General features: G+C 71.2%; 50 protein-coding genes and 1 tRNA gene (1 of these 51 running past the window's edge). 30 read left to right on the top strand and 21 right to left on the bottom strand.

The features are described 5' to 3' along the window. The 4 genes from pyk to VFL99_RS03430 form a co-directional block, all read left to right on the top strand. Positions 1 to 1,438: the 3' portion of a pyruvate kinase gene (pyk, locus tag VFL99_RS03445; RefSeq protein WP_325104930.1), read on the top strand. It extends 14 nt beyond the left edge of the window; the window shows 1,438 of its 1,452 coding nt (coding positions 15-1,452); its start codon lies off the left edge, out of view; the stop codon is at positions 1,436 to 1,438. 57 nt (positions 1,439 to 1,495) lie between these two features. Further along, positions 1,496 to 1,581, top strand: a tRNA-Leu gene (locus VFL99_RS03440). Positions 1,582 to 1,616: 35 nt separating this feature from the next. Beyond that, positions 1,617 to 2,216, top strand: a complete 600-nt coding sequence (locus tag VFL99_RS03435; RefSeq protein ID WP_325104929.1) for an ANTAR domain-containing response regulator — start codon at positions 1,617 to 1,619, stop codon at positions 2,214 to 2,216. A gap of 127 nt (positions 2,217 to 2,343) precedes the next feature. Next, on the top strand, positions 2,344 to 3,627 hold the full coding sequence (locus tag VFL99_RS03430) for an ABC transporter substrate-binding protein (RefSeq protein WP_325104928.1): 1,284 nt from the start codon (positions 2,344 to 2,346) through the stop codon (positions 3,625 to 3,627). Between the two features lie 82 nt (positions 3,628 to 3,709). On the opposite strand, the gene VFL99_RS03425 is transcribed toward VFL99_RS03430, so the two are convergent. From VFL99_RS03425 to VFL99_RS03405, 5 genes are all read right to left on the bottom strand, one after another. Beyond that, the gene (locus VFL99_RS03425; protein ID WP_325104927.1) at positions 3,710 to 4,444 is read right to left on the bottom strand and encodes an ABC transporter ATP-binding protein; all 735 of its coding nucleotides are present in this window, start codon (positions 4,442 to 4,444) and stop codon (positions 3,710 to 3,712) included. Then, positions 4,441 to 5,340 (bottom strand): ABC transporter ATP-binding protein, encoded by a 900-nt coding sequence (locus tag VFL99_RS03420; protein ID WP_325104926.1) that lies wholly within the window; start codon positions 5,338 to 5,340, stop codon positions 4,441 to 4,443. Before VFL99_RS03420 ends, VFL99_RS03425 begins: the two co-directional genes overlap by 4 nt. Then, positions 5,330 to 6,322 (bottom strand): branched-chain amino acid ABC transporter permease, encoded by a 993-nt coding sequence (locus tag VFL99_RS03415; RefSeq protein ID WP_325104925.1) that lies wholly within the window; start codon positions 6,320 to 6,322, stop codon positions 5,330 to 5,332. Before VFL99_RS03415 ends, VFL99_RS03420 begins: the two co-directional genes overlap by 11 nt. A gap of 37 nt (positions 6,323 to 6,359) precedes the next feature. Then, positions 6,360 to 7,775 carry a branched-chain amino acid ABC transporter permease gene (locus VFL99_RS03410; RefSeq protein ID WP_325104924.1) on the bottom strand — a complete coding sequence of 472 codons (1,416 nt, stop codon included), beginning with the start codon at positions 7,773 to 7,775 and terminating at the stop codon, positions 6,360 to 6,362. A 115-nt stretch (positions 7,776 to 7,890) separates the two neighbouring features. Beyond that, a complete protein-coding gene (locus VFL99_RS03405) occupies positions 7,891 to 8,724 on the bottom strand; it encodes a DUF554 domain-containing protein (protein WP_325104923.1) in 834 nt (277 codons plus the stop codon). A 112-nt stretch (positions 8,725 to 8,836) separates the two neighbouring features. Between VFL99_RS03405 and VFL99_RS03400 the strand changes: the two genes are divergently transcribed. From VFL99_RS03400 to VFL99_RS03385, 4 genes are all read left to right on the top strand, one after another. Beyond that, the gene (locus VFL99_RS03400; RefSeq protein WP_325104922.1) at positions 8,837 to 9,433 is read left to right on the top strand and encodes a GNAT family N-acetyltransferase; all 597 of its coding nucleotides are present in this window, start codon (positions 8,837 to 8,839) and stop codon (positions 9,431 to 9,433) included. 76 nt (positions 9,434 to 9,509) lie between these two features. Beyond that, entirely contained in the window at positions 9,510 to 12,194 is a 2,685-nt protein-coding gene (gene polA / locus VFL99_RS03395; protein WP_325104921.1) for a DNA polymerase I, read from the top strand. Positions 12,195 to 12,277: 83 nt separating this feature from the next. After that, positions 12,278 to 13,246, top strand: a complete 969-nt coding sequence (locus VFL99_RS03390) for an ABC transporter ATP-binding protein (protein WP_325104944.1) — start codon at positions 12,278 to 12,280, stop codon at positions 13,244 to 13,246. Beyond that, positions 13,243 to 14,064 (top strand): ABC transporter permease, encoded by an 822-nt coding sequence (locus VFL99_RS03385; protein ID WP_325104920.1) that lies wholly within the window; start codon positions 13,243 to 13,245, stop codon positions 14,062 to 14,064. The genes VFL99_RS03390 and VFL99_RS03385 overlap by 4 nt, the downstream gene beginning before the upstream one ends. 73 nt (positions 14,065 to 14,137) lie before the next feature. Here VFL99_RS03385 and VFL99_RS03380 read toward each other — a convergent pair whose 3' ends face one another. After that, on the bottom strand, positions 14,138 to 15,052 hold the full coding sequence (locus tag VFL99_RS03380) for a class I SAM-dependent methyltransferase (protein WP_414713709.1): 915 nt from the start codon (positions 15,050 to 15,052) through the stop codon (positions 14,138 to 14,140). A 165-nt stretch (positions 15,053 to 15,217) separates the two neighbouring features. Here VFL99_RS03380 and rpsA point away from each other — a divergent pair, with 165 nt between their 5' ends. The 7 genes from rpsA (at position 15,218) to VFL99_RS03345 (ending at position 23,745) form a co-directional block, all read left to right on the top strand. After that, a complete protein-coding gene (rpsA, locus tag VFL99_RS03375; protein ID WP_325104918.1) occupies positions 15,218 to 16,702 on the top strand; it encodes a 30S ribosomal protein S1 in 1,485 nt (494 codons plus the stop codon). Between the two features lie 170 nt (positions 16,703 to 16,872). Then, positions 16,873 to 18,072: a dephospho-CoA kinase gene (coaE, locus tag VFL99_RS03370; RefSeq protein WP_325104917.1), complete on the top strand. Its 1,200-nt coding sequence runs from the start codon at positions 16,873 to 16,875 to the stop codon at positions 18,070 to 18,072. After that, positions 18,069 to 18,446, top strand: coding sequence for a YidH family protein (locus VFL99_RS03365; RefSeq protein ID WP_325104916.1), 378 nt, complete (start codon positions 18,069 to 18,071; stop codon positions 18,444 to 18,446). Before coaE ends, VFL99_RS03365 begins: the two co-directional genes overlap by 4 nt. After that, positions 18,443 to 18,808, top strand: a complete 366-nt coding sequence (locus VFL99_RS03360) for a DUF202 domain-containing protein (protein WP_325104915.1) — start codon at positions 18,443 to 18,445, stop codon at positions 18,806 to 18,808. Before VFL99_RS03365 ends, VFL99_RS03360 begins: the two co-directional genes overlap by 4 nt. 67 nt (positions 18,809 to 18,875) lie before the next feature. Next, positions 18,876 to 20,975 carry an excinuclease ABC subunit UvrB gene (gene uvrB / locus VFL99_RS03355; RefSeq protein ID WP_325104914.1) on the top strand — a complete coding sequence of 700 codons (2,100 nt, stop codon included), beginning with the start codon at positions 18,876 to 18,878 and terminating at the stop codon, positions 20,973 to 20,975. A gap of 21 nt (positions 20,976 to 20,996) precedes the next feature. After that, complete coding sequence (locus VFL99_RS03350) at positions 20,997 to 22,514, top strand: MDR family MFS transporter (protein WP_325104913.1); 1,518 nt, start codon at positions 20,997 to 20,999, stop codon at positions 22,512 to 22,514. A 229-nt stretch (positions 22,515 to 22,743) separates the two neighbouring features. Continuing rightward, positions 22,744 to 23,745 (top strand): TerC/Alx family metal homeostasis membrane protein, encoded by a 1,002-nt coding sequence (locus VFL99_RS03345; protein ID WP_325104912.1) that lies wholly within the window; start codon positions 22,744 to 22,746, stop codon positions 23,743 to 23,745. A gap of 87 nt (positions 23,746 to 23,832) precedes the next feature. Here VFL99_RS03345 and VFL99_RS03340 read toward each other — a convergent pair whose 3' ends face one another. The 5 genes from VFL99_RS03340 to VFL99_RS03320 form a co-directional block, all read right to left on the bottom strand. Then, the gene (locus VFL99_RS03340) at positions 23,833 to 24,738 is read right to left on the bottom strand and encodes an EamA family transporter (RefSeq protein WP_325104911.1); all 906 of its coding nucleotides are present in this window, start codon (positions 24,736 to 24,738) and stop codon (positions 23,833 to 23,835) included. Then, on the bottom strand, positions 24,739 to 24,948 hold the full coding sequence (locus tag VFL99_RS03335; protein WP_325104910.1) for a hypothetical protein: 210 nt from the start codon (positions 24,946 to 24,948) through the stop codon (positions 24,739 to 24,741). A gap of 27 nt (positions 24,949 to 24,975) precedes the next feature. Next, a complete protein-coding gene (locus VFL99_RS03330) occupies positions 24,976 to 25,686 on the bottom strand; it encodes a C40 family peptidase (protein WP_325104909.1) in 711 nt (236 codons plus the stop codon). A 61-nt stretch (positions 25,687 to 25,747) separates the two neighbouring features. Then, entirely contained in the window at positions 25,748 to 26,905 is a 1,158-nt protein-coding gene (locus VFL99_RS03325) for an acyl-CoA dehydrogenase family protein (protein ID WP_325104908.1), read from the bottom strand. 64 nt (positions 26,906 to 26,969) lie between these two features. Next, the gene (locus VFL99_RS03320) at positions 26,970 to 28,019 is read right to left on the bottom strand and encodes a lipoate--protein ligase family protein (protein WP_325104907.1); all 1,050 of its coding nucleotides are present in this window, start codon (positions 28,017 to 28,019) and stop codon (positions 26,970 to 26,972) included. Between the two features lie 71 nt (positions 28,020 to 28,090). On the opposite strand from VFL99_RS03320, the gene VFL99_RS03315 reads away from it, so the two are divergent. Beyond that, positions 28,091 to 28,879: a serine hydrolase gene (locus VFL99_RS03315; RefSeq protein ID WP_325104906.1), complete on the top strand. Its 789-nt coding sequence runs from the start codon at positions 28,091 to 28,093 to the stop codon at positions 28,877 to 28,879. 112 nt (positions 28,880 to 28,991) lie between these two features. Here VFL99_RS03315 and VFL99_RS03310 read toward each other — a convergent pair whose 3' ends face one another. From VFL99_RS03310 to VFL99_RS03300, 3 genes are all read right to left on the bottom strand, one after another. Continuing rightward, positions 28,992 to 29,651: an MBL fold metallo-hydrolase gene (locus VFL99_RS03310; protein WP_325104905.1), complete on the bottom strand. Its 660-nt coding sequence runs from the start codon at positions 29,649 to 29,651 to the stop codon at positions 28,992 to 28,994. Positions 29,652 to 29,803: 152 nt separating this feature from the next. Next, positions 29,804 to 30,514 carry a maleylpyruvate isomerase family mycothiol-dependent enzyme gene (locus VFL99_RS03305; protein WP_325104904.1) on the bottom strand — a complete coding sequence of 237 codons (711 nt, stop codon included), beginning with the start codon at positions 30,512 to 30,514 and terminating at the stop codon, positions 29,804 to 29,806. Further along, entirely contained in the window at positions 30,511 to 32,463 is a 1,953-nt protein-coding gene (locus tag VFL99_RS03300; protein WP_325104903.1) for a glycoside hydrolase family 15 protein, read from the bottom strand. Before VFL99_RS03300 ends, VFL99_RS03305 begins: the two co-directional genes overlap by 4 nt. A gap of 83 nt (positions 32,464 to 32,546) precedes the next feature. Here VFL99_RS03300 and uvrA point away from each other — a divergent pair, with 83 nt between their 5' ends. The 12 genes from uvrA to VFL99_RS03240 all read left to right on the top strand — a co-directional run bounded on the left by uvrA (position 32,547) and on the right by VFL99_RS03240 (position 46,989). Beyond that, entirely contained in the window at positions 32,547 to 35,468 is a 2,922-nt protein-coding gene (uvrA, locus tag VFL99_RS03295; protein ID WP_325104902.1) for an excinuclease ABC subunit UvrA, read from the top strand. Between the two features lie 80 nt (positions 35,469 to 35,548). Then, positions 35,549 to 37,777, top strand: a complete 2,229-nt coding sequence (locus VFL99_RS03290; protein WP_325104901.1) for a hypothetical protein — start codon at positions 35,549 to 35,551, stop codon at positions 37,775 to 37,777. 47 nt (positions 37,778 to 37,824) lie between these two features. Further along, entirely contained in the window at positions 37,825 to 38,274 is a 450-nt protein-coding gene (locus tag VFL99_RS03285; RefSeq protein ID WP_325104900.1) for a Rieske (2Fe-2S) protein, read from the top strand. Between the two features lie 98 nt (positions 38,275 to 38,372). Then, positions 38,373 to 40,385, top strand: a complete 2,013-nt coding sequence (uvrC, locus tag VFL99_RS03280; RefSeq protein ID WP_325104899.1) for an excinuclease ABC subunit UvrC — start codon at positions 38,373 to 38,375, stop codon at positions 40,383 to 40,385. Further along, positions 40,385 to 41,251, top strand: a complete 867-nt coding sequence (gene rapZ, locus VFL99_RS03275; protein WP_325104898.1) for an RNase adapter RapZ — start codon at positions 40,385 to 40,387, stop codon at positions 41,249 to 41,251. Before uvrC ends, rapZ begins: the two co-directional genes overlap by 1 nt. Beyond that, the gene (locus VFL99_RS03270) at positions 41,248 to 42,198 is read left to right on the top strand and encodes a gluconeogenesis factor YvcK family protein (protein ID WP_325104897.1); all 951 of its coding nucleotides are present in this window, start codon (positions 41,248 to 41,250) and stop codon (positions 42,196 to 42,198) included. The genes rapZ and VFL99_RS03270 overlap by 4 nt, the downstream gene beginning before the upstream one ends. A gap of 56 nt (positions 42,199 to 42,254) precedes the next feature. Then, on the top strand, positions 42,255 to 43,241 hold the full coding sequence (whiA, locus tag VFL99_RS03265) for a DNA-binding protein WhiA (RefSeq protein ID WP_325104896.1): 987 nt from the start codon (positions 42,255 to 42,257) through the stop codon (positions 43,239 to 43,241). A gap of 85 nt (positions 43,242 to 43,326) precedes the next feature. Continuing rightward, complete coding sequence (gene gap / locus VFL99_RS03260) at positions 43,327 to 44,331, top strand: type I glyceraldehyde-3-phosphate dehydrogenase (protein ID WP_325104895.1); 1,005 nt, start codon at positions 43,327 to 43,329, stop codon at positions 44,329 to 44,331. Between the two features lie 4 nt (positions 44,332 to 44,335). Further along, entirely contained in the window at positions 44,336 to 45,523 is a 1,188-nt protein-coding gene (locus VFL99_RS03255) for a phosphoglycerate kinase (protein WP_325104894.1), read from the top strand. Then, positions 45,520 to 46,329: a triose-phosphate isomerase gene (gene tpiA / locus VFL99_RS03250; RefSeq protein ID WP_325104893.1), complete on the top strand. Its 810-nt coding sequence runs from the start codon at positions 45,520 to 45,522 to the stop codon at positions 46,327 to 46,329. The genes VFL99_RS03255 and tpiA overlap by 4 nt, the downstream gene beginning before the upstream one ends. Positions 46,330 to 46,365: 36 nt before the next feature. Beyond that, on the top strand, positions 46,366 to 46,599 hold the full coding sequence (gene secG / locus VFL99_RS03245) for a preprotein translocase subunit SecG (RefSeq protein WP_414713711.1): 234 nt from the start codon (positions 46,366 to 46,368) through the stop codon (positions 46,597 to 46,599). Between the two features lie 30 nt (positions 46,600 to 46,629). Further along, positions 46,630 to 46,989: an RNA polymerase-binding protein RbpA gene (locus VFL99_RS03240; RefSeq protein ID WP_325104891.1), complete on the top strand. Its 360-nt coding sequence runs from the start codon at positions 46,630 to 46,632 to the stop codon at positions 46,987 to 46,989. Here VFL99_RS03240 and pgl read toward each other — a convergent pair. Genes pgl through tkt form a run of 6 tightly spaced genes read right to left on the bottom strand, consistent with a single transcriptional unit; the run spans position 46,986 to position 55,085 of the window. Next, a complete protein-coding gene (pgl, locus tag VFL99_RS03235; protein ID WP_325104890.1) occupies positions 46,986 to 47,717 on the bottom strand; it encodes a 6-phosphogluconolactonase in 732 nt (243 codons plus the stop codon). The two genes, VFL99_RS03240 and pgl, sit on opposite strands and share 4 nt — an antisense overlap. After that, complete coding sequence (locus VFL99_RS03230) at positions 47,714 to 48,637, bottom strand: glucose-6-phosphate dehydrogenase assembly protein OpcA (RefSeq protein WP_325104889.1); 924 nt, start codon at positions 48,635 to 48,637, stop codon at positions 47,714 to 47,716. Before VFL99_RS03230 ends, pgl begins: the two co-directional genes overlap by 4 nt. Beyond that, complete coding sequence (zwf, locus tag VFL99_RS03225; protein WP_325104888.1) at positions 48,634 to 50,190, bottom strand: glucose-6-phosphate dehydrogenase; 1,557 nt, start codon at positions 50,188 to 50,190, stop codon at positions 48,634 to 48,636. The genes VFL99_RS03230 and zwf overlap by 4 nt, the downstream gene beginning before the upstream one ends. After that, positions 50,187 to 51,824, bottom strand: coding sequence for a glucose-6-phosphate isomerase (locus VFL99_RS03220; protein WP_325104887.1), 1,638 nt, complete (start codon positions 51,822 to 51,824; stop codon positions 50,187 to 50,189). The genes zwf and VFL99_RS03220 overlap by 4 nt, the downstream gene beginning before the upstream one ends. Beyond that, positions 51,821 to 52,930, bottom strand: a complete 1,110-nt coding sequence (gene tal, locus VFL99_RS03215) for a transaldolase (protein WP_325104886.1) — start codon at positions 52,928 to 52,930, stop codon at positions 51,821 to 51,823. Before tal ends, VFL99_RS03220 begins: the two co-directional genes overlap by 4 nt. Before the next feature lie 49 nt (positions 52,931 to 52,979). Next, positions 52,980 to 55,085, bottom strand: coding sequence for a transketolase (tkt, locus tag VFL99_RS03210; RefSeq protein WP_325104885.1), 2,106 nt, complete (start codon positions 55,083 to 55,085; stop codon positions 52,980 to 52,982). A 233-nt stretch (positions 55,086 to 55,318) separates the two neighbouring features. On the opposite strand from tkt, the gene VFL99_RS03205 reads away from it, so the two are divergent. Together VFL99_RS03205 and mug are read left to right on the top strand one after the other, a co-directional pair. Next, positions 55,319 to 56,260, top strand: coding sequence for a heme o synthase (locus VFL99_RS03205; protein ID WP_325104884.1), 942 nt, complete (start codon positions 55,319 to 55,321; stop codon positions 56,258 to 56,260). A 3-nt stretch (positions 56,261 to 56,263) separates the two neighbouring features. Next, complete coding sequence (mug, locus tag VFL99_RS03200) at positions 56,264 to 56,833, top strand: G/U mismatch-specific DNA glycosylase (protein WP_325104883.1); 570 nt, start codon at positions 56,264 to 56,266, stop codon at positions 56,831 to 56,833. 3 nt (positions 56,834 to 56,836) lie between these two features. Here mug and VFL99_RS03195 read toward each other — a convergent pair. Further along, positions 56,837 to 57,671, bottom strand: an 835-nt coding sequence (locus tag VFL99_RS03195) for a COX15/CtaA family protein (protein ID WP_325104882.1), incomplete at its 5' end; no start/stop codon positions are given.

Here is a 57,671-nt window from a genome sequence, read left to right as displayed (position 1 = left end):
GATCGTCTGCACCCTCGGACCTGCGACCTCCGGACCGGACATGGTGGTCCGTCTCGTCGAGGCGGGCATGGACGTGGCCCGGCTCAACCTGTCGCACGGGAGCCACGAGGACCACGAGAAGGTCTACCTCGACGTGCGCCGGGCCAGTGACCGGACGGGCCACGCCGTCGGGGTGCTGGTGGACTTGCAGGGCCCGAAGATCCGCACCGGCTCGTTCGCCGAGGGACCGGTCACGCTCGCGCCGGGCGACCGCTTCACCATCACCACCGACGACGTCGAGGGGGACCGCAAGCGCGTCGGCACCACCTACGCCGGCCTCCCCGGCGACGTGTCGGTCGGCGACACCCTGCTCATCGACGACGGCAAGGTGGTCCTGACGGCGGTGGAGGTCAGCGACACCGACGTGGTCACCGAGGTCAAGGTGGGTGGGAGCGTCTCGGATCACAAGGGCATCAACCTGCCCGGCGTGGCCGTCAGCGTCCCGGCGCTGTCCGAGAAGGACGAGGCTGACCTGAGGTGGGCGCTGCACCTGCAGGCCGACATGATCGCGCTGTCCTTCGTGCGCTCCGCACAGGACGTCGAGTCGGTGCACCGGATCATGGACGAGGAAGGCGTGCGGCTGCCGGTCATCGCCAAGATCGAGAAGCCGCAGGCGGTCGAGAACCTCCAGGAGATCGTCGATGCGTTCGACGCGATCATGGTCGCCCGCGGCGACCTCGGCGTCGAGATGCCGCTCGAGGACGTGCCCCTGGTCCAGAAGCGCGCGATCGAGCTCGCGCGGCGCAACGCCAAGCCCGTCATCGTGGCGACCCAGGTGCTCGAGTCGATGGTGACCAACGCGCGACCGACGCGGGCCGAGGCGAGCGACTGCGCCAACGCCGTGCTCGACGGGTCCGACGCGATCATGCTGTCGGGAGAGACGAGCGTCGGGGCCTATCCCATCCAGGCGGTGCAGACCATGGCCCGCATCATCGCGAGCACCGAGGAGCACGGCCTCGAGCGGGTCGACCCGCTCGGGACGATGCCGCACACCATGGGCGGTGCCGTGACCCGCGCGGCCGCCGAGATCGGCGACCTGCTGCACGTGAAGTACCTCGTCACCTTCACCCAGTCCGGGGACACGGCCAAGCGGATGTCCCGGCTACGCCCCGAGATCCCCATGCTGGCCTTCACCCCGCTGCAGGCCACCCGCTCGCAGCTCGCGCTCAGCTGGGGGGTCGAGACCTTCTGCGTGCCGCCCTGCCGGCACACCGACGAGATGGCCATCCAGGTCGACGAGACGCTCATCGACGGCGGCCGCTGCCGGGAGGGGGACGTGGTCGTCATCGTGGCAGGCTCCCCACCCGGCATCCCCGGATCGACCAATGCCCTGCGGGTGCACCGCATCGGTGACGCGCGCAACAAGGTGGCTCCGGCATACGGGGACTTCCGCCGGTGAGTGCGGGCACGCACTCGCGCGGGCACCGCCACCCGGCAGGTATGCTGACGCCCGCTGGCCGAAGTGGTGGAATGGCAGACACGGAGCACTCAAAATGCTCTGCCCGACAGGGCGTGCGGGTTCAAGTCCCGCCTTCGGCACCACGCACGGGGCGCTCGCACCGGGGAGGTCTGGACCAGTGAGCACCGAGGTCGCGCAGCCGGTGCGGGTGCTCGTCGCCGAGGACGAGGCCGTCATCCGGCTCGACCTCGTCGAGATGCTGGGGGAGTGCGGCTACGACGTCGTCGGGGAGGCGAGCAACGGCGAACGTGCCGTGCAGCTCGCCCAGGAGCTCCGCCCCGACCTGGTCGTCATGGACGTCAAGATGCCCGTGCTCGACGGGATCAGTGCTGCGGAGCAGATCGGCGCCGCCCGCCTCGCGCCGGTCGTCATGCTGACCGCGTTCAGCGACCGGGAGCTCGTCGAACGCGCCCGGGATGCAGGCGTGCTCGCCTATGTGGTCAAACCGTTCAGCGCCAACGACCTCACGCCGGCCATCGAGATCGCCCGCTCACGGTGGGCCGAGCTCCGGACGCTGGAGGGGGAGGTCACCGACCTCGACGACCGGCTCCGGACACGCACGCTGGTCGACCGGGCGAAGGGCGCCCTCATGGACCGGCTGCACGTCAGCGAGGCCGAGGCGTTCCGGTGGATCCAGAAGACCGCCATGGACCGCCGCCTCGGCATGAAGGAGGTCGCGGAGCTCGTGCTCGCGGAACCCCCTACTGACACGGAGTGATAACAGGTCGGCCACACCACTGCTGTTCCGCGTGACAGTCCATTACTGTCCGTGGGACCAGTGGCCCGATCCACCCTGGCCGACGCAGCTCGGCAGTTCGGGCCTCCCTTGCCCGAAGGAGTAGGGAATGCGTCAAGCCATGCGGTTCAAGACGATCGCGGTGGTCACGGGGGTCATGCTGCTCGGTGCAGCCTGCGGAAGCAGTGACAACGGTGGCGCCTCCGCCGAGGGCTCGTCGGGAGGTGCCGGAGGAGGTAATGCCAAGGCGGAGCCCCTGAAGCTGGGCTATGTGCTGCCGGAGACCGGTGACCTCGCCTATCTCGGCCCACCCCAGATCCAGGCCATGAAGTACGCGGTCAGTGAGATCAACAAGAGTGGTGGGGTCCTGGGCTCCCCGATCCCCGCGGTCGTCGGAGGTGACGAGGCGGGTGACCAGGCGATCGCGTCGCAGTCGGCGGACCGCGTCCTCAATGAGGGCGTGGATGCGGTCATCGGTGCCGCCGCCTCCGGCATGTCACTGGCGATCATCGACAAGATCACCGGCGCCGGGGTCGTGCAGTGCTCGGGCTCCAACACCGCCCCCACCTTCACCGACTACAAGGACGGCGGCTACTACTTCCGCACGGCTCCGTCCGACGCGCTGCAGGGCCCTGTTCTCGCCGACGTGATCACCGGCGACGGCCACAGCAAGGTGGCGATCGTCGCGCGTGCTGACGACTACGGGAAGGGACTGGCGGACGCCACGGCGAAGTCGCTGGAGTCCAGCGGTGCCTCGGTGGTTCTCAACGAGTCCTACGACCCGAAGGCCACCAACTTCAACGCGACGGTAGCCAAGGTCGTCGCGCAGAAGCCCGACGCCGTGGTGGTGGTCGCCTTCGAGGAGGGCAAGCAGATCATCAAGGGCCTCATGGAGAAGGGCCTGACCCCGGACAAGGTCGGGATCTACGGCGCTGACGGCCTGCGCAGCGAGGACCTGCCCAAGCTGGTGAACGCCAAGAACCCCCAAGCGCTCGACGGGATGAAGGGCACCGCACCGGCGTCGGCGGACAACCCCGCCTTCACCAAGAATCTCAAGGCGTTCGCGCCGGATCTGGAGGAGCTGCAGTTCGCACCGCAGGTTTACGACTGCGTCAACGTGATCGCCCTGGCAGCGGAGGCGGCGAAGTCCACCGATGCCGCCTCGTTCAAGGAGCAGATGGTCGCGGTCACCAAGGACGGCGAGAAGTGCAACAGCTTCGCGGACTGCAAGAAGCTGCTCGATGCTGGCAAGGACATCGACTACGACGGTGCCAGCGGTCCGCTCGACTTCGTGGATGCCGGGGAACCGGGCAAGGCGACGATCGAGGTCTACAGCTACAAGGACGGCAAGCTGAAGACGCTCGACACCCGAGAGGCCGCCCCTGTCGAGTGAGGGGGCCGCAGCACGACGTTGACCCGCGGCGGGCCCGACCACGATCAGGCGGTCGGGCCCCTCGCGGGTCGGCGCTACTCGTCTAGCCCACGCGGGCGAGCGTGCCCAGGTACAGCTCGATCACCTTGGGGTCGTGCAGCAGCGCCGCTCCCGTCCCGGTGTAGGCATCCCGGCCCTGGTCGAGCACGTAACCGCGGTGGCAGATCTCGAGGCAGCGCCGCGCGTTCTGCTCCACCATGAGGATCGAGACCCCCGACTCGTTGATGGTGCGAACCGACTCGAACACCGTGTCCTGCATGAGGGGGGACAAGCCCGCGGACGGCTCGTCGAGGAAGAGCACCCGAGGGTCTGTCATGAGCGCCCGCCCCATCGCCACGACCTGCCGTTCGCCGCCGGAGAGTGACCCGCACTTCTGGGCGCTCCGCTGGTCGAGGAGGGGGAACAGCTCCGTGACGGCCGCATGGCGGCGCTGGAAGTCCTTGGGGCGCAGGAACATCCCCATCTCGAGGTTCTCGCGGATCGTGAGCGAGGGAAAGACGTTGTTGTTCTGGGGGACGTAGCCGAGCCCCCGGCTCACCATCGCGTGAGCGGGCAGTGCCGTGATGTCGTCGTCCTCGAGCAGGACGCGGCCACCTCGGATCGGGACGAGGCCGAACATCGCCTTGATGAGGGTCGACTTGCCGGCCCCGTTGGGGCCGATGATGCCGACCAGCTCGCCCTTGCCGACGTGCACGCTGCAGCCCTGCAGGATGTCGACCTCCGGGAGGTAGCCACCCACCAGCTGCTCGGAGCGCAGCAGCGCGGTCTGTTCGTTCATCGAGTCGTCTCCTCTGGCTCGTGGGGCAGGGAGCGGCGGCTGCCCAGGTAGGCGTCGATCACGGCGTCGTTCGTGCCGATGTCCTGCGGGCAGCCCTCGGCGATGACGCGTCCCTCCGCGAAGCAGATGACCCAGTCGCTCACCCCCATGACGACGTCCATGTCGTGTTCGACGAGGACGATGGTGGTGCCTTCGTCGCGGAGGCGTTCGATGTGCCCCAGCAGCGACTGCGTCAGGGCGGGATTCACGCCCGCCATGGGCTCGTCGAGCATGATCATCGACGGCTGGACCATCATCGCCCGGGCCATCTCCAGCAGCTTGCGCTGGCCGCCGGACATCGTGCCCGCGAACTCGTCGCGCATGTGGGTGAGCTTGAAGCGCTCCAGTAGCTCGTCGGCTCGCGCCTCGATCTCGCGTTCCTGGGAACGCCACAACGGCCGCAGGATCGCCGGGAGGAACCGCTCACCCACCTGGTCGGTGGCGCCCAGCATCACGTTCTCCAGGGTCGTGAGGCGCATCAGTGCCTTGGTGAGCTGGAAGGTGCGGACCATGCCCACTCGAGCGATCCGGTTGGCGGACATCCCCTGCAGCGGCCTGCCCTCGAAGCTCCACGTGCCGGTGTCCGCCTTGTCGAAGCCGGAGACCAGGTTGAAGAAGGTCGACTTGCCGGCGCCGTTGGGACCGATGAGAGCCGTGATCGTGCCGCGCTGCACCTCGAGGTGGTCCACGTCGACGGCACGCAGCCCCCCGAAGCGGCGGGACACGTGGTCCGCCACGAGAATCGGGTCCGGCTTGGCGACGCCCGGCTCCGGGGGCACGCCGGCCAGGCTCGGCGGTGCCAGGCGGCGACCAGACTCGTGCCGGATCGGCCGGTCTGCGGGTGCGTCAGCGGACATCGAGGCGCATCTCCTTGCGGTTCCCCAAGATTCCGGCCGGTCGGAACACCATCAGGACGATGAGGACCAGTCCCACGAAGGCGAACCGGACGGCCCCGACGTCGGACCCGTCGAGGATCGAGGAGGGGATGAAGCCGCCGCCGGTGGCCTGTCGCAGGATGGCGTCGAGGAAGGTCACGACGAACCAGAAGATCACCGAGCCGAGCACCGGACCGAGGACCCGGCTGGCCCCGCCCAGGATGACGATGGCGTAGAGGTAGAAGGTGACCACCGGGTTGTAGCTGTCGGGTTGCACCGACTGCACGTTGATCGCCAGCAGCGCCCCCGCGAGCGAGCCGAGGACACCGCCCAGCACGAGGCTCTGGAGCTTGAAACCGTAGACGTTCTTGCCGAGACTGCGCGCTGCGAGCTCGTCCTCGCGCACCGACCGCAGCACTCGCCCCCACGGGCTGTGCACGAGCAGGTGGACCAACAAGCAGGCCAGTGCGACCATCGTCCAGCCCACCAGCATCACCCACAGGGACCGGGAGTCGAACTGGAACGGGCCGAATCCGTAGCGCCCTGGGGCGATCGGGCTTGCGGCGAAGAAGGAGTCCGCGAACTGGCGCAGGCCGTAGACCCCGCCGGTCACCGGCTGGGCGTACTCCGAGCGGTAGAAGTAGCGCAGCACCTCCCCCGCGGCGATCGTGGCGATCGCGAGGTAGTCACCGCGCAGCCGCAGGGTGGGGATCCCGAGGACGAGGGCCAGCACCACGGCACAGGCGATCCCGAGCAGGACCCCGGCCCACAGCGGCCACCCGAACGTCGCGACGCTCACCGCCACGCCGTAGGCACCCACCATCATGAACGCGACCTGACCGAAGTTGAGCAGCCCGGTGTAGCCGAAGTGCACGTTGAGGCCGACGGCGGCCAGGGCGTAGATGGCCGCCTCGGGCCCGAGCATGCCCCGTACGGCATTGGAGAGAACGTCGATGAGGTCCATGGTCCCTTCGCCTTCTGCGTCGGTGTCCTGGCCTGCCCTAGCCCGCGCGTTCCGCGCGGCCGAGGATGCCTTGTGGTCGGAACAGGAGCACGACGATGAGGGCGAGCAGCGCCCAGGCGTTCTGCAGCTCGGGTTCGAACCACAGTGTGGACAGCTGCGCCACCAGCCCCACGGCGAAGCTGCCGATCATCGCCCCGTAGGCGCTGCCGAGCCCACCGAGGATGACGCCGGCGAACATGAGCAGCAGCAGGTTGAAGCCCATGTCCCAGTAGACGGCTTGGGTGAGGCCGTAGAAGACGCCGCCGAGCGCGGCCAGACCACCGCCGACCATCCAGATCAGCAGGATCACCCGGTTCACGTCGATCCCGGAGGCCTCGGCGAGGTCCTTGTTGTCGGCGATCGCCCGGGTGGCCTTGCCCATGCGGGTCCGCTGGAGTGCGAACGCCACACCGAGCAGCACGGCCAGCGACAGCAGCGTCACCACGAGGTCGCGGGGGGTGATCGAGACCGGCCCGAGGTTCAGGGCGTCCTGCACCGTGTACTGCGCGTACTGGCTGCGGCGCGACCCGAAGATCACCAGCAGGACGTGGCGCAGCAGGAGGGACAGCCCGATCGAGATGATGAACATCTGGATCAGCCCGGCTCCACGCGCCCGCATGGGACGCCACAGACCGGCTTCCATCGCGCCACCCACGAGGGCACCGATGGCCACCGCGATGACTGTGGCGAGCACCAGCGGCAGGTGGAACCCGGTGGTGCTGAACCAGAGTGCGGCGAAGGCGCCGATCGTGACGAGCTCGCCGTGGGCGAAGTTGATGAGTCTCGTGGTGCCGAAGACCAGCGACAACCCCACTGCGGTAATGGCGATGATGGCGCCGAGCTTGATCCCCTCCACCACCAGTTGCAGGAAGCGGCTCGTGAACCCGGTGGCCTGGTCGGCCCGGTCGGCGGCCGCTTGGTCGACCGCCCCACCCGAGGTGGTGCCGCCCTCGGCGGAGGTAGACGGGGGACTGGCCGACGAGGACGACCCGGAGCTCGAGGTCGCCGCTGACGTCGGTTGCTCCTGCTTCTGCGAGCTCGGGATCAGGGGGAACAGCACGGTCCGGTCCTCGCCCGGTCGAACGGTCACCGACGGCAGGGTCTGTCCCCCCTTCGTCCGCAGCTGCAGCGAGGTCGGCAGGCTCCCGACGTCCAGGGACACGGCATACGTCCCGGGTTCGGGGACAGCGATCTTCCAGTGCCCGGTCTGGTCCGTCGTCGCGGAGCCGGTCGGGGAACCGTGCCGGGTGACGGTGACCTTCACGCCCGGCACGCCAGAACCGGCGGGCGACCGCAGGGTGCCGTTCACCGACTGGCCCCCGTCCGCCACGGGCGTGGCGAGGGAGGGCAGGGCCGGGGCGAGGAACAACGCCAGGAAGGAGGCCACAACGATCGCGATGAGGCGAGCGCGCACAAGGTCCTCCTTCGAGGGGGTCATTGGCGCAGAATCTAAGCACAGGCCGAGGCAGGTCCCGAGAGTTTGCGCAGAAGGCGACCGAAACGTGACCTTGCCTGCGCCGGAACACGTGTCAGCGCAGCGTGGAGACCACCAGCGTGAGGAGCGGTGCAACGGCGAGGGCGGGCAACAGGTCCCCGACCGGGACCTCGCGGATCCGCAACAGCCGGAAGGCGATCCCCACGAGCAGCAGCCCACCGGTCGCCGTGAGGGCGGCGATCTGCGCGTCCGGCATCACCGCGCCGAGGAGGACCCCGACGAGCGTCAATGCTCCCTGGACCACGAGGACCGACACGGCCGAGAGCAGGACACCGACGCCGAAGGAGGACGCGAACGCGAGGGCGGCGAACCCGTCGAGGACCGACTTCAGGGCGAGTTGGTCGATGCCGCGGCCGAGCCCGTCCGACAGCGAGCCGAGGATGGTCAGGGGACCGACGCAGAACAGCAGGGAGGCGGTCAGCCAGCCCTCGATGAAGCGCTCGCGGGATCCGTGGTCCAGCCCGGTGGGGGGCTGGACACCGAGGTCGGCGGAGCGGCCGGCGGCTGCCACCGCGGCACGGGCGCCGGCGCGCCGGCGGCGACGGGCGAACCGGCCCTGGATGGTGCCGGCCAGTCCCTCGAGCCGGCGCTCGATGCCCCACAGCGAGCCGGCGATGCCACCGATGAGGAGGCTGCCGAGCACGATGAGCACGGGGGCACCGCTCCCCACTGCCCGCGACAGCGAGCCGTCGGTGACCGCGATCGCCGACAGGCCGGCCATCAGCAACGTCGTGAGCCCGAGGCAGTCGGTGACCACGGACCGGGTGCGTTCGGGCAGTCGGTGACCGACCGCCATACCGAGCAGTGACCCGACCACGACGGTGGCGATGTTGAGGAGGGTGCCGAGACCGGGGAACGTGGCGTCCACGGCGGTCACTGTAGGTCGCGCCGCGCGGTCCCGGTGCGGCGTCCCAGCAGGTGGCGGCCGGGCCGGTCGCAGGGGTTACTCTCTGGTAGTTGATCACTCAAGTGGAGGCAGCGTGGTGCGGCACCGACCCGGTTCCCTCACGATCCGCAAGGTCACCCCGGAGACCCCGGGAACCACGGACCGGTTCATCGAGTTGTGGACGGCGTTCCTCGTCGAGCAGGGCGCGCCGCCGGAGACGGCGTCCCGCGACGTGGCGGGCCGGCTGGCAGCGGCGCTGGAGCGGGACGGGGTGACGGTGTTCCTGGCGGAGTCCGTCGGGGAGGCCGTCGGCTACGTGGCGCTGCTGGAGAGTCCCCTCACCGCGCTGTCGGAGGGCTCGAGCATCTGGGTCGACCAGCTCTACGTGGTGCCCTCCGCCCGACGCAGCGGCACCGCCAAGGCCCTGCTGGCCGCGGCAGCGCGCGTGGCCGAGGAGCGCGGCGCGGAGCAGATCGCCGCCTGCGTGCCGGCCCAGGCACGCGAGAGCAACCGCTTCTTCGCCCGGTTGGGGTTCCACTCCTTCGTCGTCCGGCGGGTCACCTCGACCGGCGCGCTGCGCCGCCGGCTCGGTGCGCCCGAGGACCGACCAGCGCTGGACGAGGTGCTGCAGCGACGGCGCTCACTGCGCGCTCGCGCCGGCCGCCCGGCGCGGCAGCTCATCCGCGGCTGAGCCCCTCACCGGTCGGCCCGCGGAGCGGCGCTCGGGCGGTCACCGGCTGTCGTCGCCGACCCGTAGGCTCGTGCCCGTGAGCCGACTCCTCCTACTCGACGGACACTCGCTGGCCTATCGCGCCTTCTTCGCCCTCCCGGTGGAGAACTTCTCGACCAAGACCGGGCAGTCCACCAACGCGGTGTTCGGCTTCACCTCCATGCTCATCAACGTCCTCCGCGACGAGGAGCCCACCCACGTCGGGGTCGCCTTCGACGTCTCCCGGCAGACCTTCCGCACCGAGCAGTACGCCGAGTACAAGGCCGGCCGCGCCACGACCCCCGACGAGTTCAAGGGGCAGCTCTCCCTCGTGCAGGAGGTGCTCGACGCGCTGCGGATCCCCTACGTCGAGCTGCCCGGCTTCGAGGCCGACGACATCATCGGCACCCTCACGACCCAGGCGCGCGACCAGGGTTTGGAGGTCCTCGTCTGCTCCGGTGACCGCGATGCGCTGCAGCTGGTGGGCGACCAGGTCACGGTGCTCTACCCGCGCAAGGGCGTCTCGGACCTGGCCCGCATGACACCGGAGGCGGTGCAGGACAAGTACGGCGTGCCCCCGGAGCGTTACAGCGACCTCGCGGCCCTCGTGGGGGAGTCCTCCGACAACCTGCCCGGCGTGCCCGGCGTCGGCCCGAAGACGGCAGCCAAGTGGATCGGGCAGTACGGCGACCTGGCCGGCATCGTCGACCACGTCACCGAGATCAAGGGCAAGGCCGGGCAGTCGCTGCGCGACCACCTCGACGGCGTCCTGCGCAACCGCCGCCTCAACGCGCTCGTCTGCGACCTCCAGCTCGACGTCACCGTGGACGACCTCAAGCGGCGGCAGTGGGACCGCGAGGAGGTCCACCGCGTCTTCGACGGGCTCGAGTTCCGCGTCCTGCGGGACCGGCTCTTCTCCACTCTCGAGTCGGTGGAGGTCGAGGCCGAGGAGGGCTTCGACGTCGACCCCGAGGTCCTCGAGCCCGAGCAGGTCGCCGCGTGGCTCGAGGAGCACGCCGGCCACGGCGAGCGGGTCGGGTTGCACGCGGTCGGCACGTGGGCGCGCGGCACCGGGGACCTCGAGGCGCTGGCCGTCGCCACGGCTGCCGGCCCCGCGGCATACTTCGGTATGCCGACCCTCACCGAGGAGGGCGAGCAGGCGGTGGCCGCGTGGCTGGCCGACGAGAAGCGTCCGAAGGCACTGCACGACGCCAAGGGGCCGGTCGAGGCGCTGGCCGCCCGGGGCCTCGCGCTGCGCGGCGTGACCAGTGACACCGCGCTGGCCGCCTACCTGGTGCGACCGGACCAGCGCTCCTACGATCTCGCCGACCTGGTCCTGCGGCACCTGAAGCGCGAGCTGCGGGAGGAGCAGGGCCCCGGCGGCCAGGGCGTGCTCGACTTCTCACCGGAGGGGGACGCGCAGGCACGCGCCGCGATGGTGCGGGCGCGAGCCGTGCTCGACCTCGCTGCCGAGCTCGACGAGCGGCTGGAGGAGACGCACGGCACGACCCTGCTGGCCGACCTGGAGCTGCCGCTCGTCGGCGTGCTCGCCGGCATGGAGGAGGTCGGCATCGCCGTCGACGTGCCGGCCCTGGAGCGGCTGGAGTCGGAGTTCGCCGACGCCGTTCGGGAGGCCCAGCTCGACGCCTACGAGGCGATCGGCGGCGAGGAGATCAACCTCGGCTCGCCCAAGCAGCTGCAGGTCGTCCTCTTCGACACCCTCGGCATGCCGAAGACGAAGCGCACCAAGACCGGCTACACCACCGACGCGGACGCGCTGAAGGACCTCTTCATCAAGACCGAGCACCCGTTCCTCGAGGCGCTGTTGCGCCACCGCGACGCCTCGCGGCTGCGGCAGACGGTCGAGGGGCTGCTCAAGTCGGTCGCCGACGACGGCCGGATCCACACCACGTACCAGCAGACCATCGCCGCGACGGGCCGGCTGTCCTCGACCGACCCCAACCTGCAGAACATCCCGATCCGCACCGAGGAGGGGCGCCGGATCCGCGAGATGTTCGTCGTCGGCAGCCAGGACGGGGTGGCGTTCGAGTCCTTGCTCTCCGCGGACTACAGCCAGATCGAGATGCGGATCATGGCGCACCTGTCCGGCGACGAGGGCCTCATCGAGGCCTTCCGCACCGGCGAGGACCTGCACCGGTTCGTCGGCTCGCGCGTCTTCGCCGTCGAGCCGGAGGACGTCACCCTCGAGATGAGGTCGAAGGTCAAGGCGATGTCCTACGGACTCGCCTACGGACTGTCCGCCTACGGGCTGTCCAAGCAGCTCACCATCCCCACCAGCGAGGCGAGCGCGCTGATGGAGGAGTACTTCGCCCGCTTCGGCGGGGTGCGTGACTACCTGCGCGAGGTGGTGGCCGAGGCCCGGCGCACGGGTTACACCGAGACCATGCTCGGCCGCCGCCGCTACCTGCCCGACCTCAACGCCGACAACCGGCAGCGACGCGAGATGGCCGAGCGGATGGCGCTGAACGCCCCGATCCAGGGGTCGGCCGCAGACATCATCAAGCTCGCGATGCTCCGCGTCGACAGGGCGCTGACGGAGCAGCGGCTGCACTCCCGGGTGCTGCTGCAGGTGCACGACGAGCTCGTGCTCGAGGTGGCACCGGGCGAACGGCAGGACGTCGAGCAGCTGGTCTGCCGGGAGATGGGCGCGGCGATCGAGCTCGACGTGCCGCTTTCGGTGAGCGTCGGCGTCGGCGCCTCGTGGCACGACGCCGCCCACTGATCGGTCGCTGACGACGTCCGCCGGCTCAGCGCCTCCTCAGCGGCCTGTGCGATGCTGAACGGGCAGCCGACGTTGGGGACGTGATGATCGAGGTCAAGGGGCTGACCAAGAAGTTCGGCGCGACGCTCGCCGTCGACCACCTGTCGTTCGACGTGCAGCCGGGCGTGGTCACCGGCTTCCTCGGCCCGAACGGCGCCGGCAAGTCCACCACGATGCGGATGATCCTGGGGCTGGACCGCCCGACCGCGGGGGAGGCCCTCGTCAACGGCGTGCCGTACGCGAAGATGCGGACCCCGCTGCGGCAGGTGGGAGCACTGCTCGACGCCAAGGACGTCCACGGCGGGCGCTCGGCCCGGGCGCACCTGCTCGCCCTCGCGCAGAGCAACGGCCTGCCGCGGAGCCGGGTCGGGGAGGTCGTGGAGCTCACCGGACTGACCGACGTCGCCAAGCGGCGCGTCAAGGAGTTCTCCCTGGGCATGTCCCAACGCCTCGGGATCGCGGCGGCGCTGCTGGGCGACCCCGGGGTGCTGATGTTCGACGAACCGGTCAACGGGCTGGACCCCGAGGGGATCCTGTGGATCCGCACGTTCATGCAGTACCTCGCCGGACAGGGCAGGACGGTGCTGGTCTCCAGCCACCTGATGAGCGAGATGGCCCTGACCGCCGACCACCTCGTGGTGATCGGGCGAGGGCGGCTGCTCGCGGACACCTCGACCAAGGCCTTCATCGACGAGCACTCCAAGGGGCACGTGCGGGTCCGTGTCTCCGAGCCGGACCGGCTCGGCGAGGCGCTCCGGTCCCGCGGCGTCACCGCGGAACAGGTCGACGGCTACCTGCAGGTCACCGGACTGAGCACGGACGAGGTCGGTCACCTGGCGCTGCAGCAGCAGGTGGCGGTGCTCGAGCTCTTCGAGCAGAAGTCCTCCCTCGAGGCGGCGTTCATGGAGATGACCCGCGGCAGCGTGGAGTACCACGCCGGCGCTCCCGGGGAGGCCGAACAGCAGCAGGCGCTCGAGCAGGAGCAGGAGCAGGAGCAGGAGCAGGGAGCATGAGCACGCCCACGACGTCGGCCGGAACCCACCGCACGGAGCGCAGCGGCTCGGACAACCTGCTGTGGGTGATGCGCTCGGAGTGGACGAAGCTGTGGTCGCTGCGCTCCACGCCCTGGACGATCGTCGCCATGTTCGTGGTGACCGTCGGGTTCGCGGCGCTCGCGTCCTGGGGGACCGCGACTCACCTGCGGGAAGCGGCCGCCGGGGGCACGCTCGACGTGACGAACGTCGCCCTGGCCGGGCTGCTCTTCGGCCAGCTGCCGATCGCGGTGCTCGGCGTGCTCGTGATCAGCGGGGAGTACTCCACCGGCGGGATCCGCTCGAGCCTGACCGCGGTGCCGGGTCGGATCCGGCTGCTGACCGCCAAGGCCGTCGTCTTCACCCTCGTGGCCGTCGTCAGCGGCCTCATCACCAGCTTCGTGTCCTTCTACGTCGGCATGATCTTCTTCAATGCCCACGGCGTCGGTGTCGGCATCGGTGAGCCCCACGTGTTGCGGGCCGTCATCGGCGGCGGACTGCTGCTCACCGCGTCCGGCCTGCTCGGCTTCGCCATCGGCATCCTGTTGCGGCACAGCGCGGGAGCGATCACCGTCAGCGTCGCACTCCTGTTCGTCATCCCGATCGTGCTCAGTGCGATCCCTGCCGACGTGGTGCGCTCGGCGAACAAGTACTTCCTCAGCTCGGCCGGCGAGCGGGTCACCCACGTGGTGTCCCAGCCGGACGCCCTCGGGCCGTGGCACGGCTACCTCGTCTTCATCGGCGAGGTCGCCTTCCTGCTCGTGTGTGGGGCCGTGCTGATGGTGCGGCGCGACGCCTGAACACGCCCGCGCCGCTGGTGGTGGCGGGTGGCGGCCCGGCTCGGGGATGGTGTCCGGGCGCCGGCCGCGGCCGTCACCGACGCGTCGGCTTCTCCGCGACGAAGATCGCCGTGCCGGGCACCAGCCGGCCACGCAGGGGGCTCCACCCGCCCCACGTGGCGGTGTTCCACTCCGGCCACTCCGGCTCCACGAGGTCCACGAGCCGCAGCCCCGCGGCGGTGACCTCGCGGACGCGGTCGCCCAGGGTGCGGTGGTGCTCGACGTAGGTCGCCTGCCGCGCCTCGTTCTCCTCCACATAGGGCGTCCGGTCGAAGTAGGAGTGTCGCACCACGAGACCCTCCTCACCCGGCGCGTCCGGCAGCGCCCAGCGCAGCGGGTGCGAGGTCGAGAAGACCAGCCGTCCCCCTGGGCGCAGTACCCGTGCGCACTCGCGCAGCACCCGCGCTGAGTCGGCCACGAATGGGAACACGCCGTATGCCGTGAAGACCGTGTCGAAGCGGCCGTCGCCGAACGGCAGCTCCAGTCCGTCGCACTGGACGAGGGGCACGTCGGTGACGCGACCGGCTCCGGTGCGTGTCGGCATACCGGCTCCGGTCCGGGCACGACGGGCGGCGACGGCGCGGGCCTGGCGCAGCATGCCGCCGGACAGGTCCGTGGCCACCACCCGCCCGCCGTGCCGGGCGACCCAGCGCGCGCACTGGGCGGCACCGGCTCCGATCTCGAGCAGGACCCGGCCGGCGAGGTCGGCCGGGTCACCGAGCAGGTGCAGCTCGGACTCACGCACTCCCTCCGGTCCCCAGACGACGTCCTCGTCGCCCAGGAAGGCGCCGTGCTCGCGGTAGTAGTCGCCGGCCTCGGCGTCCCACCATCGGCGGTTCGCGCTCGCGGTCTCCTCGGTCGCGGCGCGCCGTCGGGACACGTGGGCGGGGACGTCGGATGGCTCTGGCACGTGTCGTATCCTGCCCTGCCGCGGACGTGCTTTGACCATGCCCAGATGCCGTCGGTAGGGTGGACGGGTGCGGCGTGTGCACGGCTGGGTCCTGCCCGGGTGGCGCGCGCACCTCACATCAGAATTGACAGCATCAGGATGCGCCACGTCGCGGCGTCGGCGTGTCCTGCCGACCGACCAAGCCCATTACGGAGCCCCTACTACATGACTGCAACCACGGCCGCCACGGCCAGCCCTCAGATCGCCGTCAACGACATCGGGTCTGAGGAGGAGCTGCTCGCCGCGATCGACGCGACGATGAAGCACTTCAACGACGGGGACATCGTCGAAGGTGTCATCGTCAAGGTCGACCGGGACGAGGTCCTGCTCGACATCGGCTACAAGACCGAGGGTGTCATCCCCTCGCGCGAGCTGTCGATCAAGCACGACGTCGACCCGGCAGAGGTCGTCACCGTCGGCGACGAGGTCGAGGCCCTGGTCCTCCAGAAGGAGGACAAGGAAGGCCGGCTGATCCTCTCCAAGAAGCGCGCCCAGTACGAGCGCGCCTGGGGCACCATCGAGAAGATCAAGGAGGAGGACGGCGTCGTCACCGGCACCGTCATCGAGGTGGTCAAGGGCGGCCTGATCCTCGACATCGGCCTCCGCGGCTTCCTGCCCGCCTCCCTCGTCGAGATGCGCCGCGTGCGCGACCTGCAGCCCTACGTGGGCCGCGAGATCGAGGCCAAGATCATCGAGCTGGACAAGAACCGCAACAACGTGGTCCTGTCGCGGCGCGCGTGGTTGGAGCAGACGCAGTCCGAGGTGCGCACCGGGTTCCTCAAGGAGCTGCAGAAGGGCCAGATCCGCACCGGCGTGGTCAGCAGCATCGTCAACTTCGGTGCGTTCGTCGACCTCGGCGGGGTCGACGGGCTGGTGCACGTCTCCGAGCTGTCCTGGAAGCACATCGACCACCCCTCCGAGGTCGTCGAGGTCGGCCAGGAGGTCACCGTCGAGGTGCTCGACGTCGACATGGAGCGCGAGCGCGTCTCCCTGTCGCTGAAGGCCACCCAGGAAGACCCGTGGCAGCACTTCGCCCGCACCCACGCCATCGGCCAGGTCGTGCCGGGCAAGGTCACCAAGCTGGTGCCGTTCGGTGCGTTCGTCCGCGTCGACGACGGCATCGAGGGCCTCGTGCACATCTCCGAGCTGGCCGAGCGCCACGTGGAGCTGCCCGAGCAGGTCGTGCAGGTCGGCCAGGACATCTTCGTCAAGGTCATCGACATCGACCTCGAGCGTCGGCGCATCTCGCTGTCGCTCAAGCAGGCGAACGACGGCAGCCAGATCGCCGAGTTCGACCCCACGCTCTACGGCATGGCGGCCGAGTACGACGAGAACGGCAACTACAAGTACCCCGAGGGCTTCGACCCCGAGACCAACGAGTGGCTCGAGGGCTACGAGGCCCAGCGCGAGGCCTGGGAGAAGCAGTACGCCGACGCCCACGCCCGTTGGGAGGCGCACAAGCGGCAGGTCGAGGAGGCCCAGCAGGCCGAGGGCGAGGCCGGTGCCGCCTCGGCGACGTCCTACTCCTCCGGCGGCTCCTCGAGCTCGTCCTCGTCGTCGGCCACCCCGTCGGCCCCGGCCTCCGGTGGCGGCACCCTCGCCTCCGACGAGGCACTCGCGGCGCTGCGCGAGAAGCTCACGGGCGGCTGAGCGCGACGACAGCGTGAGGAAACGAGCGTAGCGAGGCCCGGAGCGCCGAGGAGCGCGAAAGTCGGGTTCTGAGCGCGACGACAGCGTGAGGAAACGAGCGTGACGGGGCTCGGACCGGTGACGGTCCGGGCCCCGTCCGCGTCGCTGGACGCTTCGGTAGGGTCGCGACCGTGCTGCGTGTGGGGCTGACCGGAGGGATCGGAGCCGGCAAGTCGACGGCCGCCGTCCGCCTGCGCGAGCTCGGTGCCCTCGTCGTGGACGCCGACGTCCTGGCTCGGGAGGTCGTGGCCCCCGGTTCGGAGGGGCTGGCCGCGGTCGCCGAGCGCTTCGGCGCCGACGTCCTCACGGCAGACGGCAGCCTCGACCGTGCCGCCCTCGGCACCCTGGTGTTCGACGACGCCGCGGCCCGCCGCGACCTCGAGCTGATCACCCATCCCCGGATCGCCGCCCGCACCCGTGAGCTCGTCGCCGCGGCGGCAGCGGACCAGGTCGTCGTCCACGACGTGCCGCTCCTCGTCGAGAAGGGCATGGGGCCGGACTACCACCTGGTCCTCGTCGTCGGCGCCGCCGAGGACGTGCGCGTCGAGCGGCTGGTGCGTGACCGCGGCATGTCGGACGTCGAAGCCCGCGCCCGGATCCGCTCCCAGGTCGATGACGCCCAGCGCCGCCGGGCCGCCGACGTCTGGCTCGACAACAACGGGGCTCCCGAGCGGCTGCGCGACGCGGTCGACGCCCTCTGGCGGGAGCGGCTGGTGCCGTTCGAGCAGAATGTGCGTGCCGGCATACGGGCTCGGCGTCCGGAGGTGCCCACACTGGTGCCGTATGACGAGACCTGGCCCACGCAGGCCGCTCGCCTTGTTGCCCGGCTGGGGCGCGTGCTCGGCGACCGGGTGGTCGCCGTCGAGCACGTGGGCTCCACGAGCGTGCCCGGGCTGCTGGCCAAGGACGTCATCGACCTCCAGGTGGAGGTGGCCCGGCTGGAGGAGGCCGACCGGCCGGCCTTTGTCCGTGACCTCACCGCCGCCGGCTTCCCCCGCTCGCGCGGCATCCTGGGCGACCGGCCGAAACCGTCGGTGCCCGACCCGCGGCAGTGGCGCAAGCGGTTCCACGGCAGCAGCGACCCCGGCCGGGTGGTGCACGTGCACGTCCGCGAGCAGGGCAGCGTCGGTGCGCGCTTCGCCCTGCTCTTCCGCGACTGGTTGCGCGCCGACCCTTCCGCGCGGGAGGAGTATGCCGGCACGAAGCGCCGGTTGGCGGCCGCCCACGCGACGACCTCGGACTACGCGGCGGCCAAGGAGCCGTGGTTCGACAGCGCCTGTCCGCGGGCCGAGGAGTGGGCCCGCGAGAACGGCTGGGAGGCTCCACGATGAACCCGGGGCGCCGGCCGGGGAAGGTCTACCAGGTCGGGGAGGAGCCGGACCCGCGCTTCTCGCTCGCCAACGAGCGCACGGCGCTGGCGTGGATGCGCACGGCGCTGGCCATCGTCGCCGGCGGGGTGGCGCTGGTCTCCCTGGCCAGCGTGACGAGCATGCCCGCGTGGACCCCGCTGGTGGGGGCCGCAGCGTGTGTCGGCGGCGGGATCACGGCGCTGCGGGCGGTGTTCGGGTGGCGCCGGGTGGAGCGTGCGCTGCGCGAGAAGCGGCCGCTGCCGGCGCCGCACGCCCTGCTGCCGCTGGCGATCGGCGTGGGACTGCTGTCCCTGGTGATGGTGGGACTGAGCCTCGTGGAGCTGGCCCGTCGATGAGCCGGCTGGTCATCACCGACCGTGGCGGCCTGCAGCCGGAACGCACGGCACTGTCCTGGCAGCGCACCGCCGTGTCGGCGAACGTCGCGGTCATGGGGATGCTGCTGGTCGACCTGCGCGGCCACCACTGGGTCCTGGCGCTGTTCAGCGCCGTCGTGGGGCTCGGCACGACGCTGTTCGTCAACCTGCTCCGGCGCCGGGTGGAGCACCTCACCGAGCTGAGCCGCCGCACCGCTCCCGGGCCGTCGCCGGTGCAGCCGGACAGCACCCCGTGGCCGGACATGGTCCGGGTCTGCGCCGTCGTGGTCGCCCTCGCCGTGCTGGGGGTGGGCACGGCGGTCGCGGTGCTGGCGCGGGGCTGAGCCCCCGTGGGCCGGTGTGGTGCGCGCGCGGAATGGCGCTGTCACCGCCGACGTTTACCGTGGCATCATGCGCCCGACGACTGACCTCCAACGCACGGTGGCGCCCTTCGAGGTGGTCTCCGACTACGCCCCCAGTGGCGACCAGCCGACGGCCATCGCCGACCTGGCGAAGCGGATCAACGCCGGAGAGCAGGACGTCGTCCTGCTGGGGGCCACCGGCACCGGCAAGTCCGCGACCGCGGCGTGGCTGATCGAGCAGGTCCAGCGGCCCACCCTGGTCATGGCGCCCAACAAGACCCTGGCCGCCCAGCTCGCGAACGAGTTCCGCGAGCTGCTGCCGCACAACGCGGTCGAGTACTTCGTCAGCTACTACGACTACTACCAGCCCGAGGCCTACGTCCCGCAGACGGACACCTACATCGAGAAGGACTCCTCGATCAACGACGAGGTCGAGCGGCTGCGGCACAGCACCACCAACTCCCTGCTCACCCGCCGGGACGTCGTCGTGGTCGCGTCCGTGTCCTGCATCTACGGCCTGGGCACACCGCAGGAGTACGTCGACCGGATGACGCGCCTCCGGGTCGGTGAGGAGGTGGAGCGCGACGAGCTGCTGCGGCGCTTCGTGCAGATGCAGTACACCCGCAACGACCTGGCCTTCACCCGTGGCACCTTCCGGGTCCGCGGCGACACCGTGGAGATCATCCCGGTCTACGAGGAGCTCGCCATCCGCATCGAGTTCTTCGGCGACGAGATCGAGCGGCTCTACACGCTGCACCCGCTCACCGGCGAGGTGATCCGCGAGGAGCAGGAGATGTACGTCTTCCCTGCCTCGCACTACGTCGCGGGCCCGGAGCGGATGGAGCGCGCGATCAACGGGATCGAGCAGGAGCTCGGGGAGCAGCTGGCCGCGTTCGAGCAGCAGGGCAAGCTGCTGGAGGCCCAGCGGCTGCGCATGCGCACCACCTACGACATCGAGATGATGCGGCAGATCGGGTCCTGCTCCGGCATCGAGAACTACAGCCGGCACATCGACGGCCGTTCCGCGGGCTCGGCGCCGAACTGCCTGCTGGACTACTTCCCCGAGGACTTCCTGCTCGTCATCGACGAGTCGCACGTCACCGTGCCGCAGATCGGGGCGATGTACGAGGGCGACATGTCCCGCAAGCGGACCCTCGTCGAGCACGGTTTCCGGTTGCCGAGCGCCATGGACAACCGGCCGCTGCGCTGGGAGGAGTTCCTCGAGCGGATCGGCCAGACCGTCTACCTGTCGGCGACACCCGGCGACTACGAGGTGGCCAAGAGCAACGGGGTCGTCGAGCAGATCATCCGCCCCACCGGGCTGGTCGACCCCGAGGTGGTCCTCAAGCCGACCAAGGGCCAGATCGATGACCTGTTGCACGAGATCCACGAGCGCACGGCCAAGGACGAGCGCGTTCTCGTCACCACCCTGACGAAGAAGATGGCCGAGGACCTCACCGACTACCTGCTGGAGAAGGGCGTCCGGGTGCGCTACCTGCACTCCGAGGTCGACACGCTACGCCGCGTGGAGCTGCTCCGTGAGCTGCGGATGGGGGAGTTCGACGTGCTGGTGGGCATCAACCTGCTGCGGGAGGGTCTGGACCTGCCCGAGGTGTCGCTGGTGAGCATCCTCGACGCCGACAAGGAGGGGTTCCTGCGCTCCGCGCGCAGCCTGATCCAGACGATCGGGCGTGCCGCGCGCAACGTGTCCGGCCAGGTGCACATGTATGCCGATACCGTCACCCCGTCGATGCGGGAGGCGATCGACGAGACGCACCGTCGCCGGGACAAGCAGATCGCCTACAACAAGGCGAAGGGCGTCGACCCGCAGCCGCTGCGCAAGCGGATTGCCGACATCACCGACATGCTGCAGCGCGAGGACGCCGACACCGAGGCACTCATGGGCAGTGGCCGGTCCCAGTCCCGCGGCAAGGGCGGCAAGGGCCGGGTCAAGGCGGGGGAGGGCTCCCCCTCGCGCACCCAGCACGCCGAGATGCCGGCCGCGGAGCTCGCCGACCTGATCCAGGAGCTCACCCAGCAGATGCACCAAGCCGCCGCGGACCTGCACTTCGAGCTCGCGGCCCGGCTCCGCGACGAGCTGGGCGACCTCAAGAAGGAGCTGCGCCAGATGCAGGCGGCGACCCGCTAGTTGGCCAGGAAGACACCGTAGTTGGCCAGGAAGACGGCGCACGACGAGCGCCGGCCGGTCCTCGCTGCCCTGATCCTCGCGATGGCCCTCGTCGCCATGGACACCACCATCGTGGCGACCGCCATCCCGCAGGTGGTGGGCGACCTCGGCGGGTTCTCCCTCGTGGGCTGGGTCTTCTCCATCTACCTGCTGGCCCAGACCGTCACCATCCCGGTCTACGGCAAGCTGGCCGACATCTACGGCCGCAAGCCCGTGCTGGTCATCGGCGTCGTGGTCTTCCTGATCGGGTCGGTGTTGTCGGCCGCGGCCTGGAACATGCCGACGCTCATCGCGTTCCGCGCGCTGCAGGGACTGGGCGCCGGCTCGATCGGTGCGACGGTGAACACCGTCGCGGGGGACCTCTACGAGGTGGAGGAGCGCGGCCGGGTCCAGGGATGGCTTTCCAGCGTCTGGGGGATCTCGGCCGTCGTGGCGCCGGCGATCGGTGGCCTGTTCGCCCAGTACGCCTCCTGGCGGTGGATCTTCCTCGTCAACCTGCCCATCGGCGCGGTGGCTCTGACGCTGATCCTGCGCGGACTGCACGAGCAGGTGCAGCGGCGCTCCCACCGGATCGACTACGCGGGGGCAGCCCTCCTGCTCACCAGCGCCGCCCTGCTCATCCTCGGCCTGCTGCAGGGCGGGACGGCTTGGGCGTGGTCGTCGGCCCAGAGCATCCTCGTCTTCGTTGGCGCTCTGCTGGCCGGGGTGGCCGCGGTGCTCGTGGAGCGCCGGGCGGCCGAGCCGGTCGTGCCGCTGTGGCTGTGGACCCGACGGCTGACGGGCGGCTCCTACGCCGCGACCTTCACGGCGGGGCTCATGGTGATCGGCCTGTCCACGTTCCTGCCGACCTGGGGGCAGGCGGTGCTCGGGTTGAGCCCCGTCGCCGCCGGCTTCGTCCTGGCCGTGATGAGCATGACCTGGCCGGTCGCCTCCGGGCTCTCCGCACGGCTCTACCTGCGCGTCGGCTTTCGTGACACCGCCCTGCTCGGCAGCGGCTTCGCCGTGGCCTCGGGCGTGGTCTTCGCGCTGATGTCCGCACACGCCGGCGTGTGGCAACCGGTCCTGGGCAGTGCACTCATGGGCGCGGGGATGGGGCTGATCACCTCACCGCTCATCGTCGGGCTGCAGTCGACGGTCGGCTGGTCGAGTCGCGGGGTGGTGACGGGCGGCGCGATGTTCGCCCGGTTCCTCGGGCAGAGCCTCGGCGCCGCGGTGTTCGGCGCGGTGACCAACGCCGTGCTGCTGCACCAGCTGGCCGACGCGCCGGTCGGGGTGCGCGCCCGCGTGCCGCACCGGGTGGACGGTGTGAGCAGGGCGCTCGAAGGCGGGCACGCCCAGCCGGCGGTCGCCGAGTTCCTCCGGGGAGCCCTGCACGACTCGACGCACGCCGTGTTCCTCGGGCTGCTCGCGGGGGCCGTCGTGACGGCCGTCATCCTCGTCACCGTCGTGCCACGGGTGTTCTCCGTGGCCGAGGACCGGCCGCCCGTGCGGCTGCAGTGAGCGACCGTCGGTGTGGCGTGCGCGGCCAGTCCGTTTGGAGTGAGCGGCCCGCGTCTGCGATCATGAGGGCGTTACCTCGGAGGGGAGTATCCCCACACGCGGTCTCCTCGTCATCACGGAAGCGCCGGCCGTCCTCGGCCGTGGGCAACCCGGGGAGCCGGTCCGCACCACGACGGGGCGGGAGAGACCTCCGGCCACGCCACCGTGACCGGAAGGTGTTCCTCACGCCATGAATGTGCCTCTCTGGGTCTGGGTCCTGACCCTCGGCGGGACGCTCGCGCTCCTGCTCATCGACGTGTTCGTCATCGGACGCCGCCCCCACGTGCCCTCCGCCAAGGAGACCGGGGGTGCCCTGGCCTTCTACATCGGAGCCGCCCTGCTGTTCGGCCTCGGCATCTGGCACTTCGCCGGGGGCACCTTCGCGGCGCAGTACTACGCGGGCTGGCTGACCGAGTACTCGCTGTCGATCGACAACCTCTTCGTCTTCCTCATCATCATGGCGAAGTTCGGGGTGCCGCAGCGGCTCCAGCAGTGGGCCCTCATGGTCGGCATCGTCACCGCCCTCATCCTGCGTGCCGCCTTCATCGCCGTCGGGGCCGCCGCGATCAACAACTTCTCGTGGGTCTTCTACCTCTTCGGCGCCTTCCTCGTCTACACCGCGATCAAGCTCGCCACGGAGAAGGAGGACGAGGACGACGAGTTCGAGGAGAACGCCTTCCTGCGCTTCGTGGAGCGGCGCCTGCCGGCCACCAAGGAGTGGCACGGCACGAAGCTGCGGGTGCGGATCGACGGCAAGCGGCTGATCACCCCGATGTTCGTCGTGATCCTGGCCCTCGGGACGACCGACCTGCTCTTCGCGCTGGACTCCATCCCGGCCATCTACGGGCTGACCAAGGAGCCGTTCCTCGTCCTCACCGCCAACATCTTCGCGCTCATGGGGCTGCGGCAGCTCTACTTCCTCATCGGCGGCCTGCTGAAGAAGCTGGTCTACCTGAGCCTCGGCCTGTCCGTGCTGCTCGCCTTCATCGGCGTGAAGCTGGTGTTGCATGCGATGCACGAGAACGAGCTGCCGTTCATCAACGGTGGCCAGTCGATCGGGTGGGCGCCGGACATCTCGACGACCTTCTCACTCGTGGCGATCGTCGTCATCCTGGGCGTCACCACGGTGGCCAGCCTGCTCAAGAGCCGTCGTGACGCCCGGGCCGGGCAGCGCGAGGCCGTCGGGCGCTGACCGTCACGGGGCGGTCGGCACCTGTCGATCGTCACTTGTGGATCGTCGCTTGTGGATCGTCACTGCTCGATCGTCACAGGTCGGTCCTCACTGGTTGGTGGTCTCGGCGACCCGCTCCGCCTCGGGCTGGGTCGCCCGAGCCCCCATCACGAGCGCGCTGGCGGCGACGACCAGCGCCATCCCACCGAGCTGGCGACCGTCGAGCCGCTGGTGCAGCACGAGGAAGCCGGCGAGCGCGGCGACCGCCGGCTCCAGGCTGAGCAAGATGCCGAAGATGTGGGCGGCGAGGCGACGCAGCGCCATCAACTCCAGCGAGTAGGGCAGCACCGAGGAGAGCAGCGCGATGCCCACGCCGCGCCACACTGAGTCCCACTGCCAGAGCCGCGGACCGGCCTCGATCACGCCGGGCGGGATCATCGCGATGGCGGCCATCCCCATGGCGATCGCGAGCCCGTCCAGCTGCGGGAAGTGCTGTCCGGTCCGTCCGCTGAAGATGATGTATGCCGCCCAGCAGGTTCCTGCGCCGAGCGCCAGCCCCAGCCCGACGAGGTCGAGCTGGTCCCACGGGACGCCGATGGCGCCCGAGATGAGCAGGACGCCCACGGCTGCGGCGGCGACCGCCAGCAGGTCCCGGGGGCGTCGGGAGAGCACCGTCGCAAGGGTGAGCGGCCCGATGAACTCGATGGTCACCGCGACGCCGATCGGCAGCCGGGCGAGCGCGGAGTAGAAGCAGAGGTTCATCAGCGCGAGGGTGGCGGCGAAGCCCAGCACCACAGCCCAGTCCCGGCGCGTGTGGCCGACGAGCCGTGGTCGCGCGACCGCCAGCAGGATGATCGCGGCCAGCACGAGGCGCAGGGCCACCGAGCCGCTGGGGCCGATCCGGTGCACGAGGGTGGCCGCCAGCGCACCACCGAACTGCACCGACACCACGGACCCGATGACGAGCAGCGGGGCGGGCGGCCGGCGACTCCGGAGGACTGCTGCGGCTCCCACTCAGACGATGAGGAGCACGACGACGATGGCGATCACGAGCACGACCAGGGCAGCAACCACACCGGCGGCGACGCGGATGTCCGGTCGACCGATGGGCAGCTCGCGGTGGTGCTCGTGCGGCGACTCGTCCTGCGGTTGACCGATCCCCAGGTCCTCGACGCCGCCCGGCTCGGCGTCGGGCGCCTGCGGGCCGGAGTGCTGGGAATCCATGCCTCGATCGTAGACGTCGGGGCGGGGTCAGGGCAGCCTTCCCGCACCGGAGAGGGTGGCCCACCGGTCGGGACTGAGCGGCTCCTCGACGATGCGGGCGCCGGTCAACGGCGCGTGCAGCATGCGGCCGGCCGACGTGACGATGCCGACGTGGTGAGCGGGACGGCCGTCCTGGGCGAAGAAGTACAGGTCGCCGGTCTGCGCGTCGTCGGGTTCGACGGGGCGGCAGAAGGCCTGCTGGTCGTGGGCGTCACGGGGCACGACAAGGCCGAGGTCACGCATCGCGAGGTGGACGAGACCGGAGCAGTCCAGGCCCTCGGGGCAGGTGCCTCCCCAGAGGTAGGCGAGGCCGATGTGGCGCCGGGCCACGGACAGCAGGCTGCCGGTCGTGGTGGCGGCGGGGCGGGGCACCTCCGCCATGGGGTGCGCGTGGTCGAGGTGGGCAGCGCGGAGCCAACCCGGGTAGCCGTCGCGGTGCAGGGAGCTGGGTTGCCACGGGCAGCGCACCTCGGCCCACCCGTCCTCCTCGCGGCCGGTCGGCTCGGCCGGCTCCCCGGCGCGGAGCTGGGTCAGCACGCGGCCCTGCAGGCCGGTGCGGCCGTCGACGTGGGCGTCCAGCGCCGCGAGCCAGGCGTCGACATCGGGTTGGTCGCGTGTGGCGGGCGTGTCGACGTCGCGCGCCGCGCCGGGCTCGGACCACAGGGTGGCGACCGGCACGCAGACGGTCAGGAAGGTCATGGCACCGATGCTGCCATGTCGAGGCGTCCCGGCAGGGAGCTCCGGTGCGGTGGTGGGCGTGTCAGGGGATCGGGCCGAGCACCACGTTCGCCCAGGCCGCGTGCAGCGACTCGTCGCTGCTGGGGTGGAACAACCCGGCCAGGACGTCCCGGTAGAGCCGGGACAGCTCCGAGGAGGCGAAGTAGGACGCCCCGCCGGCCAGCCGCACCGCCTGCTCGACCACCTGCACAGCCGTCTCCGTGGCGCGGGACTTGACGGCGGACAGCTGCGGCATCCACAGCTCGCCGCGGTCGACACCGAGGTCGAGGTCACGCGCCAGTGCGGCGATCTGGGGGGTGATGCCGTCGAGGGCGATGGCCGCATCGGCGACCCGCCACCGCACGCTCGGGTCGTGCGCCAGCGGCGCGCCGCCGCCCTTGCGGGACCGGCGGCGGTGGACCGCCTCGGTCGCGAGCTGCAGCGCACGCTGGGCGATGCCGGTGTAGACGGAGGCGAGCAGGATCTCGAAGTTGGCGAAGATGCCCAGGACGAACGGGTCCGTGGTCGGGCCGGGTGGGATGCGGCGCACCACCCGGTCGGCCGGGGCGTGCGCGCCGGCGAGCACCGTGGTGCACGACTGGGAGGCGCGCATCCCGAGGGTGTCCCAGTCGTCCTTGACCTCGACGCCACCGCCGTCGCGGGTGACGAACCCGAACACGGAGTGCGGTCCGTCGTCACCGCTCGCGTCGGTGCCGAACGTCCCCAGCCGCGTCCACGCCGGTGACAGCGACGTGAAGATCTTGGTCCCGTGGAAGGAGAACCCGCCCTGCCCGTCGGGACGAGCCTCGCTCTGGGAGCCGAACAGCACCAGGTCGTTGCCGGGCTCGGAGATGCCGAAGCCGAACACCTCGCCGGCACTCGCCTCCTCCAGCACGAAGTCCGTGGTGTCCTCGCCGGCGGCGTGGAGGGCGCGGGCCACCCCGACCCACACCTGATGCATGTTCACGGCGAGCGCCGTCGCGGGCGCGGCACCGGCCAGGCGGCTCTGCTCGCGCGTCAGCTGCTCGAGGGTGAGGCCGGCCCCGCCGAAGGAGGTCGGCACCAGGGCGCGCAGGTAACCGGCGGCCTGCAGGTCGGCGAGGTCCTCGTGCGGGAACCGGTTCTCCGCGTCGTAGGTCGCCGCCCGTCCGCGGATCGTCTCCAGCAGGTCGTCCGCGAGGAACGGGTGCGGCTGGGTCATGCCGCCACTGTAGGGCGAGCCGCGAGACGGTTCAGCGGCGACGTCGCAGGAGCCGCGAGACGGTTCAGGGGACGCGGTGGGTCCATTCGGGGGTGCGGAACTTGGTCTCCACAAGGCGCCGGGCGGCCTCCAGCTCCGGGGCGGTGTAGGCCGAGGTGTGCGTCGCGTGGTGCTGCCGGAAGTAGCGCAGGAACGCGGCGATGATCTCGTCGCGCGGCATACCCGTCTGTGACCGCATCGGATCGACGCGCTTGGGAGCGCTGGCGATCCCCTTGTCGGAGAGCTTCTCCTTGCCGATGCGCAGGACGTCCGTCATCTTGTCGGCGTCGATGTCGTAGGCCATCGTGACGTGGTGCAGCACCACCCCGGAGGCGAACCGCTTCTGCGCCGCCCCGGCGATCTTGCCCACATCCGAGGCGATGTCGTTGAGCGGCACGTAGCGGGCACGGATGCCGAGCTCCTCGAGGGCGCCGAGCACCCAGTCGTCGAGGAAGGCGTAGGACCGCTCGAAGGTCAGCCCTTCCACGAGGGAGGAGGGCACGACCAGGGAGTAGGTGATGCAGTTGCCCGGTTCCATGAACATCGCGCCGCCGCCGGAGATGCGGCGGGCGACGCTGATCCCGTGCCGCCGGGCGCCGTCCTCGTCGACCTCGTTGCGCACCGACTGGAACGAGCCGATGACCACGAGTGAGGAGTCCCAGTCCCAGAAGCGCAGAGTCGGCGCCCGCCGTCCTGCCGCCACCTCGGCCGGGAGCACCTCGTCCAGCGCCATGTGCATCACCGGGTCCATCGTGACCGGTCCGATGACGTCGAAGACGTGGTCGTGCCAGTCGGTCGCCTTCCCGAGCGCCCGGCGCACGGCGATGCCGACCGCTTGGGGGCTGAACCCGATCATGGCCGTCTCCGGGGCCAGCGCTCCCGAGATGGCGTGGGCGAGCTGGTCGGCGTGCGCGTCGGTGGGCATGCCGACCAGGGCCGCGTCGATGTCCTCCAGGGCGCTGTCGGGTTCCAGGAAGAAGTCGCCCGAGACGTGCACGTCGCTCAGCCGGCCGTCGTTGACCTCGACCTCGACTGCCACCAGCTTCCCGCCGGGCACCTTGTACTCACCGTGCACGCTCGCACCCTAGGGCACGAGGTGTGGGTGGCCCCGCGGCGGCCGCGGGAGCACACGGCATACTCGCGGCCGTGACGGCACTCGAGGGGCAGGTCCGCGCGGCACTGGACGGCGCACCAGGGCGGGTGGCGGTTGCTGTGCTGGACCATCGCGGGCGGCGGGTCGAGATGGATGCCGACCGGCCGGTGCCCTCGGCGAGCACCATCAAGGTCCCGGTGCTGGTCGCGGCGCTCGAGGCGGTCGCGCAGGGGCGGCTGGCGCTCGACAGCCGGGTCACCGTGGCCGTCCCGCGGGTCGGAGGCAGCGGCGCGCTGGCGCTCACGCCGTCGGTGACGACGCTGCCGCTGGCCGAGCTGCTTGCCCTGATGATCGCGCTCAGCGACAACGACGCGACCAACGCCGTCATCGACCTCGTGGGCGTCGCGCAGGTGCGGGCCCTGCTCGACCGGCACCACCTGACCGGGACCCGGCTGCAGCGGCACCTCATGGATCTCGAGGCGGCGGCGCGCGGACAGGACAACGTCACGTGCGCCCGTGACCTGGCCCGGGTGCTGGCGCTGCTCGTGGGTGGCGAGCTGCTGCCCGCCCGGGAGACCGACCACGCACTGAACCTGCTCGCGCTGCAGCAGCACGTGTCGGGGCTGCCCGGAGCGCTGCCGTCGCACGTGTGGCACGGCAACAAGACCGGGGAGCTCGTGGGTGTCCGTCACGACATGGCGCTGTTCCGCCGGGGGGACCGGTGGGCAGCTGTGGCGGTGACCGCCACGGACCTCGCGGTCGAGGGCGTCGACCACGGAGCCACAGTGCTGCCCACGTTCGCGGCGATCGGCGCGGCGGTCGCGCGATCGCTGGAGGACTGAGCCGCTCCGGGGAGTCCCGAGATCCGCGGGAGGGTCCCGAGAACGGGAGGGAAGTCCCGAGATCGGCGGGAGAGTCCCGAGAACGGGAGGGAAGTCCCGAGATCGGCGGGGGTCACCAGCCGCGGTCGCGCCACTCCGCCAGGTGGGGGCGCTCCGCGCCCAGGGTCGTGTCCTTGCCGTGGCCGGGATAGACCCACGTGTCGTCGCCGTAGACGCCGAACACCCGCTGTTCGAGATCGTCCATCAGCTGCCGGAAGTCGGCCGCCGACCACGTCTTGCCCGGGCCGCCGGGGAAGAGGCTGTCCCCGGTCCACAGGTGGGCCCGGCCACCCGGCTCGGTCCAGGCGAGGGCGATCGAGCCGGGGGTGTGGCCGGTGAGGCGCACCACGGCGAGGCGGACGTCACCGAACCGCACCTCGTCGCCCTGCTCGAGGCGCTGGTCCGGGGGGACGGGCAGCTCGTCGGCGTCGGGCGCACCGGCGGCGGTGTGGGCACCGGTCGCGGACACGACCTGCTGCAACGCGCGGTGGTGGTCCCAGTGCTGGTGGGTGGTCACGACCGTGTCGAGGCCCTCGCCGCCCTCGGCGACCAGCCGGGCGACCCGGGGCGCGTCGTCGGCGGCGTCGACGAGCAGCTGGCGACCCGTGGCCGTGCAGGTCAGCAGGTAGACGTTGTTGTCCATGCTCGACACGCTGGCCTTGCGCACGGTGAGCCCGGGCAGCTCCCGCACGTCGCTGGCACCGCCCGGTTGGACGTCTCCGGTGTAGCTCACGGCATCCTCCTCGTGAAGGGACTTCGGTGGCTGGGCTTCGCAACGCGGCGCTCCGTTTTCGTCGGCGCACCTCGACTGGGGACACCTCCCGCTTGCGGGGAATTGCTGAGGCCCTGCTGCCTACGCGGACCGCGAAGGTTCAGCAACAAGGCTCAGCCCCACGCCGGCAGGGAGGGCAGCGGCCGGTCGCTGCTGACCCCGGAACCGTCGCCGCGGGCCAGCCACATCAGCAGGTCCGCCGGCGTCCCGGTCACCACCTGCCCGCCGGCGCCGAGGACGGCGACCTGCTCACCGCCGGGTTCCTGCAGGACCAGGGCCAGCTGCGGGTCGGCCGCGCCGAGCCGGCGGACCGACTCGTTGACTGCGCGCTGCACGAACCCGGGCTCGGCATCGGCGAAGCCGAACCCGCAGTCGAGGTCGACGTGGTGGAACACGACCTCGCGCAGGCGCGCGGTCACGAGGTCGCGCCCCCGCATCGTGCGTCCGCCGCGGGCCTCGACCCGGGCCTCCTCCGCCTCGCCCGGGAGCCGGCGAGCGAGCGCACCGAACCGCTCCGCGGACTCCCTCAGGTCGGCCAGCAGCTCGGCGGCCCCTCGGCGTGACCCGTCCTCGATGTCGGCGTCCCGCGACTCCGGCGAGGCGTACTGCTCGCGCCGCTCGCCGGTCAGTGCCCAGTGCGCCAGGTTCGCCAGCCCGTCGGCGTTGCGTGCCACGTGGCTGATGACGTGCGCGCGGGTCCATCCCTCGCACCGGCTCGCCTGCCGCACGGCGGCGTCGTCCATCGCGGCGACGTCCCGCACCAGCCGGTCCGTCTCCCGGTCGAGCTGGGCGAGGTTCTCCGGCAGGTGCGAAGTCGCACTCACGACCCGCTCCCGGTGGGGGTGCTGTTGCCGTGGTCGCGGTGCTCCGGGAACGGGATGGTGCCCTGTGCCCGCCGTGGCCGGGCCCCGTCGCCGCTGCGTTCGGCGTCGTCGATCGCGAGGGCCGCCCCGACCAGCGCCAGGTGGGAGAAGGCCTGCGGGTAGTTGCCGACCATCCGCTCCCCGGCCGGGTCGTACTCCTCCGAGAGCAGGCCGAGGTCGTTGCACAGGCCCAGCAGGTGCTTCATGAGCCGGTGCGCGTCGTCCACCCGGCCGGCCAGGGCGTATGCCGTCACGAGCCAGAACGAGCAGGCGAGGAACGGGTGCTCCTCACCCGAGAGGCCGTCCACCCCGGACTGGGTGCGGTAGCGCAGCACCAGCCCGTCCTGCATGAGCTCCTGCTCCACGGCCTTGATCGTCCCGAGGACGCGGGGATCGTCCGGGTCGAGGAAGCCGACGGCCGGGATGACGAGCAGCGAGGCGTCGACCTCGGTGGTCTCGTAGTGCTGGGTGAAGGTGCCCTTCTCCTCGTTGTAGCCGTGGGTCAGGACCTCCTCGCGGACCTTGTCGCGCAGCTCACGCCACCGGTCGACAGGGCCGTCGTAGCCGTGCCTCTCCGCCGCCGCGATGGCCCGGTCGAAGGCGACCCACACCATCACCCGGGAGTGGGTGAAGTGCCGCAGGGGCCCGCGGATCTCCCAGAGCCCGTTGTCCGGCTCGTCCCACCGCGCGGCCAGCCCCTCCACCAGCGTGCGCTGCAGGGCCCAGGAGAAGCGCGTGTCCGGGTTCCCGCTGCGCCGGGCGAGGGCCAGGGCCGCCATGACCTCGCCGAGGACGTCGGTCTGGCGCTGGCTCACCGCGCCGTTGCCGACCCGCACCGGGCTCGAGCCGTCGTAGCCGGGCAGGTGGGCCAGCTCGATCTCGGGCAGTTCCCGGCCACCGTCGACGGCATACATGATCTGCAGGTCCTTGGGGTCGCCGGCGACGGCACGCAGCAGCCAGTTGCGCCACAGCGACACCACCTCGTGGCTGTAGCCGCAGCCGATCAGCGCCTCGAGGGTGAGGGAGGCGTCCCGCAGCCAGCAGAAGCGGTAGTCCCAGTTGCGCACCCCGCCGAAGTCCTCCGGCAACGAGGTGGTGGGCGCCGCGACGATGCCGCCGGTGCCGCTGTGGGTCAGCAGCCGGAGCACGAGCAGCGAGCGCATCACCGCATCTCGGTAGGGGCCGTCGTAGTCGCACCGGGCCGCCCACTCCTCGGAGGACCGCAGGGTCCGCTGCAGGGCGTCCTCACGGTCGGCCAGGTCCGGCGCCGGGTGCCACGACTTGAACCACGTGCACGACAGGGTCACCGCCTCGCCCTCGTGCACGTCGAACTCGTCCCGGTGGACACCGTCGACGGCCTTGGGCAGTCGGTCGCCGCGCAGCACCAGTGCGTCCGGGCCCGCGACGGCAGCGATGACGTTGCGGCCCTGTTCGTCCTTGCGGCGGCGGACCCAGGGGCGGACCTTGCCGTAGCTGAACCGCACGCACCACTCGTGCTCCATGCGGACCGTGCCGGAGACCCCCTCGATCTTGCGGACGATGTCGGCGCGTCCGTCACCGATGGGCATGAAGTCGGTCACCCGCACGACGCCGGAGTCGGTCTCGTGGGTGGTCTCGAGCACGAAGCTGTTGCCCACGTAGCGCCGCGTGGTCCGTGCCTGCTCCACCGGCCCGACCAGCCAGCGTCCGTGGTGCGGGGTGCCGAGCAGGGCGGCGAAGCACGCGGGGGAGTCGAAGCGCGGTAGGCACAGCCAGTCCACCGAGCCGTTCCGGCCGACGAGGGCGCAGGTGCCCGTGTCGCCGAGCACGGCGTAGTCCTCGATCGGGAGGGCCGCGGGCTGGTCCCGCCAGCGCCCGCGGGTGGCCGTGGTGCTGCGCTTGGGGGTGGTCCGTTCAGTCGCCTCGGTCATGCACAGCACCGTATTGCCTGCCGCGTCCACGCTGCACGGGCACGTGGGACCGACGTGTCGGTGCGGGCACTTACCATTGCGGGGTGCCCGACCTGCCCACCCGCCCCACCTCCTCCGCCGCGTTCTCGCACGACCGCCTCGTCGTGCGCGGCGCCCGCGAGCACAACCTGAAGAACGTCTCCGTCGACCTGCCGCGGGACAGCCTCATCGTCTTCACCGGGCTGTCCGGCTCCGGCAAGTCGTCCCTCGCCTTCGACACCATCTTCGCCGAGGGTCAGCGGCGCTACGTCGAGTCGCTGTCCGCCTACGCCCGCCAGTTCCTGGGCCAGATGGACAAGCCGGACGTCGACTTCATCGAGGGGCTCTCACCCGCGGTCTCCATCGACCAGAAGTCGACCAACCGCAACCCCCGGTCGACCGTCGGCACCATCACCGAGGTCTACGACTACCTGCGCCTGCTGTTTGCCCGGGTGGGTCGGCCGCACTGCCCGGTGTGCGGGGAGCCGGTCACCAAGCAGACCCCGCAGCAGATCGTCGACCAGCTGCTCGAGCTGCCCGAGCGGACCCGCTTCCAGGTGCTCGCCCCCGTCGTACGCTCCCGCAAGGGGGAGTATGCCGACCTCTTCGGTGAGCTGCAGACCAAGGGTTTCTCGCGGGCCCGGGTGGACGGCGAGGTGGTCTCGCTGGCCGCGCCGCCGAAGCTCGCCAAGCAGAAGAAGCACTCCATCGACGTGGTGGTCGACCGGCTCGTCGCCAAGGGTGCGGATGCCAAGGCCACCCGCCGGCTCACCGACTCGGTGGAGACCGCCCTGGTGCTCGCCGGTGGGCTGCTGATCGTCGAGTTCGTCGACGTCGCCGACGACGCGGCGGACGACGCCAGCGGGATGCCGCGGGAGCGCCGGTTCTCCGAGAAGATGGCCTGCCCGAACGAGCACCCCCTGTCGATCGACGAGGTCGAGCCGCGGTCGTTCTCGTTCAACTCGCCGTTCGGCGCCTGTCCGGTGTGCACCGGCATCGGCACCGAGCTCGAGGTCGACCCTGAGCTGCTCGTTCCCGACGAGGACCGCTCGATCCGCGAGGGCGCCATCGCACCCTGGGCGCAGGGGTCCGGCTCGGCCGACTACTTCCTGCGCGTGATCGGGGCGCTCGCCGAGGACCTGAAGTTCTCCCTCGACACCCCGTGGAAGGCGCTGCCCAAGCGCGCCAAGGAGGCGCTGCTGCACGGCAAGGACTACAAGGTCCACGTCCGCTACCGCAACCGCTACGGCCGGGAACGCTCCTACACCACCGGGTTCGAGGGCGTGGTGCCGTTCGTCAAGCGTCGCCACGCGGAGACCGAGTCCGACTGGAGCCGTGAGCGCTACGAGGGCTACATGCGCGAGATCCCGTGCCCGGCCTGTGGTGGCGCGCGGCTCAAACCGGAGTCCCTCGCGGTGCTCCTCGGCGGCCGCAGCATCGCCGAGGTGTGCTCGCTCGCGATCGCCGACTGCGCCAAGTTCCTCGCCGAGGTCGACTTCAGCAAGCGGGAGCGGCAGATTGCCGAGCGGGTGATCAAGGAGATCGACGCCCGCCTCGGCTTCCTGCTCGACGTCGGACTCGACTACCTGTCGCTGGACCGGCCGGCGGGCACCCTCTCCGGGGGCGAGGCGCAGCGCATCCGGCTCGCCACCCAGATCGGGTCCGGCCTGGTCGGCGTCCTCTACGTGCTCGACGAGCCCTCCATCGGGCTGCACCAGCGCGACAACCACCGGCTCATCGACACGCTGACCCGGCTGCGCGACCTCGGCAACACCCTCATCGTGGTCGAGCACGACGAGGACACGATCGAGACCGCGGACTGGGTGCTCGACATCGGCCCCGGCGCCGGGGAGCACGGCGGCAAGGTGGTCCACTCCGGACCGGTCGCCGAGCTGCTCACCAACCGCGACTCGCTCACCGGCGACTACCTGTCCGGTCGGCGGCAGATCCCCGTGCCGGAGGTGCGCCGGCCGCAGGACGGCCGGGTGGTCACCGTCAAGGGCGCCCGCGAGCACAACCTCCACGGCATCGACGTGAGCTTCCCGCTCGGCAACCTGGTCGCGGTGACCGGTGTCTCCGGCTCGGGGAAGTCCACGCTGGTCAACGACATCCTCTACAACGTGCTGGCCAACCGGCTCAACGGTGCCCGCCGTGTCACCGGACGGCACCGCACCGTCAGCGGGCTGGAGCACCTCGACAAGGTGGTCCACGTCGACCAGAGCCCCATCGGACGCACTCCGCGGAGCAACCCGGCGACCTACACCGGGGTGTTCGACCGCATCCGCAAGCTGTTCGCGGAGACCACCGAGGCCAAGATCCGCGGCTACCTGCCGGGCCGGTTCTCGTTCAACGTCAAGGGCGGCCGCTGCGAGGCGTGCTCTGGTGACGGCACGATCAAGATCGAGATGAACTTCCTGCCCGACGTCTACGTCCCCTGCGAGGTCTGCCACGGGGCGCGCTACAACCGCGAGACGCTCGAGGTCCACTACAAGGGCAAGACCATCGCCGACGTCCTCGACATGCCGATCGAGGAGGCGGTCGAGTTCTTCGCGCCGGTGCAGGCGATCGCCCGGCACCTGACCACCCTGAACGACGTCGGCCTCGGCTACGTCCGGCTGGGGCAGCCTGCCCCGACCCTGTCCGGCGGCGAGGCGCAGCGCGTGAAGCTGGCGGCTGAGCTGCAGAAGCGCTCCACCGGGCGGACTGTCTACGTCCTCGACGAGCCGACGACGGGGCTGCACTTCGAGGACATCCGCAAGCTGCTCGCGGTGCTGCAGGGCCTGGTCGACAAGGGCAACACGGTGATCGTCATCGAGCACAACCTCGACGTGATCAAGAACGCCGACTGGATCGTCGACATGGGCCCCGAGGGCGGGGACGGCGGCGGCCGGGTCGTCGCCGAGGGCACGCCCGAGCAGGTTGCCGAGGACGAGGACAGCCACACCGGGCGGTTCCTCGCCCCGGTGCTCGCCCGCGCGCGGCGCTGACCCTCGGCCCGGTTCCCGCTTGTCGGGACACCGGGGCGGTCGTAGCCTGCCAAGGTTCGGCCGGCTCCCTGGAGGTCAGCATGATCCAGACCCTGTGGCACACCATCCGCCGAGGGACCCGCCTCGCGATCGCGGTCGCCGGCGCGGGCGCCACGGTCACCGCGTTGACCGTCCCGGCGGCCGTCGCCGGCCCGCCCCCGGCTCCGGCGAATGAGCCAGCGTCAACGGCAGTGCCGCAGCTCCCGGCCCACGGGTGCCGGCTCGGCCCCCGCGGGCAGGTCGACCACGTGGTCTACCTGTCCTTCGACAACGTGCACCTGACCCGGGACAACCCGAACGTGCCCTCGGACCTGCAGCAGATGCCGCACCTGCTGAACTTCCTCACCTCCAACGGCACGCTGATCACCCACCACCACACGCCGCTCATCTCGCACACCGGCACCGACCTGCTCAGCGCGGCGACCGGCCTCTACGGCGACCGGCACGGGCAGCCGATCAGCAACAACTACCGTTACTTCCACCCGGACGGGACCTCCTCGCAGGCGAACACCTTCACCTACTGGACCGACCGGGTCTATGACGGCACCCCGTCACCCAGCGACACGGCATACAGCCTGGTGACGACGGGCGGGAAGAACACGCCGGCGCCATGGGTGCCCTTCACCCGGGCCGGTTGCGACTTCGGCGCCATCGCCTCGAGCAACGCCATCGTGGAGAACGCCGACTCCGACGTCCCGAAGATCTTCGGGCCGAGCTCGCCGGAGGCCCAGCAGGTCCGCAGCGACCCCGACCCCTACAAGGACGCGGAGATGGCCGACTACGGCGGCCTGGCGGTCCACTGCACGCGGCACAGCCGGTTGTGCACCGACCCGCACGCGGTCGCCGACCTGCTGCCGGACGAGCCCGGCGGCTACCACGGCTACCGGATGCTCGTCGGGAACCGCTACCTCGGCCCGCACCTCACGGCCGACCACTCCGTGCGGGTGCGCGACATCTTCGGGCACGTGATCACCAACCCCTACGCGAAGACCCCCGAGGGCGCACCCAAGCCCGGCTTCCCCGGGTTCGACGGGATGACCGCGGCGACCGCGCTCGGCTACACCGCCGCGCTGCAGGAGTCCGGCGTGCCGGTCACCTACACCTACCTGTCCGACGTGCACGACCCGCACGCGGTGAGCAACCCGCGCGGCGGCTCGTTCGGCCCGGGCGAGGCGGGCATGGAAACCCAGCTGCGCCAGTACGACGCCGCCTTCGCACGCTTCTTCACCCGGCTCAAGCACGACGGGATCACCACCGGCAACACGCTGTTCGTCGTCACCGCCGACGAGGGCGACCACTTCATCGGGGTGCAGAAGTCCGGCTGCGACGGGGTGACCACGCCGTGCACCTACACCGGCAACGGCGACCTCGGCGAGGTGAACACCAACCTCCAGGGACTGCTCGCCGCCCAGCGCGGCGACACCACCCCGTTCGATCTGTATGCCGGGGTCGCGCCTGCCGTCTACGTCCGCGGCAACCCGGAGCAGTCCGACCCCTCGGTGCGCCGGCTGGAGCGGGACACACTGAAGGTCACGGCGACCAACCCCTACACGGGGCGGTCCCAGACGGTGAACCGCTACCTCGCCGACCGGACCGAGCAGCGACTGCTGCACCTGGTCACCGCCGACCCGGCCCGGACGCCGACCTTCGTCGCGTTCGGACGGCCCGACTTCTACGAGTGCCAGACCGGGTCCGGGTGCCCCGGGGCGCCGTTCGTGCAGGTGAACTCCCGGTACGCCTGGAACCACGGCACGGTCAGCCCGCAGATCGTCGTCACCTGGCTGGGGCTCGCCGGACCGGGCGTGCAACGGCAGGGCTACGACCGGAGCACGTGGTCGGACCAGACCGACATCCGGCCGACCATGCTGGCGCTGCTGGGGCTGACGGACGACTACGTCAGCGACGGCCGGGTGCTGCTGGAGGACCTCACCGCGCGCGGCACACCACGGTTCGCGCACAGCCGCGAGGTGCTGCGGCTGGGCCAGACCTACAAGCAGCTCAACGCCTGCGTCGGCGCGTTCGGCCTGAACACCCTGCGGGCCGCGACCGAGGCCGCCGCCAGCGGAGCACCCGGCCAGGACCGCCGCTACCACGCGGTGAGCGCCCGGCTGGAGGAGCTGGGGCGGCAGCGCGACGTGGTGGCTGCGCAGATCCAGCGGCAGCTCACGCTGGCCGAGTTCGGCAGCCACCCACCGAGCCAGCGCCGGATGCGGGCACTGGACGCCCGGGCGCACGGGATCCTCGCCGCCGCCGACCGGCTTGCCGGCTGACGGGGGGCCCCAAGCATCCGCTCAGGCGCACGGCATACCGTGCCGGCATGGTGAGCGAAGGGCAACCGGCGGAGCGGCCGGAGCAGCAGGACGACAGGCTGTTCGGCCGGGAGGTGGACCGCCGCACGGTGTTGCGTACGGCGGGCGTCGTCGGGGCCGGGGCAGCGGGACTGGCGGCCGTCGCCGCCTGCGGCGCGGCACCGACCCCCACCAAGCACAGCTTCACCGCCGGGGAGGTGCCGGTCGGTGGCGGCGCGATCTCGGCGAGGGACCACGTCGTCGTGACCCAGCCGCAGCAGGGCACCTACAAGGGCTTCTCCGCGGTCTGCACCCACGAGGGGTGCCTGGTGACCAACGTCGACGGCGGGACGATCAACTGCCCCTGCCACGGCAGCAAGTTCTCCATCACGGATGGTTCGGTGCAGCAGGGCCCGGCGCCCAAGCCGCTGCCGGCACTGGCCGTCAAGGTGAGCGGGAACCGGATCACGGTCGAGTGACCCGCCCGACCCGGGCCGGCGCTGCGCCCGGGTGAGCGGCAGGGACGCGCGAGTGGTCGGCATACCTGCGCGTCACCGGGTTTTCGTAGGCTTGGGGCGTGGCCGACCCCTCGACGTACCGCCCCCGACCGGGCGAGATCCCCGTGGACCCGGGGGTCTACCGCTTTCGGGACCAGCACGGCCGCGTCGTCTACGTCGGCAAGGCCAAGTCGCTGCGCTCGCGGCTGTCCTCCTACTTCCAGGACATCTCCGCGCTGCACCCGCGCACCCGGCAGATGGTGACCACGGCGGCGAGCGTCGAGTGGACCGTCGTGCGCAACGAGGTCGAGGCGCTGCAGCTGGAGTACTCCTGGATCAAGGAGTTCGACCCGCGGTTCAACGTCAAGTACCGCGACGACAAGTCCTACCCCTGGCTGGCGGTCACCGTCAACGAGCAGTTCCCGCGGGTGATGGTCGGGCGCGGCGCGAAGAAGAAGGGGGTCCGCTACTTCGGGCCCTACTCGCACGCCTGGGCGATCCGCGAGACCGTCGACCTGCTGCTGCGGGTGTTTCCGATGCGGTCCTGCTCCAACGGGGTGTTCAAGCGGTCCGCGCAGATCGGCCGGCCCTGTCTGCTCGGCTACATCGGCAAGTGCTCCGCCCCGTGCGTGGGCCGGGTGAGCGAGGAGGAGCACCGGGCGATCGTCGAGGACTTCTGCGACTTCATGGCGGGGCAGACGACGGCGTTCGTCAAACGGCTGGAGAAGGAGATGTACGCCGCGTCGGCCGACCTCGACTTCGAGCGCGCGGCCCGGCTCCGCGACGACATCGGGGCGTTGAACCGGGCCATGGAGAAGCAGGCGGTGGTGCTCGGCGACGGCACCGACGCCGACGTGGTCGCGTTCGCCGAGGACCCGCTCGAGGTGGCGGTGCAGATCTTCTACGTGCGCGGCGGCCGGATCCGCGGGCAGCGCGGCTGGGTGGCCGACATCGTCGACGACGCCGGCACCGGCGAGCTGGTCGAGCGGTTCCTGCAGCAGCTGTACGACGGAGAGGCGGGCGACGCCATCCCCCGCGAGGTGCTGGTCCCGGCCGTCCCGGACGACCTCGACGCGCTCGAGCAGTGGCTGACCGACCTGCGCGGGTCCCGGGTCCGGGTGCGTGTCCCACAGCGCGGGGACAAGAAGGCGCTCCAGGAGACGGTGGGCCGCAACGCCAAGCAGGCGCTGGCGCTGCATAAGACCAAGCGGGCCAGCGACCTGACCACCCGCAATCGGGCCCTGGAGGAGATCCAGCTGGCCCTCGGGCTGCCGGAGGCGCCGCTGCGCGTCGAGTGCTACGACATCTCCAACCTGCAGGGCACGGAGGTGGTCGGATCCATGGTGGTCTTCGAGGACGGCCTTCCCCGCAAGGGTGAGTACCGCCGGTTCGTGGTGCGCGGTGTTGAGGGCCAGAACGACGTCGCCTCGATGCACGAGGTGATCACCCGGCGGTTCCGGCGCTACCTCGACGAACGCGCCGAGACGCCCGAGATCGGCTCACCCGACGCAGCCGTCGACGCCCTCGTGGATCCCGAGACCGGCCGCCCCAAGAAGTTCGCCTACGCCCCCGGCCTGGTCGTGGTGGACGGCGGCCCGCCGCAGGTGGCTGCGGCGCAGCGCGCCCTCGACGAGCTCGGTATCGACGACGTGCCGGTGTGCGGGCTGGCCAAGCGGTTGGAGGAGGTGTGGCTGCCCGGTCGGGAGGACCCGGTGATCTTGCCGCGGACGAGCGAGGCGCTCTACCTCCTGCAGCGAGTCCGCGACGAGGCGCACCGGTTCGCGATCACGCACCACCGGTCGCGGCGCTCCAAGAGCATGGTGGAAAGCCTCCTCGACGACGTGCCCGGTCTCGGAGAGGTGCGTCGCAAGACGCTGCTGCGCCGGTTCGGGTCCCTCAAGCGGCTGCGGGCTGCCACAGTGGAGGAGATCGCCGAGGTGCCGGGCATCGGACCTAGGACCGCCGCGGCGATCGCCGCCGCCCTTGCCGACACGCAGCCGGGCGTGACGGTGAACACCGCGACCGGCGAGATATCGGCGGAGCTCGATCCGAGGGCATCGGCGGAGCTCGATACCGAAGTAGAGGAGCGTTGATGGGCGACAACCGGGGGCAGCTCGTGGTGGTGACCGGCATGACCGGCGCCGGCCGCAGCACAGCCGCGAAGGAGCTGGAGGACCTGGGCTTCTTCGTCGTGGACAACCTGCCGCCCCAACTGGTCCCGGACGTGGTCCGGCTGGTGGACGAGTCCCAGGGGCCGCTACAGCCGATCGCGGTGGTCGTCGACGTGCGCTCCGGGTCGTTCTTCGCCTCGCTGCAGGAGGTGCTGGCGCAGGGCAGCACCGGCAGGCAGACCACCCTGTTGTACCTGGAGGCGAACGACGACGTGCTGGTGCGCCGCCAGGAGGCCGCGCGCCGGCCGCACCCGCTGCAGGCCGGAGGGCGCCTGCTCGACGGGCTGCACCGCGAGCGGGCGGTGCTGGCGGCCCTGCGCGGCGACGCCGACCTGATCATCGACACCTCCAGCCTGAACGTGCACCAGCTCACCGACCGGGTCGCCGAGGAGTTCGGGACCAAGGAGACCATGTCGCTCGCGGCCACCGTCGTCAGCTTCGGGTTCAAGTACGGCATCCCGGTCGATGCCGACCTGGTGGCCGACATGCGGTTCCTGCCCAACCCGCACTGGGTGCCGGAGCTGCGCCACCTGTCCGGGCGGGACCGGGCGGTGGCCGACTACGTGAAGAACCGGCCGGAGGCCAAGGAGTTCGTCGAGCAGTACGTCGGTCTCGTCGAGACCGTCGCGGAGGGCTACCTGCGGGAGGGCAAGCGCTTCATGACCGTGGCGATCGGCTGCACGGGGGGCAAGCACCGCAGCGTGGCGATGACGGAGGAGATCGCGGCCCTGCTCCGGGCCCGCGGCCTCGACGCGCGCCCGATGCACCGCGACCTGGGCCGGGAATGACCGTGCTGGACCGGCGGGTGGTGGCGTTCGGCGGAGGCCATGGCCTGGCCGCGTCGCTGTCCGCCCTTCGCCGCGTGGTCACCGACCTGACAGCGGTCGTCACGGTCGCCGACAACGGCGGCTCCTCCGGCCGGCTTCGCCGGGAGTTCGGCGCGCTTCCGCCCGGGGACCTGCGCCAGGCGCTGGCGGCGTTGTGCGGTGACGACGACTGGGGCGGCACCTGGGCGAGGGTGCTGCAGCACCGGTTCGTCAGCCCCGGGGCGATGAACCAGCACGCGGTCGGCAACCTGCTCATCGTCGCCCTGTGGGAGCTGCTCGGCGACCACGTCGACGGTCTGGACTGGGTGGGCCGGCTGCTCGGCGCGCACGGCCGGGTGCTGCCGATGTCGGTGACCCCGATCGACATCGCGGCCGAGGTGAGCGGCCTGGTGCCCGGCGATCCGACTTTGCTGACCAGCGTCCGCGGACAGGTGCAGGTCGCCTCCACGCACGGCCGGGTGGTCTCGGTGCGGCTCGAGCCCGCCGACCCGCCGGCCTGCCCCCAGGCGCTCACCGCGGTGGGGTCGGCAGACTGGCTGGTGCTCGGCCCTGGCTCCTGGTACACCAGCGTGATCCCGCACCTGCTCGTCCCGGCGTTGCGCAAGGCGCTGGTGGAGTCCCCGGCGCGCAAGGCGGTGACCGTGAACCTCGAGCCCCAAGCAGGGGAGACCGACGGCTTCACCCCGGAGACGCACCTCGAGGTGCTCGCAGCCCACGCCCCCGACCTCACCCTGGACGTGGTGCTTGCCGACCAGCGGTCGGTGGGCGACGCGGACCGTCTCGGGAAGGTCGCCGCTGCCCTTGGTGCGGAGCTGATGGTCGCCGACCTGGCGGCCGATGACGGCAGCCCACATCACGATCCGGCCAAGTTGGCCAATGCCTATGCGCGGCTGATGGGAGCGGCATAGGGTGAGCGTCCTCACGCATTCGTGAGAAGGGACGTGAACGTGGCAGGATCGGTCGCATGGCGATGACGGCTCAGGTGAAGGCGGAGCTGGCCAGCACCACGGTGACGAAGTCGTGTTGCCGAAAGTCCGAGGTCTCCTCGATGCTGCGGTTCGCCGGCGGGCTGCACATCGTCAGTGGCCGGATCGTGGTGGAGGCCGAGCTGGACACCGGTTCCGCAGCCCGACGGCTGCGCCGGGACATCGCGGAGGTCTACGGGCACCACTCGGACGTGGTGATGGTCTCCGGCAACGGACTGCGCAAGGGCAGCAGGTATGTCGTCCGGGTGGTCCGCGACGGGGAGCAGCTCGCCCGCCAGACCGGCCTGCTCGACGGCCGCGGCCGCCCGGTGCGCGGCCTGCCGCCGCAAGTGGTGTCCGGGGCCGGCTGCGACGCGGTCGCGGCCTGGCGCGGCGCGTTCCTCGCCCACGGGTCCCTCACCGAGCCGGGCCGCTCGTCGGCACTCGAGGTCACCTGCCCGGGTCCGGAGGCGGCGCTCGCCCTCGTGGGCGCGGCTCGGCGGCTCGGTATCCCCGCCAAGGCCCGCGAGGTGCGCGGCGTGGACCGCGTGGTGATCCGCGACGGCGACGCGATCGGCGCCCTCCTCACCCGGCTCGGCGCCCACGAGTCGCTGATGGCCTGGGAGGAGCGGCGGATGCGCCGCGAGGTGCGGGCCACCGCGAACCGACTGGCGAACTTCGACGACGCGAACCTGCGCCGTTCGGCACGCGCCGCTGTCGCGGCCGGCGCCAGGGTCGAGCGGGCCCTGGAGATCCTGGGCGACGACGTGCCCGACCACCTGCGGTTGGCCGGCGACCTCCGACTCAAGCACAAGCAGGCTTCGCTCGAGGAGCTCGGTCAGCTGCACGAGCCGCCGTTGACCAAGGACGCGATCGCCGGCCGGATCCGCCGGCTGCTGGCGATGGCGGACAAGCGCGCCCAGGAGCTCGGCATCCCGGACACGGAGGCCAGTCTCACCGCGGAGATGCTCGCCGAGGAGCCGTAGGACCGCTCGGAGCGCACCCGGTAGGGTCTGAGACGAGGGGCCCCGGCGGCCCCGCCGTACCGTCGCTACCGAGGAGTGCGTTTCCGTGACAGTTCGCGTGGGAATCAACGGCTTCGGCCGTATCGGCCGGAACTTCTACCGCGCCGTGCAGGCGTCCGGTACCGACATCGAGATCGTCGCCGCCAACGACCTCGGCGACCTCGCGACCATGGCCCACCTGCTGAAGTACGACTCCATCCTGGGCCGCTACCCCGACGAGGTGACCGCCATGGACGGGGGCATCAAGGTCGGCGGCAGCACTCTGAAGATCCTCGCAGAGCGTGACCCGGCCCAGCTGCCGTGGAAGGACCTCGGCGTCGACGTCGTGGTGGAGTCCACCGGCCTGTTCACCGACGCCACGAAGGCCCGCGCGCACGTGGAGGCCGGCGCCCGCAAGGTGATCATCTCCGCCCCCGCCAAGAACGAGGACGTCACCGTGGTGATGGGCGTCAACCACACCGACTACGTCCCGGCCGAGCACACGCTGATCTCCAACGCCTCGTGCACCACCAACTGCCTGGCGCCGATGGCGAAGGTCCTCGACGACGAGTTCGGGATCGTCAAGGGCTTGATGACCACCGTGCACGCCTACACCCAGGACCAGAACCTGCAGGACGGCCCGCACAAGGACCTGCGCCGGGCCCGGGCCGCCGCGCTGAACGTGGTGCCCACCTCGACGGGGGCGGCCAAGGCCATCGGCCTGGTCCTGCCCCAGCTGAAGGGCAAGCTCGACGGCTACGCGCTGCGGGTGCCGGTGCCCACCGGCTCGGCCACCGACCTGACTGTCAACGTCGGCCGGGAGACCAGCGTCGAGGAGGTGAATGCGGCGTTCCGCACTGCCGCGGACGGTCCGCTGCGCGGCTACCTGAGCTACACCGACGCACCCATCGTGTCCAGCGACATCGTCACCGACCCGGCCTCCTGCATCTTCGACTCGGGGCTGACCAAGGTGATCGGCGACCAGGTCAAGATCGTCGGCTGGTACGACAACGAGTGGGGCTACTCCAACCGCCTCGCGGACCTCATCGGCTACGTCGGCGAGTCCCTCTGACCCGATGGGCACCCTTGACTCACTAGGAGACGTGCGCGGCAAGCGGGTCCTGGTCCGCTCCGACCTCAACGTTCCTCTGTCCGGAGGCCGGATCGGTGACGACGGCCGGATCCGGGCCAGCGTGCCGACCATCCGCGAGCTCGCCGATTCCGGCGCCAGGGTCGTCGTCATGGCCCACCTGGGACGCCCCAAGGGCGCGCCCGACCCGGCGTACTCCCTCGCCCCGGTCGCCGAACGGCTCGGTGAGCTGCTCGGCGCCCCCGTCGCGTTCGCCACCGACACCGTCGGGGAGAGCGCCCACGCGGTGGTCGACGGGCTCGCGCCCGGCCAGGTCGCGGTGCTGGAGAACGTCCGCTTCGACCCGGGGGAGACCAGCAAGGACGAGGCGGAGCGGGAGGCGTTCGCGCGCCGGCTGGCCGAGCTCGGCGACGCCTTCGTCAGCGACGGCTTCGGGGTGGTGCATCGCAAGCAGGCCTCGGTCTACGACGTGGCGCGGCTGCTGCCGCACGCCATGGGCGAGCTGGTGGCCGGCGAGCTGGACGTGCTGCGCCGGCTCACCGAGAAGCCCGAGCGGCCCTATGCCGTCGTCCTCGGCGGCTCGAAGGTCTCAGACAAGCTCGGGGTGATCGCCAGCCTCCTCGACAAGGCCGACCGGTTGCTCATCGGCGGCGGGATGGTCTTCACCTTCCTGCGCGCCCAGGGCCACGACGTGGGCCGCAGCCTGCTCGAGGAGGACCAGGTGGACACCTGCCGGCGCTACCTGGAGCAGGCGGAGGCGTCCGGGGTGCGCATCGTGCTTCCGACCGACATCCGGGTCGCCGACGCCGTGGAGGAGGGCTCAGCGGTCGCCGTGGTGCCCGCCGACGCCATTCCCGCCGACAAGATCGGCGTGGACATCGGCCCGGACTCCGAGAAGCTGTTCGCCGAAGCGCTCGCCGACGCCCGCACGGTGTTCTGGAACGGGCCGATGGGGGTCTTCGAGATCGAGGCGTTCTCCGGCGGCACCCGCGCGGTTGCGGAGGCGCTGAACCGGGTTGAGGGGCTGTCCGTGGTCGGCGGCGGCGACTCCGCCGCCGCGGTGCGCTCGCTCGACTTCCCGGACTCCGCGTTCTCGCACATCTCCACCGGTGGTGGCGCCAGCCTGGAGTACCTCGAAGGCAAGCACCTGCCCGGACTGGAGGTGCTGGGATGAGCCGGGCTGGGACCCGGGGGACCCGCGTGCCGCTGATGGCCGGCAACTGGAAGATGAACCTCACGCACGCCGAGGCGGTGGTGCTGGTCCAGAAGCTGGCCTGGATCCTGACCGACAAGAAGCACGACTACGCCCGGGTGGAGGTGGCGGTGCTGCCGCCGTTCACCGACCTGCGCAGCGTGCAGACGCTGGTGGACGGCGACCGGCTCGCCATCCGGTACGGCGCTCAGGACGTCTCCGCACACGAGAACGGCGCCTACACCGGCGAGGTCTCCGCGGCCATGCTCGCCAAGCTCGGCTGCTCCTACGCGGTGGTCGGGCACTCCGAGCGCCGGCAGTACCACGCCGAGGACGACGCGTTGGTCAACGCCAAGGCCCTGCGGGCGCTGGCGGCCGGGATCACCCCGATCGTGTGCGTGGGCGAGGGCCTCGAGGTCCGCCGCGAGGGCCGGCACGTCGAGCACACCCTGGAGCAGGTGGACGGCTCGCTCGCCGGCCTGTCTGCCGAGCAGGTGGCCGGTCTCGTGGTGGCCTACGAGCCGGTCTGGGCGATCGGCACCGGAGAGGTGGCGACTCCGGAGGACGCGCAGGAGGTCTGCGCGGCGATCCGGGGCCGGATCGCCGACAAGCTGTCGCCGGAGGCGGCCGCGGCGCTGCGGGTGCTCTACGGCGGGTCGGTGAAGGCCGCCAACGTGGCGGCGATCATGGCGCAGCCCGACGTGGACGGCGCGCTGGTGGGCGGAGCCAGCCTCCAGGCCGACGAGTTCGGGGGAATCTGCCGGTTTTACGAGATGCCGGTGCTGTGAGCGAGAGTCCGTGAGCTAGGCTTGCGCACCGTGGTCATCGCCTTCAGTGTCGTGCTCGTCATCACCAGTGTCCTGCTGATCCTGCTGATCCTGCTGCACAAGGGCCGTGGCGGCGGACTCTCGGACATGTTCGGGGGTGGCGTCTCCAGCGGGCTCGGTGGGTCCTCGGTCGCGGAACGGAACCTGGACCGCCTCACGGTGGGCCTCGGCCTGATCTGGTTCGCCTGCATCATCGCGCTGGGGCTGCTGCTCAAGGGCAGCGGCAGCTGACGAAGACGGACGAACAGGAGAGCTAGAGCCGTGGCAGGTGGAGGAAGCGCGATCCGGGGCAGCCGTGTCGGTGCAGGTCCGATGGGGGAGGCCGAGCGCGGCGACACCGCGCCGCGCCGCCAAGTGGTGTACTTCTGCGCGCACCGGCACGAGTCGGTGGTGATCTTCGCGGTCGACGCGCAGGTCCCCGAGTCCTGGGACTGCCCGCGGTGCGGGCTCCCGGCCAGCCTCGACTCCGACAACCCGCCTCCGCCGCCGAAGATCGAGCCCTACAAGACTCACCTGGCCTACGTGAAGGAGCGGCGCTCGGACAAGGAGGCCGAAGCCATCCTCGACGAGGCGATCGCCACGCTCCGCGAGCGCCGCAAGCGCGGCGAGATCATCTTCTAGATCCGCGAGGCGGCGGCCTCGTCGAGCAGCCAGAACGTGCGCCTGGCGCCTCTCGGCCGGGCTGCGGGCACCTCGTGCGGGTCGGTGGCCGGGTCGAGCGCCCGTCCTACGGCGTCGGCCTTCTCGTCCCCGGCAGCCACGAACCACACCTCGTCGCTGCGCTCGAGCGCCGGGAACGTCAGGCTGATCCGCTCCGGAGGCGGCTTGGGCGAGTCCCGGACCGCCACAGCGATGGTGTGCTCCACGTCGAGCTGGGGGAAGCCGGGGAACAGCGAGGCCACGTGCCCGTCGGGCCCGACACCGAGCAGCACCAGGTCGAACCGGTCCCGGCCGCCCTCGCGCAACTCTCGGGCGTAGCTCTCGGCGGCGGCGTCGAGGTCGGTGGTGGGACCGTCGGCGGCCGGCATCGGGTGCACGCGCCGCGGGTCGAGCGGGACCCGGTCCAGCAGCGCCTTCCGCGCCTGCCCGTCGTTGCGGTCGCCGTCCCCGGCCGGGACGAACCGCTCGTCGCCCCACCACAGCTCGACCCGTCCCCAATCGACGGCGCTCGCGGCCTCCGAGTCGGCGACGGCGGCGTACACCTCGGTGGCGACGCTGCCGCCGGTGAGGGCCAGCGAGGGGACGGTGCCGTGCCGCTGCAGGTCGACCAGCCGGGCCACCAGGCGGGCGGCGACGGCGTGCACGAGCACCTCGCGGTCGTGGTGGCGCAGCACCGACTCCTCGGTCACGAGCGCCGGGCCGCCTTGTCCTGCATCTTCACCATGCGGCGCGCCGTGCGCGCGTAGACGTCGTCCGGGTCGAGGCGACGCAGCTCCTCCGAGAGCAGCTCGGCGAGCTCGCGTCGCTTGAGTGCGACCGGCCGGTCGGGCTGGCCGGGGGAGGAGAGCGTGGCCAGCTTCCCGTCGTACCGCACCAGCGACACGTCGCCCTGCCGGGTGGTCAGCACCACGTCGGTGATCCCGGGGCCGTCGGAGCTGCGTCGGTCGACGTCGATGCGCAGCCGGTCGGCGAGCCACGCCGACAACAGGTCGGCACTCGGGCTGATCCGCTCGGCGGTCACCGACGCGGAGACTACCCGGCCGGGGTGCTGGTCGAGTGCCGCGGCCAGCAGCGCCCGCCAGCCGGTGATCCGGGTCCAGGCCAGGTCGGTGTTGCCGGGGGCGTAGTTGCGGCACTGGGTCAGCATCGCCTTGGCCTTGGCCCGAGGGACCGCGGCGGCGTCGGTGATCCGCCGCTGCGCCAGCCGGCCGAGCGGGTCGGCAGCGGGGTCCTCCGGCGCGTTGCGCGGCCACCACATCGCGACGGGGGAGTCGGGCAACAGCAGCGGCAGCACCACCGACTCGGGGTGCTTGGTGACCTCGCCACTGAGCCGGATCAGGGCCCGCTCGCCGGAGGCCCCGGACCCGATCCCGATCTCCGCGTCCACCTGCGGGGTGCCCCGGCCGTTGCCGATCACCACGCCGAGCAGCCGGGCGGGATGCTCGCGGGCGGCGGTGCGCGCCACCTCCATGGCCGCGTTCGCGCCGTCCTCGTCGACGACCACGACCAGGGTCATCACCATCCCCATGGCGGGGCTGCCGGCGCGCCGACGCGCGCGCAGGAACTCCGCGGCGATGGCGCTGGAGTCGGTGTCGGTCAGATCTATCACGGCCGCCTCCAGACGCGTCCGTCACGGGCGAGCATCTTGTCCGCCGACTCCGGCCCCCAGGTGCCGGCCTCGTACGGCGCGGGCTTCCCGTGCTTGGCCCAGTACTCCACGATCGGGTCGAGGATCTGCCAGGAAAGCTCGACCTCCTCGTGCCTCGGGAACAGCGGCGGCTCGCCGAGCAGCACGTCGAGGATCAGCCGCTCGTAGGCTTCGGGGCTGGACTCGGTGAACGTGCCGCCGTAGGCGAAGTCCATGTTCACGTCCCGGATCTCCATCGCGGTGCCCGGCACCTTCGCCCCGAAGCGCATGGTGACGCCCTCGTCGGGCTGCACCCGGATCACCAGCGCGTTCTGGGTCAGCTCCTCGGTGGCGGTGTCGCCGAACGGGAGGTGCGGGGCCCGCTTGAAGACCACGGCCACCTCGGTGACCCGCCGGCCGAGCCGCTTCCCGGTGCGCAGGTAGAACGGCACCCCGGCCCAGCGCCTGGTCTCGATCTCCAGCTTGATCGCCGCGAAGGTCTCGGTGGTCGAGTCCTTGGGGATGTCCTGCTCGTCGGTGTAGCCGGGCACCTTGAGGCCGCCGGCCCAACCCTCGACGTACTGCCCGCGGGCGGTGGAGAGGTCCAGCCGCCGGGGGAGCACGACGGACTGCAGCACCTTCTGCTTCTCCAGCCGCAGGCTGCGCGCGTCGAAGGAAGGCGGCTCCTCCATCGCGATCAGCGCCATGAGCTGCATCAGGTGGTTCTGGATCACGTCCCGGGCGGCGCCGATCCCGTCGTAGTAGCCGGCCCGTCCGCCGATGCCGATGTCTTCGGCCATGGTGATCTGGACGTGGTCGACGTAGTTGGCGTTCCAGATCGGCTCGAACATCGCGTTGGCGAACCGCATCGCCAGGATGTTCTGGACCGTCTCCTTGCCCAGGTAGTGGTCGATGCGGAACACCGACTCCGGGGGGAACACCTCCGAGATGATCGTGTTCAGCTCGCGGGCGGTCTCGAGGTTGTTGCCGAACGGCTTCTCCACCACGACCCGGCGCCACGATCCGGGCACTGGGCTGGCCAGGCCATGCTCCTTGAGCTGGCCGATGACCTGGGAGAAGAACCGCGGCGGGATGGACAGGTAGAACGCGTGGTTGCCGCCGGTGCCGCGCTCCCGGTCCAGGTCCACGATGGTCTGCTGCAGCTTCTCGAATGCGATGCCGTCGCCGAAGTCACCGGGTACGAACCGGAAGCCCTCGCACAGCTGCTGCCAGACCTCCTCCCGGAACTCGGTGCGGGAGTGCTCCTTGACCGAGTCGTGGACGATCTGGGTGAAGTCCTGGTCGGCCCAATCGCGCCGTGCGAAGCCGACGAGCGAGAAGCCCGGAGGCAGCAGGCCGCGGTTGGCCAGGTCGTAGATCGCCGGCATCAGCTTCTTGCGGGACAGGTCGCCGGTCACGCCGAAGATCACCAGGCCGCAGGGCCCGGCGATCTGGGGGAGGCGGCGGTCCTGGGGATCGCGCAGCGGATTGACGAACTCCGTGCCTGCCGGGTTCGTGTAGTGGGTGGCGCTCACGAAAGGGCTTTCTGGACGAGGGAGATGCCGGCGCCCTGGTCGGTCAGGTGCAGTCGGAGCACCGGCCGGCCGTGCTCGGCCAGCACCAGGGCGTCGCCGGCGGCCTGGGCGGCCACGAGGGTGCCGAAGCTGAACTGCTGACCCGGGACCGGGAGGTCCTCGACGGGGTCGGTGGTGATCTGCACGTACACGCCGACCGCGGGGCCGCCCTTGTGGAACTGGCCGGTGGAGTGCAGGAACCGAGGGCCCCAGCCGAACGTCACCGGCCGCTTGCAGCGCACGGCGAGGGTGCGGCGCACGTCCGGGAGCTTGGGCAGGGCGGTGCGGTCGAGGTAGGCCATCACCGCGACGTAGCCGCTGCTCTCGTCGAGCTGCTCGAGCAGCGCGTCGACCGCCTGTCCGAGGCTGCTCGCCCCGCCGAGCCAGTCGCCGCCGGCCGCGCGGACCTCGACCGGTCCGTCGACCAGGTCTGGCGGCTCGGCGACGGGGGTGTCCCCGAGCATCTCGCGGGCCGCCTGCTTGGCGCTCTCCACGTCGGGCTGGTCGAAGGGGTTGATGCCCAGCAGCCGGCCCGCGGTGGCGGTGGCCATCTCCCACAGCAGTAGCTGGGCTCCCAGCCGGCCGGACACGCTGACGTCGGAGCCGCTGGACTCGGGGAATCCGGCGGTGTTGTCGGCAGTGTCCTCATCAGGGTCGGCGACCAGGTGCACCACGGTCACGTCCCGAGGGGGCAGGGCGACCTCCGAGGCGGAGTCGTCCTCGACCACGACGGGGAGCAGCCCGGTGCCCTGCTTGCCGGTGCTCTCGGCGATCAGCTGCTCGGCCCAGTCGGCGAACCCGGTCATCCCGGAGCCGTTGTCGACGATCACCAGCTTGTCGCGCAACGGCGACGTGGCGGCGATCGCGGCGCCCAGCCGCAGCCCGGGGTTGGCTTCGTCGTCGGCGGCGAGCAGGTCGGAGACCGCCTCCGCGTCGTCGAGCAGGCCCGCGATGTCGGCCCCGGCGAGGCCGCTGGGCACCATCCCGAACGCCGTCAGCGCCGAGTAGCGGCCGCCCACGTGCGGTTCGGCGTTGACCACCCGGAACCCGCGTTCGCGGGACTGCTGGTCGAGCGGGCTGCCCGGGTCGGTGACCACGACCATCCGCTCGGTCGGGTCGAGGCCGGCGTCGGTGAAGGCGGCCTCGTAGGCACGGCGCTGGGAGTCGGTCTCCACCGTCGAGCCGGACTTGCTGGAGACCACCACCACGGTGCGGTCCAGCCGGTCACGGAGCGCGGCCCGGACCTGGTCGGGCTGGGAGGAGTCGAGCACGGTCAGCTCCACGCCGTACGTCGCGCAGATCACCTCCGGCGCCAGCGAGGAGCCGCCCATGCCGCAGAGCACCACGTGGTCCAGCCCTGCCTCGGTCAGCTCACCCCGCAGCGCCGCGATCTCGCCGAGCAGCGGCCGCGACGAGCGCGGCAGCCCCACCCAGGACAGCCGGATCGACGCCTCGTGCTCGGCGTCCGGTCCCCAGAGCGTCGCGTCCTTGGCGAACAGCCGTCCGGCGAAGCCGTCGCGGACCAGGCCCGGCACCGTGCCGCTGATGGCGTCGGCGGCCGCCCCGGTGGCCGCGACCTCGAGGGCGTCGCTCACTTGGCCGCGCCCTCCAGGCTCGCGCGCACGGTGTCCTCCAGCGCGCCCCAGGACTTGACGAACTTGTCCACGCCCTCCTGCTCCAGGGTGGCGATCACGTCGTCGTAGGAGATGCCGAGGGCCTCGAGCCGGTCCAGCACCGCGTGCGCGTCGTCGTAGTGGGTGGTCACCTGGTCGCCCTGGACCTCGCCGTGGTCGGCGAAGGCGCGCAGCGTCTTCTCCGGCATGGTGTTGACGGTGTTCGCCACGGTCAGCTCGGTGACGTACATGGTGTCGGGGTAGTCCGGGTTCTTGACGCCGGTCGAGGCCCACAGCGGCCGCTGACGGTTGGCGCCGTCGCGCGCGAGCGCCTGGAACCGGTCGGAGGCGAAGCACCGCTCGTAGCGCTGGTAGGCGATCCGAGCGTTGGCGATCCCGGCGCGGCCGCGCAGGTCCTTCGCCGACGGGTCGTCGACGGCGTCGAGCCGCTTGTCCACCTCGGTGTCGACCCGGGAGACGAAGAACGAGGCCACGGAGTGGAGGTCGCGCAGGTCGTGGCCGTTGTCCCTGGCCCGCTCGAGACCCTCGAGGTAGGCGCCCATGACGTCCTCGTAACGGTCGAGCCCGAAGATCAGGGTCACGTTGATGCAGATGCCCTCCGCGAGCGCGGCTGCGATCGCCGGGATGCCCTCAGCAGTGGCCGGGATCTTCACGAACAGGTTCGGCCGGTCCACGGCGGCCCACAGCTTCCGAGCGGAGGCGAGGGTCGCGTCGGTGTCGAAGGCCAGGGCTGGAGCCACCTCGATGGACACTCGTCCGTCCACCCCGTCGGTGGCCTTCCAGGTGTCCATCATCAGGTCGCAGGCGTCGCGCACGTCGGTGGTGGTGAGCTCGAAGACCGTCTCGTCGACGTCCTTGCCCCGGTGGGCGAGCTCGCTGACCTGCTCGTCGTACCTCTGTCCCTTGCTCAGCGCGGACGCGAAGATGGTCGGGTTGGTGGTCACGCCGACCACCGAGTCCTTGTCGATGAGCTCGGCCAGGTTGCCGCTCGCGATCCGCTCTCGGGACAGGTCGTCGAGCCAGATGGACACCCCCGCTCCTGACAGTGCCTTGAGACGGTCCGACATGGTTTCCTCCTGGAGGTTCGACGGGTGGGTGGTCTGCGCGCCTGCCGGTCTAGTCGTGGTTGGCGGCGTGGATGCTGTCGCGAGCCGCCTGCACCACCGCGTCCGGGGTGAAGCCGAACTCGCGGAAGACGGTCTTGTAGTCCGCGGACGCGCCCCAGTGCTCGAGGGAGACGCTCCGGCCGGCGTCGCCGACCACCTCCCGCCAGCCCTGGGCGACGCCCGCCTCAACGCTGACCCTCGCCTTGACGATGGGCGGGAGCACGGAGTCGCGGTAGGCCTGGTCCTGTTCGTCGAACCACTCCCGGCAAGGCATGGACACCACACGGGCGGCCACGCCCTCCTCGGCGAGCTTCGCGCGAGCGGCCACCGCGAGCTGCACCTCGGAGCCGGTGCCGACCAGGATCACGTCGGGAGAACCGCCCTCGGCGTCGACCAGCACGTAGCCGCCACGGGAGACCCCGTCGGCACCGGTGAAGCCCTCCGTGCCGCGCGGGAAGGTGGGGACGTTCTGCCGGGTCAGCACCAGCCCGGCCGGACGCGTCGGGTTCTCCAGCACGGTCCGCCAGGCGACGACGGTCTCGTTGGCGTCGGCGGGACGGACCACGGCGAGGCCGGGGATCGCCCGCAGCGCGGCCAGGTGCTCCACGGGCTGGTGGGTCGGGCCGTCCTCGCCGAGCCCGATGGAGTCGTGGGTCCAGACGTAGATCACCGGCAGCTGCATCATCGACGCGAGCCGGACGGCGGGGCGCATGTAGTCGGAGAACGTCAGGAACGTGCCGCCGTACACCCGGGTGCCGCCGTGCAGCGCGATGCCGTTCATCACCGACCCCATCGCGTGCTCGCGGATCCCGAAGTGCAGGACGCGGCCGTACTCGTCGCCGGGGAACTCCTTGGTGGCCAGCTCGGCCGGGACGAACGAGGGCTCACCCTCCGGGGTGGTGTTGTTGGACTCCGCCAGGTCCGCCGAGCCGCCCCACAGCTCCGGCAGCCGCTCGGCGATCGCGTTGAGCACCGCACCGGACGCCTTGCGGGTGGCCAGCCCCTTCTCGTCGGCGTCGAAGGTCGGCAGAGCGTCCTGCCACCCGTCGGCGAGGCGCCGCTCGGCCATCCGGTCATGGAGCGCCTTGCGCGCGGGGGACCGCTCGGCCCAGGCGTCGAAGTGCTCCTGCCACTCGGCCTCGGCGCGCTTGCCCCGGTCGAGGAGCCCCCGGGTGTGGTCGAGGACGTCGTCCGGCACGTCGAAGGTGCGCTCCGGGTCCAGGCCGAGCACCTCCTTGGTGGCCCTGACCTCGTCCTCGCCGAGGGCGGCCCCGTGCGCCTTGCCGGTGTTCTGGGCGTGCGGCGCCGGCCAGGCGATCACCGTGCGCAACCTGATGAAGCTGGGCCGGTCGTTGACCGAGCGGGCCTCCTGCATCGCGGCCCAGAGCGCGTCGACGTCCTCGACGTACTCCTTGCCGCCGTTGGTCCAGTCGACCGTCTGGACGTGCCAGCCGTAGGCCTCGTAGCGGGCCGCGACGTCCTCGGAGAAGGCGATGTCGGTGTCGCCCTCGATGGAGATGTCGTTGTCGTCGTAGATCAGCGTCAGGTTGCCGAGCCGCTGGTGGCCGGCCAGCGAGGACGCCTCGCTGCTCACGCCCTCCTCGAGGTCGCCGTCGCTGGCGATCGCGTAGATCTGGTGGTCGAACGGGCTCTGGCCGGGCGCCGCGTCCGGGTCGAACAGTCCGCGCTCGCGGCGGGCCGCCATCGCCATGCCGACCGCGTTGCCGACGCCCTGACCGAGCGGGCCGGTGGTGGTCTCCACGCCGGCGGTGTGCCCGTGCTCCGGGTGGCCCGGGGTCTTGCTGCCCCAGGTGCGCAGCGACTTCAGGTCGTCGAGCTCGAGGCCGAAGCCGCCGAGGAACAGCTGGGTGTAGAGGGTGATGCTGCTGTGCCCGGCCGACAGCACGAATCGGTCCCGGCCCGGCCAGGCCGGGTTGGCGGGGTTGTGGCGCATCAGCTTCTGGAAGAGCAGGTACGCCGCCGGGGCCAGGCTCATCGCGGTGCCCGGGTGACCGTTGCCGACCTTCTGCACCGCGTCCATCGCCAGCGCCCGGGCTGTGTCCACGGCCTTGCGGTCGAGCGGGGTCCAGTCCAGGGGAGTCCGAGCGTTGCTCACGAGCCTGCCTTCCTGTCAGAGAGTGCGCCGTGGACGATCCCTCCAGGGTCCGTCGGCACCGCTTTCGAGCCTACCCACCCGGGGTGGGCACAAGCACAGGGCTCTGCACCCCGTCTTTCGGCCGTTGCCCGCGTATGACCGCTCTATGCACGGGCACTAGACTCGGCCATGATTTGTTGTACGCCCCCAGGGGCCGCCCTGAGGGGGCTCGCTGCGTCGAACCAGAGGTATCCGTGACGGCCGTTGAATCCCACGTCTCCGTGCGCGAAAAGGCGCCCGGACCCACGACGTGGCGGGACGTGGTCGCGGCCTACGTCGGGCTCACCAAGCCGCGGATCATCGAGCTGCTGCTCATCACCACCGTCCCGGTGATGTTCCTGGCCCAGCGGGGTGTCCCCCCGCTGGGGCTCGTGGTCGCCACCGTGGTGGGCGGCACGCTCTCGGCGGGCAGCGCGAACGCCCTGAACTGCGTCTACGACCGGGACATCGACGAGCGGATGCGCCGGACCCGGCGGCGGGCGCTGCCCCGGCACGTGGTCGGGGCACGCTCGGCGCTCGTGTTCGGGGTGGCGCTGGGCGTGGTCTCCACGTTGATGCTGGGCCTCCTGGTCAACTGGCTGTCGGCCGGGCTGGCCCTGGCGGCCAACCTCTTCTACGTCGTCGGCTACACGATGATCCTGAAGCGCCGGACCTCCCAGAACATCGTGTGGGGCGGCGCAGCCGGATGCTTTCCCGCGCTGATCGGCTGGACGGCGATCACCGGCCATCTGGGCTGGGCGCCGGTCGTGCTGTTCATGGTGGTCTTCTTCTGGACCCCGCCGCACTTCTGGGCGCTGGCCATCCGCTACCGCGACGACTACGCGGCCGCGAACGTGCCGATGCTGCCGGTGGTGGCCGGCCCGCGGACGGTGGCCCGCCAGATAGTGGCCTACGCCTACCTGATGGTGGCGACCTCGCTGCTGCTGTGGCCGGTGGCCGGCACCGGGTGGTTCTACCCGGCGGTGGCCGCTGTGCTCGGCGCTGCCTTCCTCGTCGAGTCGCACTTCCTGCTGCGCCGGTCCGCGAGCACCGACAACGTGGTCGCCCTTCGCCCGATGCGGCTGTTCCATTGGTCGAACACCTACCTCACGCTGCTGTTCGTCGCGGTCGCCCTGGACCCGCTGCTCACCCGCTGACGCGTGCCCCGGTTCACCACGGCTGACCTCGCGGCGGCCCGTGAGCGCACCATCCCGGACGTTATCGCCGACGGGCTGCAGGTGCTGTTCTGCGGCATCAACCCCGGTCTGTGGTCGGCGGCCGCCGGCCACCACTTCGCCCGCCCGGGAAACCGGTTCTGGCCGACGCTGCACGCGTCCGGTTTCACGCCCCGGGTGATGCAACCCGCGGAGCAGGAGTCGCTCCTGACCCTCGGGGCGGGGGTCACCAACATCGCGGCGCGGGCGACGGCGCGTGCCGACGAGCTGTCCCGCGACGAGCTGCGGGACGGCGCGCGGCTGCTGGAAGCCACGGTGGCGGCGCGTCGGCCGGCCTGGCTCGCCGTGCTGGGTGTCAGCGCCTACCGGGTGGCCTTCGACACGCCCAGCGCCCAGGTCGGGCCTCAGGAGCGCACCCTGGACGGCACGCGCGTGTGGGTGCTCCCGAACCCGAGCGGCCTGAACGCCCACTGGCCGCCGGCGGCCCTGGCCGAGGCCTTCGCGGGCCTCCGACGGGCCGCTGGACTGCCCGACGCGCGCGAGAGCAGGTCCTAGTTGTCAGGCGCGGTCGCGGATGCCCAGCAGCAGCCAGGTCATCGCCGCCGAGACCGCCGCGGCGCCGAGCAAGTGCAGGGTGACCAGTCCCACGGGCAGGCCGGTGAAGTACTGCGCGAACCCGACCGCGCCCTGGGCCACCTCGATGGCCAGCAGCACCACGGCGGCGTCGAAGGCCCGCCGCGGGGCGTGCGCCGGCTTCAGGACGAGCACCGCGGCCAGCGTCAGACCGACGAACAGGAAGACCAGGTCTGCGTGCAGCTGGCTGAAGGCCTGGGGGTCCAGGCCGTTGCGGGGTGCGTTGGCGGCTCCCGCATGCGGCCCGCTCCCGGTGACGACCGTGCCGAGGTACAACACCAGCCAGCCCGCGATGAACGCCGCGCGGACCAACCAGGCCACCCCGCGCGGCACCAGCAGCTGTGCCGGGCCGTCGCCCTCCCTGAGCCGCCGCAGCAGCACCACGGCCAGCGCGATCATGCCCATCGACACCAGCAAGTGCAGGGCGACCACCCACGGGTTCAGCTGGGTGAGCACCGAGATGCCGCCGATGACGGCTTGCGCGGGCACGCCGAGGGCGAGCAGCAGGGCGATCCGGGTGACGGCCGGTCGACCGTGCTTCCACGCGACGACCAGGGTGGCGATGGCCACCGCGGTGAGCAGGAACGTGATGGTCCGGTTCCCGAACTCGATCACCCCGTGGATGCCCAGCGCGCGTTGTGGCACGAAGGACGACGCGTCGCACCGCGGCCAGGTCGGGCAGCCGAGGCCGGAGCCGGTGAGCCGCACCACCCCGCCGGTCACCACCAGCAGCATGTTCACCACCAGCGACGCGATCGCC

The organism is Segeticoccus sp. (assembly GCF_035708005.1).
The sequence above is the reverse complement of the archived record's forward strand: the minus strand, read 5'-3'. Positions and strand labels throughout refer to the sequence as shown.

Coding starts and splice junctions, on each gene's coding strand:
- VFL99_RS03430 (WP_325104928.1), top strand. CDS start 2,344: ATGCGTCAAGCCATGCGGTTCAAGACGATCGCGGTGGTCACGGGGGTC.
- VFL99_RS03425 (WP_325104927.1), bottom strand. CDS start 4,444: ATGAACGAACAGACCGCGCTGCTGCGCTCCGAGCAGCTGGTGGGTGGC.
- VFL99_RS03420 (WP_325104926.1), bottom strand. CDS start 5,340: ATGTCCGCTGACGCACCCGCAGACCGGCCGATCCGGCACGAGTCTGGT.
- VFL99_RS03415 (WP_325104925.1), bottom strand. CDS start 6,322: ATGGACCTCATCGACGTTCTCTCCAATGCCGTACGGGGCATGCTCGGG.
- VFL99_RS03390 (WP_325104944.1), top strand. CDS start 12,278: ATGATCGAGGTCAAGGGGCTGACCAAGAAGTTCGGCGCGACGCTCGCC.
- VFL99_RS03385 (WP_325104920.1), top strand. CDS start 13,243: ATGAGCACGCCCACGACGTCGGCCGGAACCCACCGCACGGAGCGCAGC.
- VFL99_RS03380 (WP_414713709.1), bottom strand. CDS start 15,052: ATGGTCAAAGCACGTCCGCGGCAGGGCAGGATACGACACGTGCCAGAG.
- rpsA (WP_325104918.1), top strand. CDS start 15,218: ATGACTGCAACCACGGCCGCCACGGCCAGCCCTCAGATCGCCGTCAAC.
- VFL99_RS03365 (WP_325104916.1), top strand. CDS start 18,069: ATGAACCCGGGGCGCCGGCCGGGGAAGGTCTACCAGGTCGGGGAGGAG.
- VFL99_RS03360 (WP_325104915.1), top strand. CDS start 18,443: ATGAGCCGGCTGGTCATCACCGACCGTGGCGGCCTGCAGCCGGAACGC.
- uvrB (WP_325104914.1), top strand. CDS start 18,876: ATGCGCCCGACGACTGACCTCCAACGCACGGTGGCGCCCTTCGAGGTG.
- VFL99_RS03345 (WP_325104912.1), top strand. CDS start 22,744: ATGAATGTGCCTCTCTGGGTCTGGGTCCTGACCCTCGGCGGGACGCTC.
- VFL99_RS03335 (WP_325104910.1), bottom strand. CDS start 24,948: ATGGATTCCCAGCACTCCGGCCCGCAGGCGCCCGACGCCGAGCCGGGC.
- VFL99_RS03330 (WP_325104909.1), bottom strand. CDS start 25,686: ATGACCTTCCTGACCGTCTGCGTGCCGGTCGCCACCCTGTGGTCCGAG.
- VFL99_RS03325 (WP_325104908.1), bottom strand. CDS start 26,905: ATGACCCAGCCGCACCCGTTCCTCGCGGACGACCTGCTGGAGACGATC.
- VFL99_RS03300 (WP_325104903.1), bottom strand. CDS start 32,463: ATGACCGAGGCGACTGAACGGACCACCCCCAAGCGCAGCACCACGGCC.
- VFL99_RS03290 (WP_325104901.1), top strand. CDS start 35,549: ATGATCCAGACCCTGTGGCACACCATCCGCCGAGGGACCCGCCTCGCG.
- VFL99_RS03285 (WP_325104900.1), top strand. CDS start 37,825: ATGGTGAGCGAAGGGCAACCGGCGGAGCGGCCGGAGCAGCAGGACGAC.
- rapZ (WP_325104898.1), top strand. CDS start 40,385: ATGGGCGACAACCGGGGGCAGCTCGTGGTGGTGACCGGCATGACCGGC.
- VFL99_RS03270 (WP_325104897.1), top strand. CDS start 41,248: ATGACCGTGCTGGACCGGCGGGTGGTGGCGTTCGGCGGAGGCCATGGC.
- whiA (WP_325104896.1), top strand. CDS start 42,255: ATGGCGATGACGGCTCAGGTGAAGGCGGAGCTGGCCAGCACCACGGTG.
- VFL99_RS03255 (WP_325104894.1), top strand. CDS start 44,336: ATGGGCACCCTTGACTCACTAGGAGACGTGCGCGGCAAGCGGGTCCTG.
- tpiA (WP_325104893.1), top strand. CDS start 45,520: ATGAGCCGGGCTGGGACCCGGGGGACCCGCGTGCCGCTGATGGCCGGC.
- tal (WP_325104886.1), bottom strand. CDS start 52,930: ATGTCGGACCGTCTCAAGGCACTGTCAGGAGCGGGGGTGTCCATCTGG.